General features: G+C 68.8%; 56 protein-coding genes and 1 pseudogene (1 of these 57 only partly in view). 24 read left to right on the forward strand and 33 right to left on the reverse strand.

Annotated elements, in window-relative coordinates:
* Positions 1–132 (forward strand): annotated as a pseudogene (locus tag Q8N10_RS12395) (ISAs1 family transposase); the annotation flags it as partial.
* Positions 133–285: 153 nt separating this feature from the next.
* A complete protein-coding gene (locus Q8N10_RS12400) occupies positions 286–1,347 on the forward strand; it encodes a DMT family transporter (RefSeq protein WP_304774709.1) in 1,062 nt (353 codons plus the stop codon).
* Positions 1,348–1,409: 62 nt separating this feature from the next.
* Here the strand turns inward: Q8N10_RS12400 and Q8N10_RS12405 are convergent, their stop codons facing one another.
* Positions 1,410–2,114: a hypothetical protein gene (locus Q8N10_RS12405; RefSeq protein WP_304774711.1), complete on the reverse strand. Its 705-nt coding sequence runs from the start codon at positions 2,112–2,114 to the stop codon at positions 1,410–1,412.
* A 153-nt stretch (positions 2,115–2,267) separates the two neighbouring features.
* Positions 2,268–3,056, reverse strand: coding sequence for a methyltransferase domain-containing protein (locus Q8N10_RS12410; RefSeq protein WP_304774713.1), 789 nt, complete (start codon positions 3,054–3,056; stop codon positions 2,268–2,270).
* 453 nt (positions 3,057–3,509) lie between these two features.
* On the opposite strand from Q8N10_RS12410, the gene Q8N10_RS12415 reads away from it, so the two are divergent.
* Positions 3,510–3,821 carry a hypothetical protein gene (locus Q8N10_RS12415; protein WP_304774715.1) on the forward strand — a complete coding sequence of 104 codons (312 nt, stop codon included), beginning with the start codon at positions 3,510–3,512 and terminating at the stop codon, positions 3,819–3,821.
* An 86-nt stretch (positions 3,822–3,907) separates the two neighbouring features.
* Here the strand turns inward: Q8N10_RS12415 and gmk are convergent, their stop codons facing one another.
* The 7 genes from gmk to fabD form a co-directional block, all read right to left on the reverse strand.
* Positions 3,908–4,561, reverse strand: a complete 654-nt coding sequence (gene gmk / locus Q8N10_RS12420; RefSeq protein ID WP_304774717.1) for a guanylate kinase — start codon at positions 4,559–4,561, stop codon at positions 3,908–3,910.
* Positions 4,562–4,567: 6 nt separating this feature from the next.
* Positions 4,568–5,452, reverse strand: a complete 885-nt coding sequence (locus Q8N10_RS12425; RefSeq protein ID WP_304774719.1) for a YicC/YloC family endoribonuclease — start codon at positions 5,450–5,452, stop codon at positions 4,568–4,570.
* Positions 5,453–5,756: 304 nt separating this feature from the next.
* Positions 5,757–6,821 (reverse strand): endolytic transglycosylase MltG, encoded by a 1,065-nt coding sequence (gene mltG, locus Q8N10_RS12435; protein ID WP_370690163.1) that lies wholly within the window; start codon positions 6,819–6,821, stop codon positions 5,757–5,759.
* 44 nt (positions 6,822–6,865) lie between these two features.
* Positions 6,866–8,149: a beta-ketoacyl-ACP synthase II gene (gene fabF / locus Q8N10_RS12440; protein ID WP_304774722.1), complete on the reverse strand. Its 1,284-nt coding sequence runs from the start codon at positions 8,147–8,149 to the stop codon at positions 6,866–6,868.
* A gap of 76 nt (positions 8,150–8,225) precedes the next feature.
* Positions 8,226–8,465 carry an acyl carrier protein gene (locus Q8N10_RS12445; RefSeq protein WP_056019455.1) on the reverse strand — a complete coding sequence of 80 codons (240 nt, stop codon included), beginning with the start codon at positions 8,463–8,465 and terminating at the stop codon, positions 8,226–8,228.
* Positions 8,466–8,605: 140 nt separating this feature from the next.
* Entirely contained in the window at positions 8,606–9,346 is a 741-nt protein-coding gene (gene fabG / locus Q8N10_RS12450) for a 3-oxoacyl-[acyl-carrier-protein] reductase (protein ID WP_304774724.1), read from the reverse strand.
* The gene (gene fabD, locus Q8N10_RS12455) at positions 9,346–10,290 is read right to left on the reverse strand and encodes an ACP S-malonyltransferase (protein WP_304774725.1); all 945 of its coding nucleotides are present in this window, start codon (positions 10,288–10,290) and stop codon (positions 9,346–9,348) included. The genes fabG and fabD overlap by 1 nt, the downstream gene beginning before the upstream one ends.
* A 159-nt stretch (positions 10,291–10,449) precedes the next feature.
* Between fabD and Q8N10_RS12460 the strand changes: the two genes are divergently transcribed.
* From Q8N10_RS12460 to Q8N10_RS12470, 3 genes are read left to right on the forward strand one after another with little or no spacing between them, the layout of a single operon-like run.
* Entirely contained in the window at positions 10,450–11,544 is a 1,095-nt protein-coding gene (locus Q8N10_RS12460) for a zinc-binding dehydrogenase (RefSeq protein WP_304774727.1), read from the forward strand.
* Positions 11,541–12,311, forward strand: coding sequence for a dienelactone hydrolase family protein (locus Q8N10_RS12465; RefSeq protein WP_304774729.1), 771 nt, complete (start codon positions 11,541–11,543; stop codon positions 12,309–12,311). The genes Q8N10_RS12460 and Q8N10_RS12465 overlap by 4 nt, the downstream gene beginning before the upstream one ends.
* 53 nt (positions 12,312–12,364) lie before the next feature.
* On the forward strand, positions 12,365–13,219 hold the full coding sequence (locus Q8N10_RS12470; RefSeq protein ID WP_304774731.1) for a Ku protein: 855 nt from the start codon (positions 12,365–12,367) through the stop codon (positions 13,217–13,219).
* Positions 13,220–13,230: 11 nt separating this feature from the next.
* Here Q8N10_RS12470 and ligD read toward each other — a convergent pair whose 3' ends face one another.
* The gene (ligD, locus tag Q8N10_RS12475) at positions 13,231–15,867 is read right to left on the reverse strand and encodes a DNA ligase D (protein ID WP_304774733.1); all 2,637 of its coding nucleotides are present in this window, start codon (positions 15,865–15,867) and stop codon (positions 13,231–13,233) included.
* A 258-nt stretch (positions 15,868–16,125) separates the two neighbouring features.
* Between ligD and Q8N10_RS12480 the strand changes: the two genes are divergently transcribed.
* Positions 16,126–17,745, forward strand: a complete 1,620-nt coding sequence (locus tag Q8N10_RS12480) for a M10 family metallopeptidase C-terminal domain-containing protein (RefSeq protein WP_304774735.1) — start codon at positions 16,126–16,128, stop codon at positions 17,743–17,745.
* Positions 17,746–17,752: 7 nt separating this feature from the next.
* Here Q8N10_RS12480 and Q8N10_RS12485 read toward each other — a convergent pair whose 3' ends face one another.
* From Q8N10_RS12485 to Q8N10_RS12500, 4 genes are all read right to left on the reverse strand, one after another.
* Positions 17,753–19,348, reverse strand: coding sequence for a methyl-accepting chemotaxis protein (locus Q8N10_RS12485; protein ID WP_304774737.1), 1,596 nt, complete (start codon positions 19,346–19,348; stop codon positions 17,753–17,755).
* Positions 19,349–19,356: 8 nt separating this feature from the next.
* Positions 19,357–19,512 carry a hypothetical protein gene (locus Q8N10_RS12490; RefSeq protein ID WP_304774739.1) on the reverse strand — a complete coding sequence of 52 codons (156 nt, stop codon included), beginning with the start codon at positions 19,510–19,512 and terminating at the stop codon, positions 19,357–19,359.
* Positions 19,513–19,798: 286 nt separating this feature from the next.
* Complete coding sequence (locus tag Q8N10_RS12495; protein ID WP_304774741.1) at positions 19,799–20,041, reverse strand: hypothetical protein; 243 nt, start codon at positions 20,039–20,041, stop codon at positions 19,799–19,801.
* Positions 20,042–20,123: 82 nt separating this feature from the next.
* The gene (locus Q8N10_RS12500; protein ID WP_215340899.1) at positions 20,124–20,333 is read right to left on the reverse strand and encodes a cold-shock protein; all 210 of its coding nucleotides are present in this window, start codon (positions 20,331–20,333) and stop codon (positions 20,124–20,126) included.
* 222 nt (positions 20,334–20,555) lie between these two features.
* On the opposite strand from Q8N10_RS12500, the gene Q8N10_RS12505 reads away from it, so the two are divergent.
* The 4 genes from Q8N10_RS12505 to Q8N10_RS12520 all read left to right on the forward strand — a co-directional run bounded on the left by Q8N10_RS12505 (position 20,556) and on the right by Q8N10_RS12520 (position 22,893).
* Positions 20,556–20,699 (forward strand): hypothetical protein, encoded by a 144-nt coding sequence (locus Q8N10_RS12505; protein WP_304774744.1) that lies wholly within the window; start codon positions 20,556–20,558, stop codon positions 20,697–20,699.
* Positions 20,700–20,789: 90 nt separating this feature from the next.
* Positions 20,790–21,359: a carboxymuconolactone decarboxylase family protein gene (locus Q8N10_RS12510; RefSeq protein WP_304774746.1), complete on the forward strand. Its 570-nt coding sequence runs from the start codon at positions 20,790–20,792 to the stop codon at positions 21,357–21,359.
* Between the two features lie 2 nt (positions 21,360–21,361).
* Positions 21,362–22,162, forward strand: coding sequence for an SDR family NAD(P)-dependent oxidoreductase (locus Q8N10_RS12515; protein ID WP_304774748.1), 801 nt, complete (start codon positions 21,362–21,364; stop codon positions 22,160–22,162).
* Entirely contained in the window at positions 22,159–22,893 is a 735-nt protein-coding gene (locus tag Q8N10_RS12520) for a peptidylprolyl isomerase (protein ID WP_370690160.1), read from the forward strand. The genes Q8N10_RS12515 and Q8N10_RS12520 overlap by 4 nt, the downstream gene beginning before the upstream one ends.
* On the opposite strand, the gene Q8N10_RS12525 is transcribed toward Q8N10_RS12520, so the two are convergent.
* Together Q8N10_RS12525 and Q8N10_RS12530 are read right to left on the reverse strand one after the other, a co-directional pair.
* Complete coding sequence (locus tag Q8N10_RS12525) at positions 22,856–23,662, reverse strand: thioesterase family protein (RefSeq protein ID WP_304774750.1); 807 nt, start codon at positions 23,660–23,662, stop codon at positions 22,856–22,858. The two genes, Q8N10_RS12520 and Q8N10_RS12525, sit on opposite strands and share 38 nt — an antisense overlap.
* Positions 23,663–23,720: 58 nt before the next feature.
* The gene (locus Q8N10_RS12530; RefSeq protein WP_304774752.1) at positions 23,721–24,695 is read right to left on the reverse strand and encodes a phosphoribosylaminoimidazolesuccinocarboxamide synthase; all 975 of its coding nucleotides are present in this window, start codon (positions 24,693–24,695) and stop codon (positions 23,721–23,723) included.
* 70 nt (positions 24,696–24,765) lie between these two features.
* Between Q8N10_RS12530 and Q8N10_RS12535 the strand changes: the two genes are divergently transcribed.
* From Q8N10_RS12535 to Q8N10_RS12565, 7 genes are all read left to right on the forward strand, one after another.
* Positions 24,766–25,332 (forward strand): peroxiredoxin, encoded by a 567-nt coding sequence (locus tag Q8N10_RS12535; RefSeq protein WP_304774754.1) that lies wholly within the window; start codon positions 24,766–24,768, stop codon positions 25,330–25,332.
* Between the two features lie 193 nt (positions 25,333–25,525).
* Positions 25,526–25,897 carry a 30S ribosomal protein S6 gene (gene rpsF / locus Q8N10_RS12540; protein ID WP_304774756.1) on the forward strand — a complete coding sequence of 124 codons (372 nt, stop codon included), beginning with the start codon at positions 25,526–25,528 and terminating at the stop codon, positions 25,895–25,897.
* Between the two features lie 18 nt (positions 25,898–25,915).
* Positions 25,916–26,194: a 30S ribosomal protein S18 gene (gene rpsR, locus Q8N10_RS12545; RefSeq protein ID WP_215340908.1), complete on the forward strand. Its 279-nt coding sequence runs from the start codon at positions 25,916–25,918 to the stop codon at positions 26,192–26,194.
* 12 nt (positions 26,195–26,206) lie between these two features.
* Entirely contained in the window at positions 26,207–26,791 is a 585-nt protein-coding gene (gene rplI, locus Q8N10_RS12550; protein ID WP_304774758.1) for a 50S ribosomal protein L9, read from the forward strand.
* 239 nt (positions 26,792–27,030) lie between these two features.
* Positions 27,031–28,533: a replicative DNA helicase gene (locus Q8N10_RS12555; RefSeq protein WP_304774760.1), complete on the forward strand. Its 1,503-nt coding sequence runs from the start codon at positions 27,031–27,033 to the stop codon at positions 28,531–28,533.
* A gap of 163 nt (positions 28,534–28,696) precedes the next feature.
* Positions 28,697–29,791, forward strand: a complete 1,095-nt coding sequence (alr, locus tag Q8N10_RS12560; protein WP_304774762.1) for an alanine racemase — start codon at positions 28,697–28,699, stop codon at positions 29,789–29,791.
* 136 nt (positions 29,792–29,927) lie between these two features.
* Positions 29,928–30,659 (forward strand): DUF4386 domain-containing protein, encoded by a 732-nt coding sequence (locus Q8N10_RS12565; RefSeq protein ID WP_304774763.1) that lies wholly within the window; start codon positions 29,928–29,930, stop codon positions 30,657–30,659.
* On the opposite strand, the gene Q8N10_RS12570 is transcribed toward Q8N10_RS12565, so the two are convergent.
* Positions 30,634–31,827, reverse strand: coding sequence for a Yip1 family protein (locus tag Q8N10_RS12570; protein ID WP_304774765.1), 1,194 nt, complete (start codon positions 31,825–31,827; stop codon positions 30,634–30,636). The genes Q8N10_RS12565 and Q8N10_RS12570 overlap by 26 nt on opposite strands.
* 136 nt (positions 31,828–31,963) lie before the next feature.
* On the opposite strand from Q8N10_RS12570, the gene radA reads away from it, so the two are divergent.
* Genes radA through Q8N10_RS12595 form a run of 5 tightly spaced genes read left to right on the forward strand, consistent with a single transcriptional unit; the run spans position 31,964 to position 37,205 of the window.
* Complete coding sequence (gene radA / locus Q8N10_RS12575) at positions 31,964–33,331, forward strand: DNA repair protein RadA (protein ID WP_304774766.1); 1,368 nt, start codon at positions 31,964–31,966, stop codon at positions 33,329–33,331.
* A 5-nt stretch (positions 33,332–33,336) separates the two neighbouring features.
* On the forward strand, positions 33,337–33,957 hold the full coding sequence (locus Q8N10_RS12580) for a CvpA family protein (protein WP_304774768.1): 621 nt from the start codon (positions 33,337–33,339) through the stop codon (positions 33,955–33,957).
* On the forward strand, positions 33,954–35,444 hold the full coding sequence (gene purF / locus Q8N10_RS12585; RefSeq protein ID WP_304774770.1) for an amidophosphoribosyltransferase: 1,491 nt from the start codon (positions 33,954–33,956) through the stop codon (positions 35,442–35,444). Before Q8N10_RS12580 ends, purF begins: the two co-directional genes overlap by 4 nt.
* The gene (locus tag Q8N10_RS12590) at positions 35,441–36,439 is read left to right on the forward strand and encodes a bile acid:sodium symporter family protein (RefSeq protein ID WP_304774772.1); all 999 of its coding nucleotides are present in this window, start codon (positions 35,441–35,443) and stop codon (positions 36,437–36,439) included. Before purF ends, Q8N10_RS12590 begins: the two co-directional genes overlap by 4 nt.
* A gap of 10 nt (positions 36,440–36,449) precedes the next feature.
* Positions 36,450–37,205 carry an SDR family NAD(P)-dependent oxidoreductase gene (locus Q8N10_RS12595; RefSeq protein WP_304774774.1) on the forward strand — a complete coding sequence of 252 codons (756 nt, stop codon included), beginning with the start codon at positions 36,450–36,452 and terminating at the stop codon, positions 37,203–37,205.
* On the opposite strand, the gene der is transcribed toward Q8N10_RS12595, so the two are convergent.
* The 8 genes from der to crcB all read right to left on the reverse strand — a co-directional run bounded on the left by der (position 37,150) and on the right by crcB (position 45,887).
* The gene (der, locus tag Q8N10_RS12600; protein ID WP_304774776.1) at positions 37,150–38,751 is read right to left on the reverse strand and encodes a ribosome biogenesis GTPase Der; all 1,602 of its coding nucleotides are present in this window, start codon (positions 38,749–38,751) and stop codon (positions 37,150–37,152) included. The genes Q8N10_RS12595 and der overlap by 56 nt on opposite strands.
* Positions 38,752–38,775: 24 nt before the next feature.
* A complete protein-coding gene (locus Q8N10_RS12605; protein WP_304774778.1) occupies positions 38,776–40,167 on the reverse strand; it encodes a PQQ-like beta-propeller repeat protein in 1,392 nt (463 codons plus the stop codon).
* Entirely contained in the window at positions 40,164–40,934 is a 771-nt protein-coding gene (locus tag Q8N10_RS12610; RefSeq protein WP_304774780.1) for a tetratricopeptide repeat protein, read from the reverse strand. Before Q8N10_RS12610 ends, Q8N10_RS12605 begins: the two co-directional genes overlap by 4 nt.
* A 95-nt stretch (positions 40,935–41,029) precedes the next feature.
* Positions 41,030–41,887, reverse strand: a complete 858-nt coding sequence (locus tag Q8N10_RS12615; protein ID WP_304774782.1) for an SDR family NAD(P)-dependent oxidoreductase — start codon at positions 41,885–41,887, stop codon at positions 41,030–41,032.
* An 84-nt stretch (positions 41,888–41,971) separates the two neighbouring features.
* Entirely contained in the window at positions 41,972–43,375 is a 1,404-nt protein-coding gene (gene otsA, locus Q8N10_RS12620) for an alpha,alpha-trehalose-phosphate synthase (UDP-forming) (RefSeq protein ID WP_304774784.1), read from the reverse strand.
* The gene (gene otsB, locus Q8N10_RS12625) at positions 43,363–44,151 is read right to left on the reverse strand and encodes a trehalose-phosphatase (RefSeq protein ID WP_304774787.1); all 789 of its coding nucleotides are present in this window, start codon (positions 44,149–44,151) and stop codon (positions 43,363–43,365) included. Before otsB ends, otsA begins: the two co-directional genes overlap by 13 nt.
* Positions 44,152–44,520: 369 nt before the next feature.
* The gene (locus Q8N10_RS12630) at positions 44,521–45,507 is read right to left on the reverse strand and encodes an RluA family pseudouridine synthase (protein WP_304774789.1); all 987 of its coding nucleotides are present in this window, start codon (positions 45,505–45,507) and stop codon (positions 44,521–44,523) included.
* Positions 45,504–45,887 (reverse strand): fluoride efflux transporter CrcB, encoded by a 384-nt coding sequence (gene crcB / locus Q8N10_RS12635; RefSeq protein ID WP_304774791.1) that lies wholly within the window; start codon positions 45,885–45,887, stop codon positions 45,504–45,506. The genes Q8N10_RS12630 and crcB overlap by 4 nt, the downstream gene beginning before the upstream one ends.
* Positions 45,888–45,982: 95 nt before the next feature.
* Between crcB and Q8N10_RS12640 the strand changes: the two genes are divergently transcribed.
* Complete coding sequence (locus tag Q8N10_RS12640; RefSeq protein WP_304774793.1) at positions 45,983–47,242, forward strand: hypothetical protein; 1,260 nt, start codon at positions 45,983–45,985, stop codon at positions 47,240–47,242.
* On the opposite strand, the gene Q8N10_RS12645 is transcribed toward Q8N10_RS12640, so the two are convergent.
* From Q8N10_RS12645 to Q8N10_RS12675, 8 genes are all read right to left on the reverse strand, one after another.
* Entirely contained in the window at positions 47,239–47,727 is a 489-nt protein-coding gene (locus Q8N10_RS12645) for a hypothetical protein (protein WP_304774794.1), read from the reverse strand. The genes Q8N10_RS12640 and Q8N10_RS12645 overlap by 4 nt on opposite strands.
* 81 nt (positions 47,728–47,808) lie before the next feature.
* Complete coding sequence (locus Q8N10_RS12650; protein WP_304774796.1) at positions 47,809–48,567, reverse strand: RluA family pseudouridine synthase; 759 nt, start codon at positions 48,565–48,567, stop codon at positions 47,809–47,811.
* On the reverse strand, positions 48,564–49,871 hold the full coding sequence (locus Q8N10_RS12655; protein WP_304774798.1) for a replication-associated recombination protein A: 1,308 nt from the start codon (positions 49,869–49,871) through the stop codon (positions 48,564–48,566). Before Q8N10_RS12655 ends, Q8N10_RS12650 begins: the two co-directional genes overlap by 4 nt.
* Before the next feature lie 49 nt (positions 49,872–49,920).
* Positions 49,921–51,336, reverse strand: a complete 1,416-nt coding sequence (locus Q8N10_RS12660) for a Do family serine endopeptidase (protein ID WP_304774801.1) — start codon at positions 51,334–51,336, stop codon at positions 49,921–49,923.
* 155 nt (positions 51,337–51,491) lie between these two features.
* Entirely contained in the window at positions 51,492–52,718 is a 1,227-nt protein-coding gene (locus Q8N10_RS12665) for an MFS transporter (protein ID WP_304774803.1), read from the reverse strand.
* Between the two features lie 136 nt (positions 52,719–52,854).
* Positions 52,855–54,159, reverse strand: a complete 1,305-nt coding sequence (locus Q8N10_RS12670) for an MFS transporter (RefSeq protein ID WP_304774805.1) — start codon at positions 54,157–54,159, stop codon at positions 52,855–52,857.
* Positions 54,160–54,311: 152 nt separating this feature from the next.
* Positions 54,312–54,467, reverse strand: coding sequence for a hypothetical protein (locus tag Q8N10_RS21045; RefSeq protein ID WP_370690161.1), 156 nt, complete (start codon positions 54,465–54,467; stop codon positions 54,312–54,314).
* Positions 54,430–55,539 carry the 3' portion of an MFS transporter gene (locus Q8N10_RS12675; RefSeq protein ID WP_370690162.1) on the reverse strand. The gene runs 24 nt beyond the window's last position, so the window shows 1,110 of its 1,134 coding nt (coding positions 25–1,134); its start codon lies off the right edge, out of view; the stop codon is at positions 54,430–54,432. Before Q8N10_RS12675 ends, Q8N10_RS21045 begins: the two co-directional genes overlap by 38 nt.

Consider the following 55,539-nt stretch of genomic DNA (forward strand, 5'->3'; position numbering starts at 1 on the left):
CTCGCCCTCATCCGAAAGCTCGCCCTCAACATCATCCGACAGCACCCCGCCAAGGGATCCATCAAGACCAAAATCAAGCGGGCCGGATGGGATGACGCCTTCCTCTTCTCAATGCTCGGTCATATGCGATAGCCCTGCCTATTGAGGGGAGAGGGTAGGGTGAGGGGACCGCCCCGAGACTCACCACCCGGACGAGCCGCCCCCCTCACCCTACCCTCTCCCCCCGAAGAACCGGGGGGAGAGGAGGATGGCCAAGCCACCGCCCCACCCCCTAAACTCACCCCCATGTTCACCCACCGACCCGGCGTCCTGCTCGCCATCGCCTCGGCCGCCCTGTTCGGCGCCAGCACCCCCTTCGCCAAGCTGCTGCTGGGGGGCGGGGTCAGTCCCTGGCTGCTGGCCGGCCTGCTCTATCTGGGCTCGGGCCTGGGGCTCACCCTGGTCCACCTGGCCCGCGGCGCCCTGGGGGTCCCGGCCGCCGAGGCGCCCCTGCGCCGCGCCGACCTGCCGTGGCTGGGCCTGGTGGTGCTCAGCGGCGGGATCATCGGACCCCTGCTGCTGATGCTGGGCCTGGCGACGACGGCGGCCTCCACCTCGGCCCTGCTGCTGAACCTCGAGGGCCTGGCCACCATGGCCATCGCCTGGATCGTCTTTCGGGAGAACGTCGACCGCCGCCTGCTGCTGGGCGCCGCCGCCATCCTGGCCGGCGCCGTGGTGCTCTCCTGGCAGGGCGGCCCCACCGGCCTTGGCCTCGGCGCCCTGGCCATCGCCGGCGCCTGCCTGGCCTGGGGGATCGACAACAACCTGACCCGCAAGCTCAGCGCCGCCGATCCCGTCCAGATCGCCCTGATCAAGGGCCTCGTGGCCGGCGCGGTGAACCTCATCCTGGCCCTGGCGCTCGGCGCCCAGATGCCGCCGCTGACGGCCACGCTCGCCGCCGGCCTCGTGGGCCTGCTGGGCTACGGCGTCAGCCTGGTGATGTTTGTGCTCGCCCTGCGCCACCTGGGCGCGGCCCGCACCGGCGCCTACTTCTCCACCGCCCCCTTCATCGGGGCGGGCCTGGCCATCGCCATGTTCGGCGAGCCCATCACGATGCAGCTCCTGGCCGCCTCAGCCCTGATGATCGTCGGCGTCGTCCTGCACCTGATGGAGGCCCACGAGCACCCCCACACCCACGAGGCCCTCGACCACGAACACCGCCACGTCCACGACGCCCACCACCAGCACGACCACGCCCCGGGTGACCCGCCCGGCGAGCCCCACAGCCACCCCCACCGCCACACCCCACTGACCCACACCCACCCCCACTACCCCGACCTGCACCACCGGCACGGGCACGGGGTGTAGGGTTATCTGCGCGATTGCAGTCGGCCCGCCTCCTCTCCCCCCGAAAGACGGGGGCGAGGAGGTCAGACGTACGGCTCTTCCACGCTCGGCGGCGGAAGCTCCAGCCCAGCCGCCGCCAACCGCGCGCGCAGGTCGTCCACCTCCTTCTGCAGGCGGTGGGCATCGCCGAACTTGACGATCTCGACATTGATCACCGGCGCCTCCGGCTCCAGATCCCGCTCGACCCGCGCCCCATAGACCCGGGGCGCCAGCTTGGCCGCCTGCCATTTCAGGGTGTCGATCCGCAACTTGGCCACCGCCACCGACTTGGCCGTCGCCGCCTTGGCGATGGCGCGCGCCTCGTCGAACATCCGGTGCGCCTGGATCCGCCGCGCCTCCCCGTACTGCGTCGCGAAGTCGGGATAGTCCGCCAGCCAGCGATAGACCGTCGCCGAGGACGGCAGGTCGCGGTCGGCGCACACCGCCTCCAGCCCCTGCGACCCCGCCGCCAGCCGTTCGCACACCGCGTCGGCCAGGGCCGCGTCGAACACCACCGGCCGCACCCGGATCACCAGAGGCCGCGCCGCCTGCACCGCCAGGCCCGCGGCCCTTGCCGCGTCCACGCGCGCCTTCAGGTCCGGATACCGCCTCAGCCAGGCCCGCAGCGTGCTCTCGTGCGGCATCTCCGCCTCCCGGCACACCACGGCCAGCGGCTCGCCCGCCTCCAGCCGCAGGCACACCTCCTCCACCACCGGGGCGACCTCGCCCCAGACCCGCTTCCGGCTCATGGGAATATCCTGAATTCTAAGGGATCACCGGCCGAAGGGACGCGCCGCGCGCGGTCCTGACCAATGGCGGAATTCTATCAAACCTGCGCGAAACCACAAGAACATTTAGAGAACATTTACTGAGGGCGGCACTGCCCCCAGTCAGCCGCGACCTCAGCGCGTCGCCAGAAACGCGTACCGGTTGACGCTGAAGAAGAAGGCGTCGGCCGCGATCAGGGCTTCCTGCTCGGCCCACCAGGCCTGCAGCTCGGCGTCGTCCAGGCCGAACCGCGCCCCGTTGGCCCGCACGAAGTTGCGGATGGTGCGGACCATGCCGCCCGCATAGCTGACCGGCTGCCAGCGCGGCGAGAACATCGGCACGATCTCCGTCCGGCGCACGGAAAAGCCGGCCTCGCGCAGCAGCGGACCCAGCTTCGCGGGCAGGTGCGGGTCGGCCAGGTGCGCGTCCCAACAGGCCAGCACCCGGTCCATGCGGGCCGGATCGGAGGAATGCCAGACCAGGCTCCGCCAGTCGGTGTCGAGGATCAGCGCGCGTCCCCCGGGCCGCAGCACCCGGTGCAGCTCGGCCAGGGCGCGGGGCATGTCGGCGACATATTCATAGACCTGGGTCGACACCGCCCCGTCGAAGGCGCCATCGGGCAGGTCCAGGTTCGCCGCGTCACCGACCCTGACCTCGGCCTGGGACAGCCCCGCCAGCCTGGCCGTGGCCGCCGCCACCATGGCCGGCGCCAGGTCCAGCCCCACCATCCGCCCCGACTCCCCCACCAGCCGCGCCAGATCCAGGGCCAGCAGCCCCGGCCCGACCCCCACATCCAGCAGGTGTTCGCCAGCCGCCGGGGCCAGCAGATCAATCACCCGCCCCCGCTGCGCCACCACGTCGGGCGTCATGTAGATCGCCTCCAGGGCCCTGGCCGAGTCGGCGTCGAAGGTCAGCTGGCTCAAGAGAGGTCTCCGTGTGTCGGGGTTGGCGGCCAAGACGCGGCCGGAGCATACGAGGTTATCTCCTCCTCTCCCCTTTAAAGGGGAGAGGGTAGGGTGAGGGGACCCATCGGCTACTCACCACCATGCCGAAAAGCCCCCCTCACCCTACCCTCTCCCCCCGAAAGACGTGGGGAGAGGAGAAGCGCGTACGGCCGCCCAGCGCTTCACCCCACCGGCTCCAAGTCGTTGGAATTACGCGATGTCACCGTAATCCGTCACCGTAATCCCGAATTCCCTGTCACCGTAATCCCCACCGTAATCCCGCACGTTGTCGGGACGGCTTTGACCACGATCAAGGCGACCATCGCAAAACCACCCAAGGTGGTTGGCGTCAACCAGGGTTCGGCTCTCCCGCCGGGCTGACGGCGGGCGCCTGACCTTCTTCTCGAAACGGCCTCGGCCACGGAGCTTTCCATGAAAACGATCCTCGTCGCCATCACGGCCCTCGCCCTGGCCGCCGCCCCGGCCCTGGCGCAGCAGGACCACGGCGCGCATCACCCGGACGCCCCCGCCTCGAGCGACAAGATGGACATGTCCAAGATGACGCCCGAGGAGATGCACAAGCACTGCACGGCGATGATGGGCGGGAAGATGCAGGGCACACCCAAGCACGACCACTCGGCCGAGAAGCTGGGCCATGGCCCCACGTTCAACCCCCCGAGCGAGGCGGAAATGAAGGCCATGCATGAGAAGTGCGCGGCGGACATGGCCAAGCCGAAACCCTAGCCGGCCGGGAGCTCTGAGCTCCGACAACCATACGGCGCCCTGCAGACCATCGCAGTGGCGCCGCCGGGCTGGCCGTGGCCCCGCCCCTACCCCTCCGCCAACAACCCCTCGACAAACCCCGGCAGCCAGATGTTCCGCCCCGGCTTCAGCCGCTCGGCCCGGTAGATGTGGATCAGGTCCGCATAGGCCCGGTCGAAGTTCTTGTTCACGATCACGTAGTCATAGGCGCCCCAGTGGGCGATCTCGTCCTTGCCCAGTTCCAGGCGCTGGTGGATCACCGTCTCTGAGTCCTGCTGCCGCGCGTGCAGGCGGCGCGACAGGTCCTCCCAGGAGGGCGGCAGGATGAACACCCGCACGCTGTCGTCCGGCGCGGCCTCGGCGATCTGCTTGGCGCCCTGCCAGTCGATGTCGAACAGCACGTCCTTGCCCTCGTCCAGGGCGGCCATCACCGCCCCCTTGGGGGTGCCGTAGAGGTTGCCGTTCACCTCGGCCCACTCCAGGAAGTGGCCCTCGGAGATCAGGGTCTCGAACCGCGCGCGGTCGATGAAGAAGTACTCCCGCCCCTCCTCCTCGCCCGGCCGCGCATCGCGGGTGGTGGCCGAGATCGACAGGGTCATGTCGCCGTGGTCGGCCACCAGGCGGCGTGACAGCGAGGTCTTGCCCGCCCCGGCCGGGCTCGACACCAGCAGCAGCAGGCCGCGGCGGGTGGTTTCCCAGGGTTTGGCGTGGTCGTCGGTCATCGCGGGCTATTCCACATTCTGCACCTGTTCGCGGAACTGCTCGATGGTCGCCTTCAGCTCCAGGCCCACGGTGGTCAGACCCGGCAGGGCCGACTTGGAGCACAGGGTGTTGGCCTCGCGCATGAATTCCTGGGTCAGGAAGTCCAGCCGCCGTCCGGCCGGGCCCTCGCCGGCCATCAGCGACCGCGCGGCGTCCACATGCCCCGCCAGCCGGTCCAGCTCCTCACGCACATCGGCCTTCACCGCCAGGGCGGCGGCCTCCACCACGATCCGCTCGGCGATGCCCGGCGTGTCGGGCGCCAGCTCGTTCATCCGCCGCTCGAAGCGCTCCTTGATGGCGGCCGACTGCCCGGCGGCCTCGGTCTCCGCCTGGGTCACCAGGACCGCGACCCGGTCGATCTGGCCGGCAAGCACGATGGCCAGGGCCGCGCCCTCCTCCCGCCGGTTGGCCAGCAGGGCGTCGAGCGCGCCGTTGAGGCTGGCCGCCATGGCCGCCTCCACCGCCGCCAGGGTCTCGGGATCGTCGGCGGTCTCCCCGGCCTCGATCACGCCGCGCAGGGCCAGCAGGCCGTCCAGGCTCGGCGTCGTCGCCCGCCCATCGGCCACCAGCTGCGCGCCCACCGCCAGGTAGCGTTCCACCTGGTCCAGATTGATGGTGACCTTGCCGCCGGGGTCGGTCCGCTTGCCGGTGATCCCGATGGTGACATTGCCCCGCTGGAAACGCGCCTGCGCCGCCTCACGGGCCGTCCGGTCCAGGGCGTCGAACCCCGGAATGCCGCGATAGCGGATCTCCAGGTTGCGCCCGTTCACCGAACGCGCCTCCACCGACCAGCTCCAGTCGCCGCATGCCGCCTCCGCGCGGCCAAATCCCGTCATGCCGGACAGGGGCATCAGGAAACTCCGACCCAGTATCCTTCTCCCCTTGCGGGAGAAGGTGGCCGGTCGGAGACCGGTCGGATGAGGGGTCGCGCTGATCTGTCAGACCAAACACCCCCGTCATCCCGGCCAAGGCCCGTCAGGGCCGCAGAGCCGGGACCCAGGGGCAACCACACTGCGCCAGCCCCGGGGTCCCGGCTCGCCGCTTCGCTGCGGCCGGGATGACGACACCTGGACAGGTCCGCACGACCCCTCATCCGACCCTGCTCCGCAGGGCCACCTTCTCCCGCAAGGGGAGAAGGAACCCGAGTCGTCTGGCTCAAGGTTCCACCGTCACCGCCGGCGCGTCGACGGGCGCGCCGCCGGCCAGGCCGGGCTCGGGCGCCGCCACCGCCGGCGCCGACCCGCGGGTGCGCTCGATGGCGCGCCACTTGGCGACATTGGCGTTGTGCTCGGCCAGCGTCGAGGCGAAGACGTGCCCCCCCGTGCCGTCGGCCACGAAATAGAGCTCCGTGGTCTTGGGCGGGTCCAGCACCGCGGCGATGGCCGCCCGGCCCGGATTGGCGATCGGCGTCGGCGGCAGGCCGTTGATGGCGTAGGTGTTGTAGGGCGTCTCCGCCGCCAGCTCCGAGGCGCGGATGCCGCGCCCCAGCGGCCGGCCCTGGGTGATGCCGTAGATGATGGTCGGGTCGCTCTGCAGGCGCATGCCCTGGCGCAGGCGGTTGATGAACACCGCCGCCACCCGGGGCCGCTCACTGGCCTGGCCCGTCTCTTTCTCCACGATGGAGGCCAGCGTGATGGCCTCCTCCGGGGTGCTGAAGGGCAGGCCCGGCTGGCGCTTGGACCACAGGCTGGCCACGAGCTGGTCGCGGGCGTCCATCATCCGGCGCAGCACGGCCGAACGGTCCTCGCCGCGCTCGTACTGATAGGTCTCGGGCAGGATCGAGCCCTCGGGCGGGGCGGCGGCCACCCCGGTCAGATCGCTCTTGGCGGCCAGGGCCTCCACCACCATCTCGCTGGTGCGGCCCTCGGGAATGGTGATCTGGTGGCGGACGATCTTGCCGTCGCGGATGTCGGCCAGGATGCTGGCCATCGAGGCGCGACTGGCGATCTCGTACTCGCCGGCCTTCAGCCTGCGCGCCGCGCCCGTCACCTGGGCGGCGGCCACGAAGATCGGGGCCGAGCGGATCACCCCCTCATGCGACAGGGTCGAGGCGATCTCGGGCAGGCTCGAGCCGTGCCGCAGCATGACCGTGGTCATGTCGCCGCTCTTGGCTGTGGGGCCGGGGCCCTGGAACGACCAGGCCACCCACACCGCCACCAGCATGCCGGCCACCGCCAGCGTCGCCGCCGCGCTCAGCAGCATGATCATCAGCCTGCGCATGGGGGAGAGGCCGCCGGCCTTCTTGGGCGCTCGGGGCCTCTTGCTCACGTGACCTTCTTGAACACAACCGACGCGTTGGTCCCGCCGAAGCCGAAGCTGTTGGACAGGGCGTACTCGATCGCCATCGGTTTCGCCTTGTGCGGGATCAGGTCGATGACCGTCTCAACCGAGGGATTGTCCAGGTTCAGGGTCGGCGGCGCGATCTGGTCGCGGATGGCCAGGCAGGCGAAGGCCGCCTCGATGGCGCCCGCCGCGCCCAGCAGGTGGCCGGTGGCCGACTTGGTGGAGGACATGGAGATGTCCTTGGCGTGGTCGCCCATCAGCCGGGTGACGGCGCCCAGTTCGATCTCGTCGCCCATGGGGGTCGAGGTGCCGTGGGCGTTGACGTAGTCGATCTCGGTCGGCGGAATGCCGGCGTCCTTCAGGGCCATCTGCATGGCGCGGAAGCCGCCGTCGCCGTCCTCGGCCGGCGAGGTGATGTGATAGGCGTCGCCGGCCAGGCCGTAGCCCACGACCTCGGCGTAGATCTTCGCACCGCGCGCCTTGGCGTGCTCGTACTCCTCGAGGACGACAATGCCGGCGCCCTCCCCCATCACGAAGCCGTCGCGGTCCTTGTCATAGGGACGGCTGGCCTTGGTGGGGGCGTCGTTGAAGTTGGTCGACATGGCGCGGGCGGCGATGAAGCCGGCCATGCCCACCGGGCAGATGGCCGCCTCGGCCCCGCCGGCGATCATGATGTCGGCGTCGCCGTACTTGATCAGCCGGGCGCCGTCGCCGATGGCGTGGGCGCCGGTGGCGCAGGCCGTCACCACCGAGTGGTTGGGGCCCTTGAAGCCGTAGCGGATGGAGACCTGGCCCGAGGCCAGGTTGATCAGGGCCGAGGGGATGAAGAACGGGCCGATGCGGCGCGGGCCCTTCTCGTGCAGCTCGATGGCGTTCTTCTCGATGGTGGCCAGGCCGCCGATGCCCGAGCCGATGATGACCCCGGTGCGCTGCTTGTCTTCCTCGGTCTCCGGAACCCAGCCGGAATCCTTCACCGCCTCGTCGGCCGCGGCCATGGCGTAGAGGATGAAGTCGTCCACCCGGCGCTGGTCGCGGGCGCTCATGGTCTGGTCGGGGTCGAAGGAGCCCGGCACGTCGGGGCCGCCGCCGCCACGTCCGTCAACGCGCGGGACCTCGAAGGCCACCTGACAGCCATAGTCGGCCGGATCAAAGGTGGTGATCCGGCCTGCGCCGGACTTGCCCTCGAGGAGCGCCTTCCAGGTGTGCTCGGTCCCCTGCCCCAAGGGGGTCAGCAGACCGATGCCGGTGACCACGACTCGACGCATAGCGGGGCTCCAAAACGCAGACCGCCGCGGCTCATGTGAGCGTCGCGGCGGTCAAATCTTGAACGAACTCTGGGCCTTAGGCGCCCAGACGCTCTCCGATGAACTTCACCGCGTCGCCGACGGTCTGGATGTGCTCCGCCGCGTCGTCGGGGATCTCGATATCGAATTCTTCTTCGAAGGCCATCACCAGTTCGACGTTGTCGAGGCTGTCGGCGCCCAGATCGTCGATGAAGCTCGCCTTCTCGGTGACCTTCTCCGGATCGGCGTCGAGGTGTTCGATGACGATCTTACGCACGCGCTCGAGGATGTCGGACATCAGGTTTAGTTCCTCAATTAGTCACTTGATCCATCCGTGACCGCCGACATGTTGTCAACCGGTACGGAGCTTCGATTTCGGCCTTGGCCCAACCGCTTCGGGCGTGGCCGTAGCATGTTCGGTTGGCGGAGGCCAACAGGTTAGATCATCGCCATGCCGCCGTTCACATGCAGGGTCTGCCCCGTCATGTAGGCGGCCTCATCGCTGGCCAGATAAACGCACGCCGCGGCCACATCGCTCCCCAAACCCAGGCGGCCAGCGGGAATAGTCGCCAGGATCTGAGCCTTCTGGGCCTCGTTCAGGGCGTCGGTCATGGGGCTCTCGATGAAGCCCGGCGCCACGCAATTGACCGTGATCCCACGGGTGGCGACCTCCTGGGCCAGGGCCTTGGAAAACCCGATCATGCCCGCCTTGGAGGCCGCGTAATTGGCCTGGCCGGGATTGCCCATCACCCCCACCACCGAGGTGATGCCGATGATCCGGCCCGCCCGGCGCTTCATCATCCCGCGCATGGCCGCCCGACTGAGTCGGAAGTAGCTCTCCAGGTTCACCTTCAGGACGGACTCCCAGTCCTCGTCCTTCATGCGCATCAGCAGCCCGTCCTTGGTGATGCCGGCGTTGGCCACCAGGATGTCGAGCGGAGCGCCGGCGGCCTCCTCGGCCTTGGCGATCAGGCCGTCCACTGATTCGGCGTCGGCCAGGTTGGCCGGGGCGATGGAGGTACGCTCGCCCAGCGCCTTGGCCAGCTCGGCCAGGACCGGCTCGCGGGTCCCCGACAGCACCACGTGCGCGCCCTGGGCGTGCAGGGCCCGGGCGATATGGGCGCCGATGCCGCCGGTCGCACCGGTGACGAGGGCGGTCTTTCCAGTCAGGTCGAACATCAGAGGCTGCTCGCGAAGGCTTCAAGGTCGGCAGGCGTATTCAGCGGCGTGGCCTCGGCGTCCGGCGCGATGCGCTTGGCCATGCCCGACAGGACCTTGCCCGAGCCGGCCTCGGCGAAGCGGGTCACCCCGCCCTCCTCCACCAGCCAGATCATGCTCTCGCGCCACCGGACGCGGCCGGTGACCTGTTCCACCAGCAGGCGGCGGATCTCTTCCGGGTCCAGCGTCGGACGGGCGGTGATGTTGGCCACCAGCGGCGCGCGGGGCGCCAGGATCGTGGCGGCGCCCAGGGCCTTGGCCATCTCGTCGGCCGCGGGCTGCATCAGCGGGCAGTGGAAGGGCGCCGAGACGTTCAGCGGGATGGCCCGCGCGCCCAGCTCCTTGGCCTTCTCAATGGCGGCGTCGACGGCGGCCTTGGCCCCGGAGATCACCACATTGCCGTTGTTGTTGTCGTTGGCGACGACGCAGACGCCAAAGGCCGAGCCCGCCTTGGCGGCCTCCTCGGCCAGGGCCACGTCACTCTTGGGCCCGATCAGGGAGGCCATGGCCCCCTCGCCCACCGGTACGGCCCGCTGCATGGCCTGGCCGCGCAGCTTCAAGAGACGCGCGGTGTCGGCCAGGCTGATGGCGCCGGCGGCGGCCAGCGCCGAGTACTCACCCAGCGAGTGGCCGGCCACGAAGGCGGCCTTGTCGACCCCGATCTTGAATTCCTTCTCCAGGGTCCGGCTGACCGCCAGGCTGACGGCCATCAGGGCCGGCTGGGCGTTCTCGGTAAGGGTGAGCTGATCCTCCGGCCCCTCCTTCATCAGCTTGAACAGCTTCTGGCCAAGGGCGTCGTCGACTTCCTGGAACACTTCGCGCGCGCTGGCGAAGGCTTCGGCGAGGTCGGCGCCCATGCCCACGGCCTGGCTGCCCTGGCCGGGAAAGAGAAAGGCGAGGCTCATCTGGGGCTCCCTTCGGCGCGCGTTGGCGCCACTTCGATTCAAGGGCGGAGGGTTAGGGGATTGCGCCCCGCCGGGCAAGGCGGCCCGCATTCCGCGACGACAGGCTGGAAATCGCCACGCTCCCCCCGCAAGCTGGTCAAAACCCTGGGAGGGAAAGCCATGCGCGCCGTCATCCGCCGCAACAAGCAGCTGGTCTGCGACGAGATCGAGGACCTGACACCCGGCGCCGGCCAGGTCCTGGTCAAGACCCTCGCCTGCGGGATCTGCGGCTCGGACCTGCACGCCCTGCACCACATGGAACACATGATCGAGACCACCCGCCGCGCCAGCGGCGGGGATGGCGGCGCCATGGGCGGCGGCTTCGACCCCACGGCGGACACGGTGTTCGGCCACGAGTTCTGCGCCGAGATTCTGGAACACGGGCCTGGGACCACGGGCCTGTTGAAGCCCGGAACCCGCGTCGTCAGCGTGCCGGCCACCATCACCGGGACCGGCGTCGAACTTCTGGGCTATTCAAACAACCTGCCCGGCGGCTTCGCCGAGCGGATGATCCTGTCGGAGATGATGCTGCTGGAGGTCAGGAACGGCCTGCCCACCGACCAGGCGGCGCTCACCGAGCCCTTCGCGGTCGGCGCCCATGCCGTGGCCAAGGCGCGGCTCGACAAGGACAGTGTCAGCCTGGTGATCGGCTGCGGGCCGGTGGGCCTGGCGGTGATCGCGGGCTTGAAGGCCAAGGGCCACGGCCCGGTCATCGCCGCCGACTACTCCCCGCGCCGTCGCGCCGCCGCCGAGATGCTGGGCGCCGACGTGGTGATCGATCCGGCCAGTGAGAGCCCGCACGCCCGCTGGGAGGCCTTTGGCGTGCCGACGGCCCGCGCCGCCCAGAACATGGCCAGGATGATGGGCAAGACCTTCGGCCAGCCGGTGGTCTTCGAATGCGTCGGCTCGCCCGGCATCCTGCAGCATCTCATCGAGGCCAGCCCCGCCGGCAGCCAGATCGTGGTGGCCGGCGTCTGCATGGAGACCGACAAGATCGAACCCGCCATCGCCATCACCAAGGAGATGGAGCTCACCTTCGTGTTCGGTTATTCGCCCGAGGAGTTCGCCCACACCCTGCACCAGATCTCCGAGGGCGTGATCGATGTCAGCCGCGTGGTCACCGGCAAGGTCGGCCTGTCCGAAGTGGCGCAGGCCTTTGTCACCCTCGGCGACCCCGAGGCCCATGTGAAAATCCTGGTGGAGCCCGGTCGTTGAGAACCTCCTTTATAAGCTTTCCCACCTCCGCCGGCCTCAACGTCGCTGGCCTGTTGCGCACGCCGCGTGAGGCCGGCGACCCGGTCGGCGCGGTCCTGATCTGCCACGGCTCCGACGGGGTCGATGGGCGCGGCGAGTACTATGCGGGCGCGCTCAACGCCGCAGGCTTCGCGACCCTGGAGATCGACATGTGGGCGGCGCGCAGCACGTCCCGCGGCGCCGCGGGCCGCCCGCGCTCGCCCATGGAGACCTTGCCCGACGCTTTCGGGGCGCTGAAGTTCCTGGGCGAGCAGCCGGAGATAGATCCTGCCCGCGTGGGCATCCTCGGCTTCTCCTGGGGCGGGGTGGTCAGCCTGCTCAGCGCCACCAAGGGCCGGGCCGATCCCCTGCGCGGAGACCTGGCGGGCTTCGCGGCCCACGTCGCCCACTACCCGGTCTGCTACGCCTATGCCGCCGATCCGCGCATGGCCCTGACCGACCTGACGGGCGCGCCGATCCTGATCCAGACCGGCGACATCGACACCTACGATCATCCTGACGCCGGGGAGAAGCTGGCGGCGGCGCTGGCCGCCCAGGGCACGGCGCCGGTCCGCAACATCACCTATGCTGGGGCTGGCCACGGCTTTGACCGCGATCTGCCGGCCCAGACCATCAACGACCCCTTCGCCCACAACGGCGCGGGAGGACCGGTGCTGATGGAATTCAACAAGCCAGCCGCCGAGGCGGCGCGCGCCGAGGTGGTCGCGTTCTTCACCGCGGCGTTCTAGGCAACACAGCGCCGCCTGACGCGTTCACGGACTCGAACTTCGTGGAGGGTATCATGGCGGCGCGTCCAACCTGGCAGGGGCACCTTCGGCTCTCGCTCGTTTCCTGTCCGGTGGCCCTCTACACGGCCACCAGCCGGACCGGCGACGTGTCCTTCAACATGCTCCACAAGACCACCCACAACCGCATCCGGATGATCCCCACCGATCCGGAGACCGGGCCGGTCGAGCGCTCCGACATCGTCAAGGGCTACGAGATCGAGAAGGACCACTACGTCGTGGTCACGCCCGAGGAAATCGACAGTGTCCGCCTGGAGAGCACCAAGACCATCGACATCGACAAGTTCGTCGACGCCGAGGAGATCGACCGCCTCTATTGGAACGACCCCTACTTCCTGGTCCCGGACGGCAAGGTGGCCGTCGAGGCCTTCACCGTCATCCGCGAGGCCATGCAGAAGGCCGGCAAGATCGCCCTGGGCCGCCTGGTCATGCACCAGCGCGAACGCATGCTGGCCATGGAGCCGCGCGGCAAGGGCCTGGTGGCCTACACCCTGCGCACCTTCGACGAGGTCAAGAAGCCCGAGAGCTTCTTCGACGACATCCCGGAGGTGAAGGCCGACAAGAACATGATCGAGATCGCCGCCAAGATCATCGAGCAGCAGGAGGGCGACTTCGACGCTTCGGAGTTCAAGGACCGCTACGAGGAAGCCCTGCGCGCCTTGATCCAGGAAAAGGAAAAGGGCGCGGGCCGCAAGGTCACCGTCGACGAGCCCAAGGGCGCGGAAGTCATCGACCTCATGGAGGCCCTGCGCCGCAGTCTGGCTGGAGACAAGAAGGGCGCCGCGAAGGCTGGAAAAGCCCCCGCCAAGAAGGCCGCCGCCAAGTCCGCGCCGGCGAAGAAGCGGGCCTGACCACCCTTCCCCTAAACTTTCCCCAGCCGCTTGATCGCAGGCGCCAGGGGCCGCTCGCTGTCGCAATATTCCTCCCACGCCGTCAGCTTCTTCAGCAGGCCCGGCACGGTGCGGATCGTGTACTTCGCCGGATCGAGGCCCTTCTTCACCTGGCTCCAGGTCACCGGCAGGGACACCGGCGCGCCCGGACGGCCGCGGGGTGAGAATGGGGCCACCGCCGTCGACATGCGGTCATTGCGCAGATAGTCGAGGAAGATGCGGCCACCCCGGTCCTTCTTGGCCATGGTGATCAGGAACTTGTCCGGCGCGTCCAGGGCCATGGCCTTGCATACATCCCGGGCGAAGGCCTTGGCCGTCGGCCAATCCACCTTGCCGGCCTTCAACGGCGTCACCACGTGCAGACCCTTGCCGCCGGTGGTCTTGCAGAAGCTGACCAGCCCCAGGGCCTCCAGCCGGTCGCGCACCTCGCGCGCGGCCTCGATCACCGAGTCGAAGTCCACGTCGGGCGCGGGATCGAGGTCGAACACCAACCGCCCGGGAACCTCCGGCTTGAAGGGCTCGCAGTTCCAGGGGTGCAATTCCACCGCCCCGATCTGGGCGGCGGCAACCAGGGCCTCGGGACGATCGATCTGCAGATAGGGCTTGTGATCCCCCGACACCTCGACCTCGGTGAACAGGGCTGATGACCCCCGCGAGGCGTGCCGCTGGAAGAAGGTCTCACCGCCGGCGATGCCGTCCGGCATGCGGATGATGGAACAGGGCCGGCCCTTGATATGCGGCAGGATCACGTCGGCGACCGTCTCATAGTACCGGGCCAGGTCCAGCTTGGTGACCGGCTTGCCGTCGTGAGCGTCCGGCCAAAGCGGCTTCTCGGCGCTGGAGATCGTCACGCCCATCACAACCGAGGAGCCCCTCGGCGACACGGTCTTCGACACGACGGCCTTAGGCGTCGGCTCCGCCAGGTCGGCGCTTTCGGCCGGCGCCGGGATCTCGGCCTCCACCTCCTGGGCCGGCTTGTCGGCGCGCAGGCCCTTGAAGGCGGCCTGCCGGATCGAGCCGTCGCCCGTGAAGCCGGCATATTCAATCTCGGCCACCAGTTCGGGCTTCACCCAGTGTACGCCGGCGGCTTTCTTGGGCGCGCCCTTGCCGCTGAAGGGGCTCTTGTCCGTCTCCAGGGCCTTGAGCTTGGGCATCAGGCTGTCGACCTTGTCCCGGCCAAAGCCGGTGCCGATCCGGCCGACATGGGCCAGGTGGCCCTCGCGGTAGACCCCGGCGATCAGCGAGCGGAAGGCGTCGCCCGTCGTCGTCCAGCCGCCGATAACCACCTCATGGCCCTGGCGGCATTTCGACTTGGCCCAGGTGTCGCTGCGGCCCGAGCGATAGGGCGCGTCGATCCGCTTGGAGATGATGCCTTCCAGGTCCATGCGGCAGGCCGACTGCAGCACCGCGTCGCCCGCGCTGAGGAAGTGGTCGACATAGCGCACATTGGCCGGCGGCATGGCCAGCAAGGCCTTCAGCCGTGCCTTGCGCTCCGAAAGCGGCAGGGCCCGCAGGTCTTCGCCGTCCACGAACAGCAGGTCGAAGACGAAGAAGATCAGGTCATCGGTCTTCTCCGCCGAGATCGCCGCCTGCAGCGCCGCGAAGTCCGGCGCCCCAGTATGGTCTAACGCCACCACCTCGCCGTCGATGATGCTGTCTGGCAGGCCGGCGCCGGCCTTCACGATCGCCTTGAACTTGGCCGACCAGTCCAAGCCCTTGCGGGTCTTCAGGGCCGCCTCGCCGCCCTGGGTGCGCAGCTGCATCCGGTAGCCGTCGAACTTGATCTCGTGGGCCCAGCCCGGCCCCTGCGGCGGCTTTTCCAGCGACTTGCAGAGCTGCGGCTCCACGAAGTCCGGCAGGGTCGCAACGATCCTGGCCTTGGTGGCCTTGGCCGGCCTGGCGGTGGTCTTGGTCATCTTCGGCGAGGCTGCGGCTGTCGAGTTGGCGTTCTGATGACTCTGCCACACTGCGTCGGCGGCGGTCTTGGAGGCGGTCATGAAGGGCGGCGCGGGCTTGCCCTCCCCCGCCGCGATCTGGGCCATGGTGCGGTCCGAGGCGATGGAGCGGTCCTCGGCGGCCAAGGCCCCGCCCTCACCCTCCACGGCGCCCTCGTCGCGATGCTTGATCAGCAGCCAGTTGTGACGCTTGGACTTGGCGTCGTCCCGCAGGCGCACCAGCACCCACGAGCCGTGCAGGCGGCCGCCCTCCATGACGAACTTCAGCTCGCCCTTCTTCAGGGCCTTGTCGACATCCTCCATGCCGGGTTCCGGCGCCCAATAGCCCCGGTCCCACAGCTGCACCGTGCCACCGCCATACTGGCCCTTGGGAATCGTCCCCTCGAAGTCGCCATAGTCGAGCGGGTGGTCCTCCACCTCCACCGCCAGGCGCTTGTCGGCGGGGTCGAGCGACGGGCCACGGGTCACGGCCCAGGACCTGAACACCCCCTCGTGTTCCAGCCGCAGGTCGAAGTGGAGGCGGGTCGCCGCGTGCTTCTGGATGACGAACCGCAGGCGCTCGGACGTCACCACCTTGGCGTCACGCCCGGAGGGCTCCGCCGTCTGTCCAAAGTCCCGCATCTCCTGGTAGCGCGCGAGTTTCGACGTGGCCATGGCCGCCTCCGTTTCCGGTTAGAACTGGCGAAACGATTGACGCGGATACTCGATCCAGGGCCGCACGAAGTTCAAGGGTGGATAACAAGGTCTTACAGCTAAGCCTTTGAACCTGCGGGAAAACGTCGCAATCCACAGTTGCCTGTTGCGGCGATTCCGCGCGCGCCTTACCAAAGTTGGACGCTGAGGGGCGTGTAGTGTGGTGACCTTTTAATGGCTTTGACCATCTCCGGTGATCCGTCCGCCCTCGGAATCGGGATGGACGCCGAACCCTCACCCCAGGCCTTCCAGTCCGCCGACGCCCGTGGCGGCGTGTCCGGCGGCAAGGAGAGCTTCACGGTCGCCGAGGCCGCCAACCGCCTGGTGGGCGGCGAACCGGGTTGGTCCCATGCGCTGGGTGTGGGCTTCACGATCACCTACGGCTTCCGCGCCGATGCGCCCAACGCCATGCCCGACGACGCCACGGGCTTCAGCCGGTTCAACGCCACCCAGATCACCACCGCCGAACAGATCCTGAAGGGCTGGTCCGACGTCGCCAACATCACCTTCGTTCGGGTGGGCGCGGGCGCCAGCGGCGAGGCCGCCTACAGCAATTCCGCCAGCATCCTGTTCGCCAATTATTCCGGCGGCGTCGAAGGCGCCTCAGGCTTCAGCTATTATCCGGGGCGGATCGACTTCTCCTCATCGTCCGGGGACGTCTGGATCTACAGCGGGTCCAACTACAATGTGAATCCCACCATCGGGAACTACGGCGGTTCGGTCCTGGTCCACGAACTGGGGCACGCCATCGGCCTGGCTCATCCCAGCGACTACGACGCCAGCGACGAGGCCTCACCCACCTACAGTTCCAGCGCCGACTATGCCGAGGACAGCCGGCAGTACACGGTGATGAGCTACTTCAGCGAGACCAACACCGGCGGCGCCTTCGCAGGGACCTATTCCGCGGCGCCGATGCTGGACGACATCGCCGCCGCCCAGCTGGAATACGGCGCCAACACCGCCACCCGCACCGGCGACACCACCTACGGCTTCAACTCCAACGCCGCGCGGCCCTGGTTTGAGGCCACGTCGAGCGGTAGCCGGCTGGTCTTCGCCGTCTGGGACGCCGGCGGCAAGGACAGCTTCGACTTTTCCGGCTTCGGCCAGAACCAGATCATCGACCTGCGCGCAGGCTACTTCTCGAACGTCGGCGGCCTGACCGGCAATGTGGCCGTGGCCGTGGGCGCGGTGATCGAGAACGCCATCGGCGGCTCCGGCTCCGACCAGATCAACGGCAACAGTTCCGCCAACAACATCGCCGCGGGCCTGGGCAATGACACCGTCGACGGCGGCGCGGAGGACGACTATCTGCGCGGCGATTCTGGCGACGACAGCCTGATCGGCGGCGCGGGCTTCGACGACATCAACGGCAACCAGGGCGACGACACCGTCCGCGGCGGCGACGGTCCTGACTGGGTCGTCGGCGGCCAGGCCCACGACCGCCTGTTCGGCGACGCCGGGGACGACGTGGTCTATGGCAACCTCGGAAATGACACCCAGGACGGCGGCGATGGCCGCGACTGGGTCCGCGGCGGCCAGGGCTCAGACAGCATCGCCGGGGGCGCCGGCGACGATTGGATGTCCGGCGATCTCGGCGACGACACTGTCAGCGGCGGAACCGGCGCGGACATCTTCCACACCTGGGGCGCGGCCGGCCTTGACCGCGTGACGGACTTCAGCCGCGCCGAGGGCGACCGCGTCCAGGTCGATGTGGGCACGGTCTACACAGTGGCCCAGCTGGGCGCCGACACGGTGATCTCCATGACCGGCGGCGCGCAGATGGTGCTGCAGAACGTCCAGGCCGCCAGCCTCACCGGCGGCTGGATCTTCGCCGGCTAGCGGACCGCTAGGCGGCCCGGCGCGCCGGCCTGCCGGTGGGCGCGTCGCTGACACGGAACTTGGCGGCCGAGGCGGCCAAGCTCTGGGCCTCCGAAGACATCCCGTGGCTCGCCGCCGTGGACTGCTCGACCATGGCCGCGTTCTGCTGAGTCATCTGATCCATCTGGTTGACTGCGGTATTGACCTCGGCGAGGCCCACGGCCTGCTCCTGGGCGCTGGCGGCGATCTCGGTCACCAAGCCGTCGATTTCGGCCACACGGCCGACAATACGTTGCAGGGCCTCACCGGTCTGAGCGACAAGTTGGACACCGGAACTCACCTGCGCGGTGGAGGTGCTGATCAGGGCCTTGATCTCCTTGGCCGCCTCGGCCGAGCGTTGGGCAAGCGCCCTCACCTCGGAAGCGACCACGGCGAAGCCGCGGCCAGCTTCGCCGGCTCGGGCCGCCTCGACCCCGGCGTTGAGGGCCAGCAGGTTGGTTTGGAACGCGATCTCGTCGATCACCCCGATGATCTGGCTAATCTGCTGCGCAGAGTTCTCGATCTGGCCCATGGCCAGGACGGCCTGCTGCACCACGTCACCGCTGTTCTGAGCGTCTCCCCGCGCCGCCAGGACCACATCGGCGGCCGACTTGGCGCCGCTGGCGGTCTTGCGCACGGTTACGGTGATCTCGTCCAAGGCCGCGGCGGTTTCCTCCAGCCCCGCCGCCTGCTGTTCAGTGCGGCGGGAAAGGTCGTCGGCCGCGGAGGAGATTTCGGCCGAGCCGTTGCGGATGATCTGCGCCGAGGCGACCATGCCGGCCAGGGCCTGCTCCAGCCGCTCGGAGGCGGCGTTGAAGTCCACGCGCAGGGTTTCGTACTTCGCGGGGAACGCTTGGGGAATGCGAACCGTCAGGTCCCCCTCGGACAGTTGTTTCAAGCCCTGAGCCAGGCCGTCCACCACCACCACGGCATCCTCCTCGACGGTCTTCTGGAAGACTTCACGGTCCCGCGCCGCGGCTCCCTCGGCCAGGCGGGCGGCCTCGACCTGCTTGACCGACTCCTCCGCCACCTGCCGAGCCTCGGCGGCCGCGGCCAGGGCGGCGTTCGAGCGGACGAACATTCCCGAAATATTGAAGGCGGCCGACATCAGCACGGCGGCCTCAATCACCAGGATCACGGCGTGGACGATGACGCGGCCCAGGTCCCCGCCGCCAGGAAACACCAGGGCCGGCGCCACGAAGCTCAGCAAGAGGTGGTGGACAGCCACGACCGAAGCCCCGACGGCGATCGCCCGCCAGTCGCAGGAGACGATCAGCACTGCGAGGGCGGCGAAATAAGCCATGTGCATATCGACCTGCCACGGCTTGCCGGCGAAGGCAGCCACCAGCAGGGACACCGAGCCCATCAGGGCGGCCGCGGAGGCCAACCGCACGGCCGGCCCCTTCCGGCTCAAGCGCCAGAAAAGGGTGACCGCGCCGGCAAGGCCCGCGGAGGCGAGGACAAGGCCAACCCAGGGCGCCTTTCCGAGGAAACTGATCACCGCGGTGAGCGGGACCATCACCCAGAGCATGATCACCACAAGGCGGTCCGCGAACCGGCGCTGATCTTCAATCGACTCGAACATGGCGACTCCTAGACGGCGCAGGGAGCGACCGGGCCGGGGTGAATGGAAAACAGCGCGCCAGCGGCCCGTAGGCGCGTGGCCGCGTCGGCGCCGGGGGTGCGGACAATGATGATGAAGGGCAGGGTTCCGACCGCCAGCACAGCGCCGGCGTCGGAGGCAGCCATCAAACTAGCCTCGCCGCCCCACCAAGGCGGGAAAACGCCCGCCGCTTCATGGGGATCGAGAGGACGCGCGCCGAGCAGGGTGGCGGCAGCCACGCTGGCGAGGGAGATTAGCCCGATGAAGATCAGGCTTGAGGGGGATAAACGCTCAGATTCCGGGCTGCGAACCATGTTATCTGATTGCAGGCGACGTGCTTTCCGAAAGCTTAACCTCCCGGGGGTGCGACAAATTGCGCCCGGAAGCTAAGGGGCGCCGCGCTTCGGAAAACGGCGCGATCCAGGGAGGCGCTCAGGGCTCGTTGTCGTCCTCATAGTCGCCCGCGACTTGAACCGCGACCTTCTTGGCGCGCGGCTTCGGCGGGGCCTTCGGCGGAACGCGGGACAGGCGATCGGCCAGCTCGGCGTCGATCAGGGGCAGCAAAGCGGCGGCCTGCTCGGCCTGGCGCGCGACGTCGGAATTTTCGAGGCGCTGCGCGTTGGCGCGCAGATTGGCGAGGCCTTCGTCGTCGAGCGTGGGGATCAGATCGGCCATGGACATGGGCAGCTCCCGTCAGCGCGAACGCCGCGCAAAAAGACCGGGGCCGGCGCGAGGATCGCGCCGGCCCCTTATCGTCTTAGGCCGACTTCAGATTGACGGCGCTTTCCTTGCCGGAGCGCTGGTCGCGCTCCATGTCGTAGGAAACCGTGTCGCCTTCGTTGAGACCATTGAGGTCCGAACGCTCGACGGCGGAGATGTGGACGAAGACGTCCTTGCCGCCGTCAGCCGGCTGGATGAAGCCGAAGCCCTTGGTGGAATTGAACCATTTGACAGTACCGGTCGCCATGACAGCCTCCGAGAGATGCGTAGGCTCGCCGGAAGAGCCCGGCGGGCCATCGAGGTCTGAGAGGGTCGGCTTCGAAAGTTCCGCGCGCTGAGCGAGAGGGCTTAAGAGCGTTGCGCGGCAGAGATCGACGCAGGCATCATGCGCCTTTCCCGGGCCATAGACCAGACAATCCGCCGCCTGCTGCGTTGCGGGCGATGACATGGGCGTGATAGGCCGCGCCTCATGACCGACCAACCCGAGCCCACGCCTGAGGAACTCAAGGCCGCCCATCGCCGCAAGTGGTTCGGCCGCGCCCTGCTGATCGGCTTCGGAATCCTGCTCATCCTGCAGATGATCCCCTTCCTGATGCGCTCGGGCCTCGGCTAACCTTCGCCGAACATTCGTTTGACAGGCCGCGCCGGCCCTCCGGTAAGATGTCCGCAATGACGCCGCGTAAGGCGTCGCGGAGGAACCTGCATGCGCCTGACCCAACCCCGGATTCAACCCGTCGATCTCGGCAAGCTCGACGAAGCCCAGACCGAGGTCCTGGCCCCCATGGTGGCCACGGGTCGGGTGCTCAACATCTTCCGGACCATGGTCAACGCCCCCAAGGCGGCCAAGGGCTTCCTGGCCTGGGGCAACTACATCCTGTCGCGCCGCAATGACCTGCCCGGCCGCGAGCGGGAGATCGTCATCCTGCGCATCGGCTATCTCTGCAAGTCCGGCTACGAGTGGACCCAGCACGTGCCCATCGGCAAGCGCGAGGGCCTGACCGCCGAGGAGTGCGAGCGCATCAAGGGCGGCGCCGAGGCCCCCGGCTGGAGCGCCGCCGACCAGGCGCTGCTCAAGGCCTCCGATGAACTGCACCACGACCAGTTCATCACCAACGCCACCTGGGCCCAGTTGAAGGCCCACTTCAGCGACAAGCAGTGCATGGACGTGGTCTTCACCGCCGGCCAGTACACCCAGGTCTCGATGATCCTGAATTCCTTCGGGGTGCAGCTTGATGAGGGCCAGACCCTCGATCCCGACCTGAAGGGATTCTGAGCATGGGCGACCGCCTGAAGGGCAAGACCGCCATCATCGTCGGCGCCGGCCAGACGCCCGGGGAGACCATCGGCAATGGGCGGGCCATGTCGATCCTGTTCGCCCGCGAGGGCGCGCAGGTCCTCTGCGTCGACCGCGTCGCGGAGCGCGCCGAGGAGACTGCCGCCATGATCGTGGCCGAGGGCGGCCAGGCCACGGCCTTCACCGCCAACGTCACCAAGGCCGACGACGTCGCGGCCATGATCGAGGCCGGCAAGGAACGGCTCGGCCGCATCGACATCCTGGTCAACAATGTCGGCATCGGCGGCGGCGACGGTCCGGCCCACCGGGTCGAGGAGGCCGCCTTCGACCGCATCCTGTCGGTCAACCTCAAGGGCATGTGGCTGACCATCAAGGCCGCCATCCCCACCATGCGGGAACAGGGTGGCGGGGCCATCGTCAACATCTCGTCCCTGGCCGGAATCGCGGGAGGCAACCAAGTCGCCTACGAGGTCTCCAAGGCGGCGGTGAACCGCCTGACCACCAGCGTCGCCCAGTCCAACGCCGCCAAGGGCGTCCGCTGCAACGCCATCATGCCGGGCCTCATGGACACCCCCATGGCCGTGGCCGGCATCGCCCAGGCCAGCGGCCAGGAGCAGGAGGCCGTTCGCGCCGCCCGCAATGCGCGGGTTCCGCTGGGCGGGAAGATGGGCAACGCCTGGGACACCGCCTATGCGGCTCTGTTCCTGGCCTCCGACGAGGCCGGCTTCATCACCGGGGCGATCCTGCCCGTGGACGGCGGCATGGGGAGCCGGATCGGATGATCCTGCAACGCAGAACCTTCCTGGCCGGGGCCGGCGCGCTCGCCGCCTCCCCCGCCCTGGCCGCGACCGGTCTTGTCCATGTGAAGCTCACCACCCCGGTAGGCGCCATCACCCTCGCCCTGAACCAGGGCAAGGCCCCGATCACCGTGGCCAACTTCCTGCGCTACACCGACACCAAGCGCTATGACGGCGCGACCTTCTACCGGGCCTCCCGGCCCAAGGGCTACACGGCCGACGACTACGGCTCGATCCAGGGCGGGCTGCAGAACGACCCGGCCAAGGTGATGAAGCCCATCGGTCATGAGCCGACGACCAGGACCGGCCTGTCCCACACCGACGGCGCCATCTCCATGGGCCGCTTCGCCCCGGGCAGCGCCACCTCGGACTTCTTCATCTGCATCGGCGACAACACCTATCTGGACGCCAACCCCAAGGCCAAGGGCGACAACCTGGGCTTCGCCGCCTTCGGCTATGTGGTCGAGGGCATGGACGTGGTGCGCAAGATCCTCGTCAAGCCGCGCGACCCCAATGCCGGGGTCGGCGTCATGAAGGGCGAGATGCTCAAGCCTCCGGTCAAGATCCTCAGCGCGCGCCGGACGACGGCGCCCGTCCCGAAGGTCGAGGCCCCGCCGGTCGAGGCCGCACCGGCAGCGCCCGCGGAGCCGGCTGTGACGCCGGCGCCGGCTGCGCCCGCTACGCCTTCGCCGCCGGCGGCGGCGCCCCAGGGGTAAGCCGCCGCTGGGCCAGGGCCGCGCAGGACGCCTGCCCGATCGGCCCCTGCTCGTCATAGAGCCAGCATTCGCCGATCGCCACGCCGTCGGTGGCATGGTGGTCGGCGACCTCGAACCCGATCCACTCGGTGGCCGGCAGGCGGTGCAGATAGACCGTCACGTCGGAGTTGATATAGCCCAGCCCCTCGGTGCTGGAATTGGCGAAGGGGCTGGAGAAGTCCGCCGCCAGGGACACCCGCTGGAACGGCGTCAGCGGCGCGCCCTCCACCATCTCGCGGACCTCGCTCATCCAGGTCTTGCGCGGGCCGGGCTGGCCGAAGCCGCCGGTGATCGGCCGCATGGCCCACATGCCGCCCATGCCCTGGCGCCCATCGGTGGGAGGCTCAATGTCGGCGGGCTTGGGGACGTCCCAGTCAGGACGATGCCAGGACTCGCCCGGCGAATTCTCGGTGCGCTTCAGGAACTGCACCGAGGCCCGCGCCATGCTGACCCCGCCGGAGATGAACTCGGCGTCGACGACCCGGATGCGATTGCCGTCGCGGACCACGGTGGTCTTGACCTCGATGGGGTCGAAGCCCGGCAGCCGGTACATGTCCACCGTCAGGCGGGCCGGCATGAAATCAGGACTGCCGTGCCTGGCCTCGATCTCGAAACCGAGCAGGCCGACGATGACGCGGCCGTGCAGGGACTGAGGATTCCAGGGACCACGGCAGGACGGTTGCGGGACGTAAAATTGACCGTCCCTTTTGAAAAAAGGTTCGTTTTGCATGGGGCGGGACCATGACGGATTCCCGCTGGCGGCGCGACCCCGCGCTCACCCAGTTTTTCTAGGCGGGAGTATAGACCGCAAGGTTCCTGCGGATCCGCGCCAGGATTGGTTCATCTCCCGCGTCGACCTCGAAGGTCTGGCCGGTGATGGTCTCGAAGGCCTGGATATAGACCCGCGCCGTCTCGTCGATCATCTCGGCCGGGATCTCCGGGATGGGGTCCTTATACGGATCGCAGCGGGCGGCCACCCAGGACCGCACGAAGTCCTTGTCGAAGCTGTCGGGCCGCTCGCCCTTGGCGAACTTCTCCGCATAGGTCTGGGCGAACCAGTAGCGGCTGGAGTCCGGAGTGTGGATCTCGTCGGCCAGGATGATCTGGCCGTTTCGGTCGACGCCGAACTCGTACTTGGTGTCCACCAGGATCAGGCCGCGGGCCGCCGCCATCTCCTGACCGCGGGCGAACAGCGCCAGGGCGTACTTCGACAGGGTCTCCCACTGCAGGGCGCTCAATAGACCCTGCTCGACGATCTCGGCGGGGGTCAGCGGGGCGTCGTGGTCGCCGTCATTGGCCTTGGAGGTCGGCGTGATGATTGGGGTCGGGAGTTTCTGGTTGTCCGCCATCCCGTCAGGCAGCCGGTGGCCGTACATCTCCCGCTCGCCCCTCCTATACAGCGTCAGGATCGAGGTGCCCGTGGTCCCGGCCAGATAGCCGCGCACCACGATCTCCACCGGCAGGATATCCAGGCGCGTGCCCACCACCACATTGGGGTCGGGATAGGCCAGGACGTGGTTGGGGCAGATGTCGGCCGTGGCGTCGAACCAGAACCGCGCCGTCTGGGTCAGGACCTGCCCCTTGTAGGGGATCACCGCCAGGATGGAGTCGAAGGCCGAGAGCCGGTCGCTGGAGATGATCACGATCCTGCCGTCGCCCAGGTCGTAGGTGTCGCGCACCTTGCCCCGGTAGTGATTTGGCAGCTCTGGAAACTTGGCGTCCGCCAGGATCTGGTCAGGACGCGCCGGAAGGGTCGGTTTCATTGTCTCGCTATGCTGCGAAGACAAAGCGACGTCCAGTTCGTATGATCACCGAACCCCGGAGAAACGCCCTATGAAACGCCTGTTCGCCCTCGCCACCCTGGCCGCTGTGACCGCTGGCACGCCCGCCCTCGCCGACCTCGCCGTGGGCTCCAAGGCGCCTGACTTCAAGGCCCAGGCCTTCCTGGCGGGCAAGCCCTTCACCTTCGACATGGCCGCCGCCCGCAGGAACGGCCCCGTGGTGATGTACTTCTTCCCCTCGGCCTATACCGGCGGCTGCAACCTCGAGGCTCACCTGTTCTCCGAGGCCGCCGACGAGTTCAAGGCCCAGGGCGCGACCCTGATCGGCGTCACCGCAGGCAAGGTCGAACGGCTGGCCGAGTTTTCCGCCGACACCAAGACCTGCGGCGGCAAGTTCCCCGTCGCCGCCGATCCCGGCGCCAAGATCGCCAAGAGCTATGACGCCCCGCTGAAGATGGCCGGGATCAAGGCGCCTGTGGATATGTCGGCCCGCACCTCCTACGTCATCGCGCCGGACGGCACGGTGCTGCTGGCCTACGACAACATGGCCGCCGACGACCACGTCACCCAGACCATGGGCGCCCTCAAGGCCTGGAAGGCCAAGCAGAAGAAGAAGTAGAGCTCAGCGGGGCGAGACTGGAAAAGCTTGCGAAACAACCGCTTTTCCCGTATCTGCCCGCCTCTTCACGGACGGCGGTCTCAAGTCGGAACGTAAAAGGCGCGGGAACCTCCCGCGCGCCGCATTGAGATCCATCGTTTTCGCCGGGCTTCCGCCGACGAACGCGCCGCCTCCACAACGGAAGAAGGAACACATGGCGCTCTACGAGCACGTCGTTATCTCGCGGCAGGATATCTCGCCGCAACAAGCCGAAGCCCTCAATGACCAGATCAAGGCCCTCATCGAAGAGGGTGGCGGCGTGGTCGCGAAGATCGAGTACTGGGGCCTTCGCAACCTGACCTATCGCATCAAGAAGAACCGCAAGGGCCACTATTCCCTGATCTCCATCGACGCCCCGGCGCCGGCGGTGAAGGAAATGGAGCGCCAGCTGTCTCTCAATGAAGACGTGCTGCGCCACCTGACGGTCCGCGTCGAGGAGCTCGACCTTGAGCTCTCGCCGGTCCTGGCCCGTCGCGACCGCGATCGTGAGCGCGAACCGCGCCGCGAAGACAGCTTCCAAGCCTAAGAAAGGGAGGATCATCACATGACCGACGAAACCTCCGAAGCCACCACCGCCGGCGCCCCCGCCGCGGGTGGCCAACGCCGCCCCTTCTTCCGTCGCCGCAAGGTCTGCCCGTTCTCGGGCGCTGGCGCGCCGAAGATCGACTATAAGGACGTCAAGCTGCTGCAGCGTTACGTCTCGGAACGCGGCAAGATCGTGCCCTCGCGCATCACTGCGGTGTCGGCCAAGAAGCAACGCGAACTGGCCAAGGCCATCAAGCGCGCCCGCTTCCTCGCCCTCCTCCCCTACGTCGTGAAGTAGGGAGACAGGCACATGAAAGTCATTCTGCTCGAACGCGTCGAAGGCAAGGGCGTCCTGGGCGATGTGGTCACCGTCAAGGACGGCTACGCGCGCAACTTCCTCCTGCCCCGTCACAAGGCGCTCCGCGCCAACGCCGCCAATCTGAAGGTCTTCGAAGGCCAGCGCGCCGACATCGAGGCCCGCAACCAGAAGGCCAAGGAACAAGCCGGCAAGACCGGTGAGAACCTGGACGGCACGTCCTACATCCTGATCCGTCAGGCGGGCGAAAGCGGCCAGCTCTACGGTTCGGTCTCCGGCCGTGACGTCGCCGACATCGTCAATGCGGCCGGCGGCAAGCTGGAACGCTCGATGGTGGCCCTCGACAAGCCGATCAAGACCCTGGGTCTCCACCCGGTGAAGGTCGTCCTGCACGCCGAAGTCATCGTCACCGTGACCCTGAACATCGCCCGCAGCCAGGACGAGGCCGAGCGCCAAGCCCGCGGTGAGGACGTGATCAACTCGCAATTCGAGGAAGATCGCGTCGCGGCCGAGGAAGCTGCCCAGGACATGCTGGCCGGCGGCGCCGGTTCGCACGAAGGCGACTACGTCGAGAGCTAAGCCTCCCGACCTCTACCGATCTGGCGACGGCGCGGAACCCAAGGTTCCGCGCCGTTTCCTTTTGTCTGCGACAGACGCGGTCGTAGCGCCCCAGAACGGCGCTGAATGTCGCCGATCAATGGGCTAGGTTCCGTTCGCCGGACCTACCCAGACTGAGGTCATCCACAGGCGCCGGATTTCCTGTGCGTAGGCCATCTCGTCACACTGCCCGAGACCTGTCGTTAAGCTATCGGTAACCCATGGCCCTCGTCCCAGCACTCGACCTTCGCCCCGCCCACAACGACACGGCGATCCCCCACGCCCCGGCCAATATCGAGGCCGAGCAGGCCCTGCTTGGGGCTGTTCTCTATGACAACGCCACCTTCGAGCGCATCGGCGACTATCTGCAGGCCCGCCACTTCTACGAGCCCTTCCACGCCCGCCTCTACGCCGCCATCGAGGTCCATGTCCGCAAGGGCCAGCTGGCCGAGCCGATCCTGCTGGCCGAGCAGTTCGGCCGCGACCCGGCCTTCGAGGAGCTGGGGGGCATCCGCTACCTGGCCGACCTGGTGGACCGCGCCCCGCCGGCCGCCAACGCCCCGGACTATTCGCGGGCCATCTATGACCTGGCCCTGCGCCGCGACCTGATCCGCATCGGCGGTGACATCGCCACCACCGCCACCGCGCCCGACGAGGAAACCTCGGCCCGCGACCAGATCGAGGCGGCCGAACAGCAGCTCTATCAACTGGCCGAGAGCGGCGGGACCAGCCAGGGTTTCATCCCCCTGTCCCAGGCCCTGCACGGCGCCGTCACCATGGCCGCCGAGGCCCACAGTCGCGACGGCGGCCTGGCCGGCCTCTCCACAGGCCTCATCGACCTGGACGCCAAGCTCGGCGGCCTGCACCCCTCCGACCTGTTGATCCTGGCCGCCCGTCCCTCGATGGGAAAGAGCGCGCTCGCCGTGAACATCGCCTTCCACGTGGCCCGCAACTACGCCTGGGAGCCCCAGCCCGACGGCAGCAAGAAGACCGTCTCGGGCGGCGTCGTGGCCTTCTTCCAGCTCGAAATGTCCGCCGACCAGCTGGCCATGCGTATGCTGGCCGAGGTCTCCGGCGTGTCCGGCGACCGGCTGCGCAAGGGCGAGATCGACGCGGTGGAGTTCGGCCGCGTGCGCGACGCCGCCCTGGAGATCCAGGACGCGCCGCTCTACATCGACGACACCGGCGGCATCACCATGGCCAAGCTGGCCGCCCGCGCGCGCCGCCTCAAGCGCATGGTCGGCCTCGACCTGATCGTGGTGGACTATCTCCAGCTCGTGACTATCGGCCCCGGCGGCAAGGTGGACAACCGGGTGCAGGAGGTCAGCGCCATCACCCAGGGCCTGAAGACCCTGGCCAAGGAGCTTTCGGTGCCGGTTATCGCCCTGGCCCAGCTGTCGCGCCAGGTGGAGAACCGCGAGGACAAGAAGCCCCAGCTCTCCGACCTCCGCGAATCCGGCTCCATCGAGCAGGACGCCGACTGCGTGATGTTCATCTACCGCGAGGAGTACTACCTCTCCCGTACCGAGCCCCGCGAAGGCACTCCCGAACACCTGACCTGGCAGGACCAGATGGACCAGGTGGCCGGCCAGGCCGAGGTGATCATCGGCAAGCAGCGTCACGGCCCCATCGGCACCGTCAAACTGGCCTTCAACTCCGACCTCACCAAGTTCGGCAACCTGGCGCGCGATCCCAGCCGCTACGACCAGCACAGCCGCGACTGACCCCGGCGATTGAACCGGCTTTCCCTTGCCGCCGGCAGCCTCGCCGAGCGTGACAGCCTGAAGTGGCTACCGGTTCAGGCGCCCGTCACGCTCAAACCCGTAGAATTAGAGCGTTCGTTTCAGATGTTTCCATCTGAAACGAAAAGGCTCTAAGGGAGCGCCAATGGCTCTCCCCTCCTCCGCGCGCCTGACGATCGATCTCGACGCGCTGGCCCACAATTACGGCTTCCTGCGCGACCAGGCGCCGGGCGCGGAGGCCGCGCCGGTGGTCAAGGGCGACGGCTATGGCCTGGGCGCCGGCCCGGTCTGCCGTCGCCTGTGGGCGGAGGGGGCCCGCAGCTTCTTCGTCGCCCGCCTGACTGAGGGCGAGGCCCTGCGCGCGGCGCTTGGCCCCGACCGCCCCGCCGTCATCTATGTGCTGGACGGCATGACCGGGGGCACGGGCCCGCGCCTCGTCGCCGCCGACCTGACCCCGGCGCTCACCAGCGTGCCGCAGGTCGAGGCCGCGGGCAGCTTCGCCTCCACCCTCGGCCGCACCCTGCCTGTCGCCCTGCACATCGACACCGGCATGAACCGCCAGGGGGTCACCCCGGACCAGGCCGTGGCCCTGGCCCAGTCCGGCGACCGCCTGGCCCACCTCGACATCGGACTGGTGATGAGCCACCTGGGGTCAGCGCCCGAGCTCCGCGATCCGCGCAATGGCCGGCAGCTCGAGCGCTTCGCCGCGGCGCGCAAGCTGTTCCCCGACGCCCGGGCCAGCTTCGCGGCCTCGGCCGGCATCTTCCTGGGCGACGACTACCGCTTCGACATGGTCCGCCCGGGCGTCAGCCTCTATGGCGGCGGCCCCGAGGAACGGCCCGATCCGCGCCTGAAGGCGGTGGCGACCCTGGAAGCCCCCATCCTCGACATCCGCAACATCCAGGCCGGCGAGACCGTCGGCTACGGCTCCAGCCGCATCGTCGCCCGCCCCACCCGCGTCGCCGTGGTGGCGGCGGGCTATGCCGATGGCCTGGTGCGCGCCGCCAAGCAGACCGGCCATGCCTGGTTCGCAGGCGCGCTGCGCCCCTTCCTGATTGTCACCATGGATCTCATCCTGATCGACATCGGCGACACCCCGGCCAGCCCTGCCGAAATGGTCGAGCTCATGGGCCCCAACGCCCACATCGACGACCTCGCCGCCGCCGCCGGCACCGTGGCCCACGAATGCCTGGTCCGCCTCAGCCCGCGGGCGGAGCGGGTCTATCTGGGCGAGGTCTGAGCTACACCCAAGCCACGCCCCTCAGGCCTCTTGCGGCGCAGCGTTGACTCGCGAACACGTGTCAGTTATTTCTGACACCTGAAACAGCTTCCTGGGCGACACGCCCGGGAGCCCATGCCCGTCGAGGATTCGCCCCATGACCCGCCGCACGTTTGAGAGTCACCCCAACGCCTATCTTCGGATAGCTGGCGTCATCTACCTGCTGGTGATCGTGTTCGGCGGCTTCTCCGAGGGGTTCGTGATGAGCGCCCTGATCGTGTCTGGAGACCCCGCGGCGACGGCGCGGAATATCACCGGCTCACCGGTGCTCTGGAACCTCAGCCTGGCCGGCAACCTCGTGATCCCGCTGATCGCGGTTCCTCAGATGCTGATCGAGTACCTGCTGCTACGGCCGGTGAACCGGAACCTGGCTCTGCTGTTCCTGCTGCTGAATGCGATCTCGCTGGCGGTCGAGTGCGCCAGCAAGCTGTTCCTGCTGATGGTCGTTCCGATCCTTGGCAGCTCGGACGGGGCCTTCGATCCGCAGCAGATCCAGGCCCTGGCGAGCGTGGCCCTGATCGGCCACAACCTCGCCTTCCACATCACCCTGATCTTCTTCGGCGCCGCCTGCCTGGTGAGCGGTTACCTGATCTTCCGGTCGGGCTATCTGCCCCGACTGTTGGGACTGCTGGTCCAGGCGGCCGGAGCCAGCTACCTGATCGCGACCTTCTCGCGACTGTTTGCGCCGGCCTTCGCCGATCAGCTGACCTCGGCCATCCTGCTCCCGGCGCTGGTCGGCGAGTCCGCGTTCTGCCTGTGGCTCCTGTTGAAAGGTGTGAACCTGACGGCCTGGCGCGGGCGGATTACTTCCCAGGCGCAGCCGGCTTAGCCGGCCGGGCCAGGGCCTGCAGACGTCCCATGTCGATCCCCGCCACCGCGGCCTTCAGGTCGGCCATCGCCACCGCGTCCCCCTCGGCCTGGACCATGAACCGCTCGGCCACCAGGACACCGTAGCTGCCGTGCTTCGATGCATTGTCGAAGGATTCCGTGCTCATCCTCCCCTCCGGCGTCTGGTCGATCCGGTCATAGCGGCGACCGTTCTCGGTGGAGGACTGGACGTTGAAGGCCGTGGCGACCCCGGCCAGGGCGCCGGCCGCTCCCAGGTCGGTGATGGTCAGGGTGTAGGTTCCGTCGCCCTTTGCGTAGCTGGCCTCGGCCGAGGCGCCGGAGGCGCCGCTCGCCCCTACGCTGCCGGCCCGAACCGCGGTGCGCGGATAGCCCGCCGCCTTCGCCGGCAGCATCGCCTTCAGCACCTCGGGGTCGGTCGGCACGATCTCGCGCGCGCGCTCGGCGGCCGCCGCGATCTGGTCCCCGGCCGCCTCCAGCTTGGCGATGTCGACGGACCGGCCTCCCGACGCCGGGACCGTGGTGACCGCCGATCCGGCGCCGGCGCCCTCGCCCATCCGCCGGATGGGCTGCAGGACCGCGGTGACCACCAGGCTGATGAGGATCGCTGCGACCACCGCCAGCACCACATAGGCCGCCGCCTTGCCCTGCGCGGGCTTCATCAGCTTGGGCAGGCCCAGGTACAGCAGGTAGAGGCTGTAGATCCCCGCGAGAAAGGCCAGGAGCCCGAAGGGCGGGAAGACGAAGACGATCCCGGCCAGCCAGCCCGCCGTTCCCGAATAGGCCGCCACCTTCAGGGCCTGGACCTGGTTGCGCTTGGCGCCAAAAGACGGCGCGAAGGCGTTGATCACCACCGCCAGCATCATCACGCCCAGCAGGGTGGTGAGATAGGCGGCGACGCCCGCGCCCAGGGCGCTCAGCACCGGCGGACGGAACGACACCCCGTCCTTGGGATTGCCGAACACCATCGCGCCGATGAACCCGGCGACCGGCCCGATGGCGGCCAGCGGCATGACATAGGTGAGGTAGAGGCCCGCCAGGCTGGCCGGCTCCTGTTCGATCTCATCCCAGGTGGCCGCCGGCGCGGTTAGGATCGCCCGCACCCGCGCGATCAGGCGCTTTCCCGGCGATCGCGGCTCTGCGACGCTCATGCCCAGTTCCCGGCCTTCAACATCCTGCCCCCGCCCCCATATGAGCAGGCCAACGCCCCTAGCCAGCGCCCGTTCCGCCGCCTTGTGAAGTGCGTTTCGGGGTAGTCTCGGGCTCGACCCCGAATCAGGAGACCCCATGGCCCGCGACGGCGCAGTCTATGTTTGCCAGACCTGCGGCGCGACGCAGACCAAATGGGCGGGCCAATGTCCCGCCTGCCTGGCCTGGAACTCCCTCGTGGAGGAGGTGCAGAGCCGCCCGCCCGGCGCGCTTGCCCCCACCCGCAGCAGCGCGCGCGGCAAGGGCCTGCCCTTCCAGGGCCTTGAGGAACACACGCCCGCCCCGCCCCGCATCCAGACCGGTGTCGCCGAGTTCGACCGGGTCTGCGGCGGCGGCGTCGTGCCGGGCTCCGCCATCCTGCTGGGCGGCGATCCGGGCGTCGGCAAGTCCACCCTGCTGCTGCAGGTGGCGGCCTTCGCCGCGCGGCGCGGCGCCAAGTGCGCCTACATCTCCGGCGAGGAGGCCGTGGAGCAGGTCCGCAGTCGCGCCCAGCGCATGGGTCTGGCCGACGCCCCGGTGCGCCTGGCCGCAGAGACCTCCCTGCGCGAGATCGTCGAGGGGCTGAAGCGCGAGAAGTTCGACCTGGTGGTCATCGACTCCATCCAGACCATGTGGAGCGACGCCCATGAGGCGGGCCCCGGCTCGGTCACCCAGGTCCGCGCCGCCACCGGCGAGCTGGTGCGCCTGGCCAAGAAGCAGGGCGTCGCCATCATTCTGGTGGGCCACGTCACCAAGGAGGGGACCATCGCCGGTCCCCGGGTGATCGAGCACATGGTTGACGCCGTCCTGGCCTTCGAGGGCGAGCGTGGCTACCCGTTCCGCATCCTGCGCGGGGTCAAGAACCGTTTCGGCGCCACCGACGAGATCGGCGTCTTCGAGATGGGGGACGGCGGCCTGGCGGAGGTCAAGAACCCCTCGGCCCTGTTCCTCGACACCTCCGGCGAACGCGCCGCCGGCGCTGCGGTCTTCGCCGGCATCGAGGGGTCCCGCCCGGTCCTGGTGGAGTTCCAGGCCCTGGTGGCGCCCTCGGCCTATGGCACGCCGCGACGCGCCGTCGTCGGCTGGGACACCGGGCGGCTGGCCATGGTGCTGGCGGTGCTGGAGGCCCGCTGCGGCCTCGGCCTCGGCAATCGCGATGTCTATCTGAATGTGGCCGGCGGCCTGCGCATCAGCGAGCCGGCGGCCGACCTGGCGGCGGCGGCGGCCCTGGCGTCCTCGGCCCTCGATGTCGCGCTTCCCCAGGACTGCGTTGTGTTCGGCGAGGTCAGCCTCTCGGGGGACGTCCGCCACGTCAGCCGCATGGATTCACGTCTGAAAGAAGCCGCAAAGCTCGGTTTTAAAAGGGCTTTCGGGCCGGCCGACGTTGACGGGGGCCCCCTGAAGATGACCGGTGTCGCCCGCCTGGGTGACGCCATCCGCCGGATCGGCGACGGCGATTGGGATTAGACGGTTTGCCTTGGTTCGACATCGTCGTGCTCTCCATCCTCCTGGCCTCGGCCGGGGTGGGGTTCTATCAGGGCGCGGCCCGCGAGATGGTCGCCGTCCTCTCGTTCCTGATCGCCGCCATCGTGGCGGTCGTGGCCCTGCGGTTCACCGGCCCCATGGGTCGGGCGATCGTCGATCCGGACTGGGCCGGCACCGCCGGGGCGGTCCTGGCCACCTTCATCCTGGTCTACGGGGTCCTGCGACTTACGGGCGCAGGCCTTGCGCGGCGAATTCAGGAAACTCAGATCCTGGGTCTGTTGGACCGCACGGTCGGCCTGGGCTTTGGTCTGATCCGCGCCTTCGTGGTCCTCGGGGCCTTCAACCTGGCCTTCAACGCCGCGACCCCTGTGGAGTTGAGGCCCGCGTGGATGACCGGCGCGGTCTTCTATCCCATGACCACGGCGGCAGGTCAGATCCTCAAGGCCTTCGCGCCGCGGGGTCTGGACATGGCCAACAAGCTGAAACCGGCGGTTTCCAGCGCGGTCCGTGAAGGTTCTGCGAACGCTCCGCGTGACTCCAACGACGGTCGCGGCTATGACGCCCGCGATCGCGGCAGTATCGATGATCTAGTGGAGAAATCCCGATGACCCAGTCACTGGATCGATGGCGACAGGCTCCCCGCGATCCCGATGACGATACGCCCCGCCTGGAGTGCGGCGTGTTCGGAGTCTTCGACACCGACGGCGCCTCGGCCATCACCGCGCTCGGCCTCCACGCCCTCCAGCATCGCGGCCAGGAAGCCTGCGGCATCGCCAGCTTCGACGGCCAGGGTTTCCACACCGAACGCCATATGGGCCACGTGGGAGACGCCTTCGCCGGCGGCGACCTCATGGATCGCCTGCCCGGCCAGACCGCCATCGGCCACACCCGCTACTCCACCGCCGGCGGGTCTTTCATCCGCAACGTCCAGCCGATGTTCGCCGACCTCGAGGCTGGCGGCCTGGCTATCGCCCACAACGGCAACCTCACCAACTTCCTGACCCTGCGCCAGCAGCTGGTGGCCGAGGGCGCCATCTTCCAGTCCACCTCGGACTCCGAGGTCATCCTCCACCTCATCGCCCGCTCGCGCCGCGCGCGGCTGGTGGACAAGTTCATCGACGCCCTGTCGGTGATCGAGGGCGGCTACGCCCTGGTGGCGCTCTCCAACAAGAAGCTGATCGGGATCCGTGACCCCCTGGGCATCCGCCCCCTGGTGCTGGGCGACCTGGACGGCAAGGCCGTACTGGCGTCCGAGACCTGCGCTCTCGACATGATCGGCGCGGCCTTCGTCCGCGACATCGAGCACGGAGAGATGGTGATCATCGATCACGATGGCATCGAGTCCATCCGCCCCTTCCCGGCGGCCAAGGCCCGTCCCTGCATCTTCGAATATGTCTACTTCGCGCGCCCCGACTCGGTCGTGAACGGCCGCTCGGTCTATGAGGTGCGCAAGCGCATGGGCCGCAAGCTGGCCATGGAAAGCCATGTCCCCGTGGACGTCATCGTCCCCGTCCCCGACTCCGGCGTCCCCGCGGCCCTCGGCTACGCTCAGGAAACCGGTGTCCCCTTCGAGATGGGGATCATCCGCAACCACTATGTCGGTCGCACCTTCATCCAGCCGACCCAAGGCGCGCGGGAAATGGGCGTGCGCATGAAGCTCTCCCCCAACCGTTCGGTGCTGGCCGGCAAGCGGGTGATGCTGATCGACGACTCCATCGTGCGCGGCACCAACTCCGTCCGCGTCGCCCGCATGGTGCGCGAGGCCGGGGCCGCCGAGGTTCACCTGCGCTCGGCCTCGCCGCCGATCATGTGGCCCGACTACTACGGCATCGACATGCCCGACCGCGACAAGCTGCTGGCCGCCAACCATTCGGTGGAGGAGATCGCCAAGATCCTGGAGGTCGACTCCATGGGCTACCTCTCCGTGGACGGCCTCTATTGGGCGATGGAGTCGGCGCCCCGCGATCCCGACCAGCCGCAGTTCACCGACCACTATTTCACCGGTGACTACCCGACCCGTCTGCTGGATCGCGAGATCGCCGACGGCCGTAACGAGACCTCGGAGCGGCAACTGTCGTTCCTGGTCGACGCGTGAGCGGAGAAAAGGCTGGCGGCTGGCTCAGCCGCCTGAAGCCCGACTGGTACATCATCCTGATCATCAGCATGGTGGCGCTCGCCTCCCTGCTGCCGGCGCGCGGCGCGGCTGCTCCGGTGTTCGGCGTGGCCACCCAGGTCGCCATCGCACTGGTTTTCTTCCTGCACGGCGCCAAGCTGTCGCGCGAGGCGGTGATCAAGGGCGTCACCCACTGGCGGCTGCACCTGCTGGTCCTGGCCGCCACCTTCGTGATGTTCCCGGTGCTCTGCCTGGGCCTGGCCGCCCTGCCCGGCGCCATCACGCCTGCGGCGCTCGCGCCTGGCCTGATCTTCCTGGGCTGCCTGCCCTCCACCATCCAGTCCTCGATCGGCTTCACCGCCATCGCCCGGGGCAATGTGGCCGCCACCGTCGCCTCGGCCACGGCCTCCAACCTGCTGGGCATCGCCCTGACCCCGATCCTGGCGGCGGTGCTGATGCAGACCCAGGGCGGCTTCTCCCTGGAGTCCGCCCAGTCCATCGTCCTGCAGCTGCTGCTGCCCTTCATCGCCGGCCAGCTGCTGCGGCCGTGGGTCGGGCCCTGGATCGCCAAGCGTTCGAAGATGGTGGGCTATGTGGATCGCGGCTCCATCCTGCTGGTGGTCTATTCCGCCTTCTCGGAGGCCGTGGTGGAGGGGATCTGGAGCAAGGTCAGCACTCTCGACCTCGCGCGCCTGCTGATCCTCTGCTGCGTGCTGCTGGCCGCCGTCCTGCTGATCACCCTGTTCGCGGCCCGCGCCTGCCGGTTCAACAAGGAGGACGAGATCACCATCGTCTTCTGCGGCTCCAAGAAGAGCCTGGCCAGCGGCGTGCCCATGGCCGGCGTCCTCTTCCCGGGCGCGCAACTCGGCATGATCCTGCTGCCGGTGATGATCTTCCACCAGATCCAGCTGATGGCCTGCGCGGTCATCGCCAACGCCTACGCAAAGCGGGCGGACACAGAACCCCAGACCAGCTAGAAGCGCCGCCATGACTGATACGAACCTCCCCCTCGCCGGCAAGATCGCCCTGGTCACCGGCGCCTCGCGCGGCATCGGCCGCGCCTCCGCCCTCGCCCTGGCCAAGGCCGGCGCCCATGTCATCGCCGTGGCCCGCACCACCGGGGCCCTGGAAGAGCTGGACGACGAGATCCGCGCCGCCACCGGCCAGCCGGCCACCCTGGTCCCCATGGACATCTCTCAGGTCGAGGGCCTCGACCAGCTGGGCCTGGCCATCCATGAGCGCCACGGTCGCCTGGACATCGTGGTTCACGCCGCCGCCATCCTGGGGGTCATCACCCCGGTCAGCCACATTGAGCCGGCGCTGTTCGACAAGGTGGTCACCACCAACCTCACCGCCACCTTCCGGCTCATCCGCGCCACCGAGCGGCTGCTGCGGGCCTCGGAGGCCGGGCGCGCCATCTTCATCACCACCGGCCGCGTCCAGCGCCCGAAGGCCTTCTGGGGCGCTTACGGCGTCTCCAAGGCGGGCATGGAGCACCTGGTGCAGACCTGGGCCGACGAACTGGAGAACACCACCGTCCGCGCGGTGCTGGTGGACCCTGGCGTCATGCGCACCAAGATGCGCGCCGAGGCCATGCCGGGCGAGGATCCCATGGACCTGCCCCATCCGTCGGAGATCGGACCCATGATCGTCGACCTGGCCCAGGCTGACCTGGGCCAGCCGAAATCTAGCGTTTTGTTTTCGGACTGGAAGCTGACGTCCGGCTCGCCCGCTTCGGCTTGACGCCGGGCCGGGCCAGCTTTTGGGTGCGCCCCTTGGGGTTGCCCACCAGCTTGGGCTTGGCCACGTAGGACCGCTTGGGCTTGGCCTCTGCGCCCGCCTTGGCCTTGGCCGATGCCGCGGCCTTGGATTTCGCACGCATCCCCGTCGTCGGGCCGCCCACGGCCTTGGCGGCCGCCCTGGCCGCGAAGCCGCCGGTGGGGCCGCTCTTGGCCTCCCCCTCGGCGAAGGGGTTCTTGTTGGACTTCACCGTCAGCCGCATGGGCACGCCGGGCAGGTCGAAGCTCTCGCGCAGCGAGTTGATCAGGTAGCGGCGATAGTGGTCGGGCAGCTGGTCGGCCCGGCTGGCGAACAGCACGAAGGTCGGCGGCCGCGCCTTGGTCTGGGCCATGTACTTGGGCTTGATCCGCCGCCCGCCCACCGAGGGGGGCGGATGGCGCTGCGTCGCCATGGAGAGCCAGTCGTTCAGGTCCCGCGTCTTGACCTTGGTGGACCAGTCGCCGTGCACCTTGAAGACCGCGGGCATCAGCTTGTCGAGGCCACGGCCGGTCTCCGCTGACAGCGCCACCACCGGGGTTCCCCGCAGCTGCGGCAGCAGGCGGGCGGCTTCCTCGTTGAACATGGCCAGGGTCTCGCGCTGGTCCTCCACCAGGTCCCACTTGGCCAGGCAGAACACCAGCCCACGGCCTTCGCGCTCAACCAGATCGGCGATCTGCAGATCCTGCACCTCGAAGGGATGGGTGGCGTCCATCACCAGGATCACCACCTCGGCATAGGTGATGGCGCGGATGGAATCCTGGCCCGACAGCTTCTCCAGCTTCTCCTCGACCCTCGCCTTCCGGCGTAGCCCGGCGGTGTCCACCAGCCGGATGGCCCGGTCGTCCCAGGTCCAGTCGACGGGAATGGCGTCGCGGGTGATCCCGGCCTCGGGGCCGGTCAGCAGGCGGTCCTCGCCGATCAGCTTGTTCACCAGGGTCGACTTGCCCGCATTGGGGCGCCCCACGATGGCGATCTGCACCGGCTTCTCGACAGCGTCGCCGTCCTCGAACTCGTACTCCACCGCATAGGGGGCGATGGCCTGATAGAGGTCGGCCATCCCTTCGCCGTGCTCGGCGGAGATCGGAATGGGTTCGCCCAGGCCCAGGCTGAAGGCGTCGTTGATGCCGTCGTCGCCGCGCTTGCCCTCGGCCTTGTTGGCCAGCAGCAGCACGGGCTTGTCCCGGCGGCGCAGGATCTCGCCGAACACGCGGTCCATGGGCGTGATGCCGTCGCGGGAATCCACCACGAACAGCGCCACGTCGGCCTCGTCGATGGCCAGTTCGGTCTGGGCGCGCATGCGGGCCTCGAGGCTCTCGTCGGTGACGTCCTCGAAGCCGGCGGTGTCGATCAACTCCAGTTCGATGTCGCCGATCCGGCCCGCGCCGAAGCGCCGGTCGCGGGTGACGCCCGGCCGGTCATCGACAATGGCGAGCTTCTTGCCCGCCAGCCGATTGAACAGGGTGGATTTACCGACGTTCGGACGCCCTACGATCGCAAGCCTGAGCGGCATGGGGTCCTGGTCTTTTCTCTTCGTCTATCGCAGCGCGATGAGTTGGGCCTCATCGGTCGCGATATAGATCGTGTTGTTGATGGAGATCGGGCCGAGCAGAACGCCCGAGCCGAGGTTCATGGTCTTTTCCACCGCGCCGGTCTTGGCGTTCAGGGCCACCAGTTCGCCCTGGTTGGAGGCGGTGATCACCTTGCCGGAGGCCAGGATCGGGCTCGACCAGATCGGCTTGGAAACGTACTTCTTCTTGCCAAGGCTGATGCCCATCAGGCCGCCCTTGGCCTTGCCGCGGCCTTCGCCCAGGTCGCGGATCCAGTAGATCTGGCCGCTCTCGCGGGCCACGCAGATCACCTGGCCGCCCTTGTCCACCACATAGACCACGTCGCCCGAGGGCCAAGGCGTGGTGATGCCGGTGATCGGCAGGGTCCAGCGCGCCTGGCCGGTGCGCAGGTCGGTGGCGGCGAAGACGCCGGAATGGCTGACCGCGAAGACGTCGCCCTGGAAGATCACCGGGCGGCCGGGAATGTCGCGGATTTCGGACAGGGCGTTGTTGCGGCTGGCCCGCGACAGGGCCTCGTTCCACAGGTCGTTGCCGTTGGCGGCGCGCAGGGCCACCAGTTCGCCTGAGCCGAAGGCGGCCACGACGGTGTCGCCGGAGACGGCGGGGCTGGAGGCGCCCAGGATGCGCGAGGATTCCGACAGCGCCTGATAGGTCCAGCTCGCGGTCCCATCGGCGGTGTTGTAGCTCAGCAGGGTGTTGTCCACCGCCACCACGAACAGGCGTCCGCCCGCCACGGTGGGGGCCGCATGGATTGGCTGCTCGGTGGCCACCTTCCAGCCGACCGCGCCGGTGTCGGCGTTCAGCTGGGCGATGAACCGGTAGCCCGAGGCGACATAGAGCTTGCCGTCGGCGATGGCGATCCCGCCGCCAAAGGCTTCCTTGTCGCGCTTGGAGTCGGGACGCAGATTGACCTTCCACACCTCGGCCCCGGTCTGGGCGTCGAGGGCCGAGACCGTGGCCTCGCCGTCCATGACATAGATCTTGCCGTTGGCGGCCACCGGCGGCGCGGTGACATGGGCGCCGCGGCCCGAGCCCTGGCCGAAGCCGCGCTTCCAGGCCACCGACAGCCCGCCGCCCGCGGCCACGTGGGCGACGGAGTTCTCAAGCGTGCCGCCCGGCATGGACCACTCGCTGAGCGCCACCGGGTCGGGCAGGAAGAAGTCGACGCCCTTCAGGGCCTCGGCGGCCTCCACATTCTGGTCGAAGGCGATGATGGCGATGCGCTCGCCCTCGCTGGCGACCTCGCCAGGGGCCTCGTCCTTCGGGAAGGGGTTGAGGCGGCTGAGCGTCGAGCACCCGCTCACGCTCAGGGCGGCCGTCAGGAGCAGGGCAAGGCCGGTGCGGCTGCGAAGCGTCATTTGGCGTCCGGGGTTGGCTGTTGCGTCGGAGCGGAAAGGCCCGCGGAGGCCCCCGGCGGAAGGAGCACGCTCTGCGGCGGCAGGGCCGCGGCGGCGCGCGCGGCGGCGGCGACATTCTTGGCCGAGCCGGAGTCGATCAGGTCCATGGCGGCCTTGGCGCGGTTGCGGGCGCCTTCCGAAGCGTCGGCGATCAGCGAGATGACCACGAAGTCGCCCCGCGCTCCGGCCAGGTCGCCGTGCATGATCTTGGCGAAGGCCAGGGCCTCACGCGCCTCGGTGCGGTACGGGCGGCCTTCCTTGGTCATGGGCGTCAGGCGGGCCTCCAGGTCCTTGTAGGGAGCCGTGTCGAGCAGGGCGAAGGCGGATTTGAGGCGGGCGACGTCGCCGATGATGTCGTTCGGCGCGGCCTCTGCGGCCTGGTCGAAATAGGTCACGGCCTCGGCCGGCTTGCCGGCGGCGATCTTGATGCCGCCCTGGTGCTGCAGGGCCAGAGACTTGTAGGCCTTGGACCCGGACTTCGCGACCTCGCCGAACAGCCGGTCGGCCTCGTCGGCACGGCCCGCGCCGAAGGCCTCCAGGGCCTGGGCGTACTGCTCGGAGGCCTTCGAGGTCGTCTTGGTCTGGTAGGCGTCATAGCCCCAGACCGCGAGCGCGATCACCAGGGCGGCGGCCAGGACGGCGCCGACCCAGGGCAGGGCTTTGAGCGCAAGCGCCTTGTAGCGGTCGGTGCGAAGCTGCTCCTCGACCTCTTCAAAGACATCAACCACGTAGGAGAACTCCGCACGAAAGGCGCAAGGGGAATAGAGCGGCGGAACCTATAGCGGCAGCGTGGCCATCGCAACGGTCCGGCGTCGTCGGGGGCTTACCCTGCGCCGGGCTTCGACGCCATGAAAGTCTCGAAGGCGGCCTTGTGGTCGGGATGCCAGCGCGACAGGGCCGGCCGGTTGAGGATCAGGTCGTCCGCGGCCCAGGCGATGCGCTTTTCGTCCATCTCCCGGCTGACGTCGTTGTCGGGGCAGAGGATGTAGAAGTCTCCCTTCCCCATCGCCTCGACCATGAAATCCACCACCTGTTCCGCGCTCCAGGCGCCCGGCGGCTTCTCGGTCGAGCGCGCGGTCATCCCCGTGAAGGTGTAGCCGGGAATCAGCAGGTGGGCGCTGACCTGCCCACCCTCGACGTTGCGCAACTGGTGGGCCAGGCCCTCGGTCAGCGCCTTCACCGCCGCCTTGCTGGTGTTGTAGGCCACGTCTCCGGGCGGATTGGTGATGCCCTGCTTGGAGCCGGTGTTGATGATGGCGCAGGGCGTGCCCTGGTCCAGCATCCGGCTGGTGAAGGCCTGCACCCCGTTGATCACGCCCCAGAGGTTGATCTCCAGCAACCGGCGCCAGCGGTCCGGATGCTCCCAGGCGCCGGCCCCGCCGCCGACCCCGGCATTGTTCATCAGCACCGCCACCTCGCCGAACCGCTCATAGGCGGCGTGGCGCAGGCGGTTCACGGCGTCGGCGTCCGAGACGTCGGTGGCCACCGCGAACACGTCGGCGGGCGCACGCGCCGTCGCGGTGACGGCCTTCACGGCGGCCTCGAGCCCTTCGGCGTTCCGGTCCGCCAGGCAGACCTTCATACCCAGGCCCGCGAACCGCTTGGCGGCGGCCAGGCCGATGCCGCTGGCCCCGCCCATCACGACGGCGGCGCGGCCGGATGTCAGGGCGGGGTGGGTCATTGATCGTCTCCGAGCGGCCGCCCGAGGTCCGAGGCGGGAATCCACAATGTCGCCCAGAATGCGGCGCCGTCGAGGCCTGATCGGTTAAGCTGGCCTGTCGGCGTCCTGGCCTGGCTTTTCGCGCTGCAGGGCCGCGACGAAGGAATCGCGCCAAGCTGTGACGTCGTCGCGATTGACCCCTTCGCTCAAGATGGCCCAGCGCGCCTTGCGCTCCTCCAGCGGCATCTCCAGTCCGCGTCGGATCGCCTCGGCGACCTCCTCGCGGCTGAAGGGGTTCACGATCAGCGCCTCGCCCATCTGCTCGGCGGCCCCGGCCAGCTCCGACAGGATCAGCACGCCGGGATCCTCCGGATCCTGGGCGGCGACATATTCCTTGGCCACCAGGTTCATGCCATCCCTCAGGGGTGTCACCAGGCCGATATGGGCGGCGCGGTAGATGCCTGCCAGGACATCTCGCCGATAGCCGCGGTTCACATAGCGGATCGGCACCCAGTCGACGTCGGCGAAGGCGCCGTTAATCCGTCCTGACACCGACTCCAGGCGCGAGCGAATGTCCTGATAGGCCTCCACCTCGTCGCGGCTGGGCGTGGCGATCTGCAGAAGGAACACCTTTTCCTGCTGGTCCGGGTGGTCGACCAGGAACTGCTCGTAGGCGAGGAACCGCTCCTCCAGGCCCTTGGAATAGTCCAGACGGTCCACCCCCAGAATCATCTTGCGGCCCAGCAGGCTGGACCGCGCCCTCTGGAAGGATTCCATCGCTGCGTCTGAATGGGCCGCCGAGGCGAAGGACTCGGCGTCGATGCCGATCGGGAAGGCGCCGATCCGGGTCCGCTTGCCGAACGCCGTGGCCACCCCGTCCTCCGTCACCGACCCGCCGGCGGCCTGGACGATGTAGTCGGCGAAGGCGTCGCGGGAATCGTGGGTCTGGAAGCCGATCAGATCATAGTCGAAGAGCCCCTCGACCAGCTGCGCGTGACGCGGCAGCGTGGTCAGCAGGCGACGCGCCGGCCACGGGATGTGCAGGAAGAACCCGATGCGGTTGGCGATGTCCCTCTGGCGCAGCTGCCGGGCCAGGGGAAGCAGGTGGTAGTCCTGCACCCAGATGAAATCATCGGGCTGGACCAGGGGCGCCAGCGTCTCGGCGAACCGTGAATTGACCCGGGCGTAGCCTTCGCTGAACGACCGCTCATAGGCCACCAGATCGGTCCTGTAGTGGAACAGGGGCCAAAGCGTCCGATTGGCGTAGCCGTTGTAGTATTCCTGCCGGTCCTGCTCCTCGAGGTCCACCAGGGCGACGGTCACCCCGTCCGCCTGCTGGATCGAAAGCTGTCCGGTGAACGTCTCCCGGGTCTGTCCGCTCCACCCGAACCAGATGCCGGAATATTCGCGCAGCGCCGCGGAGATCGCCATGGCCAGCCCGCCCACCGTCCCGGCCGCCGCGTCACCCGGCGGGCTGACCCGGTTGGAGACGACAATCAACCTTCCCATCGCAGGCTCCCTGGGTCGAAGACGTTGTTCTCCAGGCTGCGCGAGATCCAATCGAGAACCCGCTGCGGGCCCGCCACCCGATAACGCGCGCCGGTCGGCCGGCGTTCGCCCACGATGACCCCAAAGCCGCCGAACTGCTCCACCTCGGAAAATCCCGACTCGTCGGTCAGGTCGTCGCCGATGAAGATCGGGGTCGACCCGCGGAAAGGCGCCTCCGCCATATAGGCCCGCAGAGCCGTCCCCTTGCTCGGCCCCGGCGACCTCAGTTCCACCACCATGCTGCCGGCCTGCACCGCCAGGCCCGTCGTCTGCGACAGCCGTGTCGCCAGATCGGCGATCGCCTCAGCCGCGGACGGCGCCAGCCGGTAGTGCAAGGCGACACTGGCCGACTTGCGCTCCACCAGCAGCCCCTGATGCGCCCGGGCCATGGCGTCAAAGGCGTCCACCGCCTCCGCCAGCCGGGGATGGGCGGCCATGCTCTCAACAACGCCCTGCGGGGTCCGCCGCTGAAGGCCATGTTCGCCCGCGACGCAGTTTGCGGCCCGGTCGATCAGAGCATCGATGGCGGCGATCTCCCGTCCGCTCACCAGGGCCAGACGGCCTTGCAGCTTCGTCTGGGCCTGACGCAGCAATTCGTTGAGGCTGGGATTGTTCTCGATCTCGTCGGGGGTGCAGGCGAGCGGAGCGAGCGTTCCGTCAAAATCGAGGAACAGCGCGGTGGACTCCGCGCGCACGCCGGAGCGCCGGTCCTCGGAGTTGGCGACGACAAGGGTCATGTCAGGGGCTTACCGGTCAAAACGCGTCGACTCCTCGATGGCGCGTAGCCAAGCGCCCCGCCAAGACTACAGCGAGGTCATCAGATACATTTTCAGCAACGAATGAGACCGCGCCCCACCTCCGGGGCCAGGGTAGCGAAGCGTCCACGACGGCGCGCGAACTTACAAATCCCCCACTCGCTCTGGGGAACATATAAAACAGCCTCGACCACGTCCAGGCGCGCCTAATCCGAGACCTTACACAAGGACGTTATCCCGGCTGGTCTCGAAGACCCACCGTGTCAAATTTATACACACCAGGACTTCACGAAGACTTCGGTCACAGCAAGACGCGGAGCGGCCGGCGCCCGGTCGTGAACCGTCAGCGCTCTATTTGCGGCCCTGCCGGAAAGGCTCCGGATCGGCCTCGTGCTCGTCGAATCCGAAACGGCCGAAGCCCTCCTTCATCTCCACGCTCAGGGGCGCCTCCAGCACCAGGGTCCCGCTCGACGGATGCGGCAGGCTCAGGCGGCGTGCGTGCAGCTGCAGCTTCAGCGGCCCCGACAGCTCCTTGGAGGCCGCGGTGTTGTACTTTGGGTCCCCCAGGATCGGATGGCCCATGGCCAGCATGTGGGCGCGCAGCTGGTGGGTCCGGCCGGTGTGGGGCCGCAGGGCCATCCAGGCGGCGCGAGGTCCCGCCCGGCTGATGGTGACGAACTCGGTCTCGGCGGGCTCCGCGCCCGGCTCCTTGGGCTGGGCGGGCACCACCATCTCCCGGTCGCCGATCCCCTTCTTCACCAGGGGCAGTTCAAGCACGCCCTCGCCCGGCTTGGGGAAGCCGATGACGATGGCCCAATAGGTCTTCTGCGCCTTGCGCCGCGCGAAGGCGCCGGCCAGCTTCGCCGCCGCGCCCGGCGTCTTGCCCAGCACCAGGACGCCCGAGGTGTCACGGTCGAGGCGGTGGACCAGGCGCGGCCGCTCCAGCCCCTCCCCCCAGGCGCTCAGCAGCCGGTCGATATGCTTGTGGGTCTTGGTCCCCCCCTGCACGGCGAGGCCGGCGGGCTTGTTCAGCACCAGGACCTCATCGTCCTCATAGAGCACCAGGCTCTTGGCGTAGGCCGCCTCGCGGGCGTCGATGCCCTGGTCGGCGCGGGCGCCGGGCTCCGGCGGGTCGGGCAGCGGCGGCACCCGCACCTGCGCCCCGCCCGCCAGCCGGGTGTCGGGCTTGGCCCGGCCGCCGTCGACGCGGATCTGGCCAGAGCGGGTCAGTTTCTGGATCTGGATGTGGTTGAGGTGCGGCCAGCGGCGCTTGAACCATCGGTCCAGGCGCACCCCGTCCTCCCCGGCGTCCACGAACAGGGTGCGGACCTCCTTCACGCGAACACCCGCCGCGCCAGGATCAGACCGACGAACAGCGCCGTCACTGAGAGCAGGACTGAGGCCAGCGCGTAACTCGCCGCCACGCCGTAGGCGCGCCGCTCGATCATCAGGGCCGTCTCCAGGGAGAAGGCCGAGAAGGTGGTGAAGCCCCCCAGGACGCCGACCCCCAGCAGCAGCCGCAGCTTCTCCTGCTCGGCCCCGCCCTTGAAGGCCAGGAACCCCGCCAGCAGACCCATCAGCAGGCCGCCCGCGATATTGGCGATGAAGGTCCCATGGGGCCATCCGGCGCCGAACCATCGCAGGGCCTGGATCCCCAGGCCATATCGCGCCACCGCGCCGGCCGCGCCGCCCACGGCCACTAGAAGCACCTTGTCCATCGGCCCCTTATGCGACGGCCCAAGGGCGGCGTCGAGACGAGGAACGCCGCGCCGCAACGGCTGGTTAAGCCCGCCTCCCCATAATGGGGCGGTAGTTGTATTTCACTGGTCGCTCCTGCGTGTTTTCTGGCGAGTCCAAGAGTATCGAGCGCATCACCGCCGGCGGGGCCGCCGCGGCGCTCGAACGGCTGGCTGGAACCGATCTGGTGGAGCGCGGCTGCGTCACCATCATCAGCGTCGACGCCATCCGCCAACGCTCCGGCGACCGCTGGCCACGCAAGCGCGACGCCGTCTGGGCCTATGTCGGCAAGAGGTTCGACGAGCACCTGGCCTATCAGGACATCCGTCATCGCATCGGCGAGACCGACTTCCTGGTGGCCGTGACCTCCGAGGAGGGCGTGGCCGCCCAGGCGCTTAGCCTGAAGATCCTCGAGGAGGCCCTGCTGTTCTTCCTGGGGGTCGCCGATCCCGCCGACATGAAGATCCGCGCCGTCAGCGCCATCAACGGCCAGGAACTCGCCTGCACCGACATCGACCCGGCCGGCGTCACCGGCCACCGTCCGGCTCCGCCGGAGGAGCTGGTGATCTTGGCCTATCGCCCCACGGTCGATCCGGTCGAGGAGCGCCGGCGCAACCCGATCTCCTTCGTCACCGCCTCGGGCCAGAACCTGCGCATAGACTACAGCATCGAGGAGGCCGTCAGCCTGCGCCACAAGGTGACCGCCGCCCTGCGGATCGAGCTCACCGTGACCCACATCGCCAGCGGGCGGTCGATCCCGGCCCGGGCCTTCGCCAAGCTGTCGGACGACGACATCGCCTTCATCGACCGCGCGTCCCTGGACTACGCCGCCCTGTTCGTAGGCCTGGAAGACCGGCCACAGCCGCTGATCCTGCCACTCTCCTTCCGCACCCTGTCGACCCGCAAGGGCCGGCAGGCCCTGATCAGCGCCGAGGGCCTGCCGCCGCAGCGGGTGAAGGTCGGTGTCATGGTCGAACTCATCGACGTCGATCGTGGCACGCCGGAGGCCCGGCTGCTGGAGGTCACTGGTCTGGTTAGCCAGCTGTGCAAGGGCGTGCTGGTCCGCCTGCAGCCCGGCCGCGACGCGGTTGGGCCGGTGAAGGGCGCCCGGCTGCAGGGCCTGACCGTGGCCGCTGGCGATCTCGGCGGTACGGACAGCCAGGTGGCCAGTCACATGCTGAACCTGGCCTCTCAGGCACGGGGCCGCACCCCGGTCCTGATGATCCACGGCCTGCCCTCCGAGGGTTACCTGGACGTCGCCCAGGTGGCGGGCTTCACCCACGCCTCGCTCAGGGTGGCGCAACTGAACCAGGCCTCGGAACAGCCGGCGGCCTAGGTCCGCGGCCCGAGCGCGCTGCGCAGGCCGCGCGCGTCGTAGACGTCTGCGCCGGGAGGCTTCTCGCCCTTGCCCATCACCACCTCGATGGTCTGGGCCAGGGCCGGTCCGCCGCCGAGATCAAAGCTGGTGCCGAGACCGATCCCGACCCCGCCGCCCCGGCCACAGCTGCCGCCGCCGGTGCCAAGCGACACGCGCGGACCGCTGTTGCTCCCGGCCTGCCGCATCATCCGATCCGACACCCGGAACCAGTCGTAGCCGTCGGCCAGGGCGATATCGGCGGCCCGCAGCAGGGCGTAGTCGGACACCTGTTCGGGCGATCCGCCGGGGCCGCCCCGGAAGGTGACGCGGTAGCGGCCGGGCTCGATCCGGTAAGACGAGAAGCCCACGGCCTCTGGACCGTTGGCGGCGGTATAGACGGTGGGGGCGCTGACGCAGGCGGACAGCCCGGCGCAGAGCGCGGCGGTAAGCAGCAGGCGTTTCATCGGCGGGCATCCAGTCTGGGCGAAAGTCTTGCGACTTCCAGGGCTTGGCGTGAGAACGGCCAGCCCCGGCCTCCGTTCCGGTCAGGCTTCGGTCAGGCCGATCGCCGCCAGCAGCGCGGCCATGTCCGGCGGGGTCGGCGCCTCAAGCTTCTTGGTCCCGCCTTCGGGATGCGGAAACGACAGGGCGCCGGCATGCAGCATCAGGCGCGGCACGGGTTGGCCGCCCACCGCCAGCGCTCCGCCATAGCGCGCGTCGCCCGAGATCGGCCGGCCGATGGAGGCCAGATGCACCCGGAGCTGGTGCATGCGACCGGTGTCAGGCGACAACTCCAGCAGGGCCGCCACCGAATTGGACGAAAGGGTCTTGTACCGGGTCTTGGCCGTCTCGGCGTCCGGGTGATCGGGCGGGCAGACCCGCATGAAGGCCTCCCGGCCCGCCTCGTCCCGGCGCAGGGGAACCTCGATGGTCCCGCCCGTGGGGTCGGGGGCGCCGGGCGTCACGACGGCCCGGTAGATCTTGGAGAACCTGCGCCCCATCATCGCCTTGCCGAGGAAGCCTGCCGCCGGCTTGGTCTTGGCCGTCAGGATGACGCCCGAGGTGTCGCGGTCCAGCCGGTGGATCAGGCGCGGCCGCGCCTTGCCGGGCTTGGCGAAGGCCCACAGCATCTCGTCCAGCGTATGGACCTGGCCTCGCCCGCCCTGACTGGACAGGCCGGCCGGCTTGTTGAGCGCCAGGATGTGCGGGTCCTCATAGATCACCAGGCTGCGGACCAGGGCGATCTCGTCCGGCGTCAGGACCACCGGCTTGGCCTCGGCCTTGGACTTCGGCGGCGGCCTCACCGGCCCTCGCGCTCGGCCCGGATCGCCGCCCAGCGCTCCAGCCGGTCCTTGATGCGCGCTTCCGAGCCCTGGTCCTTGGGGTGGTAGAAGCTCTGCCGCGCCATGCCCTCGGGGAAGTAGTTCTGGCCCGAGAAGCCTTCCTCCGTGTCGTGGTCGTAGGCGTAGCCCTTGCCGTAGCCGAGGTCCTTCATCAGCTTGGTGGGGGCGTTTCGGATATGGGCCGGTGGCATCAGGGAACCGGTTTCCTTGGCCGCTCGCATGGCGGCCTTGTAGGCCACATAGACCGCGTTGGACTTCGGCGCGGCGGCCAGGTGCACCACCAGCTGCGCCAGGGCCAGGTCCCCCTCCGGCGAGCCCAGGAAGTCGTAGGTGTCCTTGGCCGCATTCGCCAGCACCAGCGACATGGGATCGGCCTCGCCGATGTCCTCCATGGCCGCCCGGATCAGCCGACGCGCGATGAACAGCGGGTCCTCGCCTCCGGTCAGCATGCGGGCCAGCCAGTACAGCGCAGCGTCCGGATCGGACCCCCGGATCGACTTATGCAGCGCCGAGATGAGGTTGTAGTGCTCCTCCCGGTCCTTGTCGTAGGCCGGACTACGTTTCTGAAGAATCTCCCCCAAGGCCTTGATCGACAACGGCTTCGCCGTGCCGATGTTGAACAACGTCTCGGCCAGGGTCAGCAAATAGCGACCATCCCCGTCCGCCATGGCTGTCAGGGCGTCGCGGGCCTCGCGCTCCAGCGGCAGCGCCTTGCCCTCATGGGCCTCGGCCTTGTCCAACAATGTGCCCAGCGCCTCGTCGTCCAGCCGCCTCAGCACATAGACCTGCGACCGCGACAGCAGCGCCCCGTTCAGCTCGAAGGACGGGTTCTCCGTGGTCGCCCCCACCAGGGTGACGATCCCCTCCTCGACGAAGGGCAGGAATCCGTCCTGCTGGGCGCGGTTGAAGCGGTGAATTTCATCGACGAACAGCAGGGTCGATTGCCCGGCCGAGCGACGCATCTTGGCGGCTTCGAAGGCCTTCTTCAGGTCCGCGACGCCCGAGAACACCGCCGACAGCTGCTGGAACTCGTAGCCCGCCTCCTTGGCCAGCAGCCTAGCGATAGTGGTCTTGCCGGTGCCGGGCGGCCCCCAGAGGATCATCGACGACAGCCGCTTGGCCTCCGCCATCCGCCGGATCGGCCCCTCGGGCCCCAGCAGGTGATCCTGCCCCACCACCTCGTCCAGCTTCTGCGGACGCAGACGGTCCGCCAGCGGCGAGGGTGCGTGCGGCGTCAGACCCGCGGCTTCGAAGAGGTCGGCCATCCAGGGGATATAGCCCTCCCTCCCCGTCATGGGGAGGGAGAAGCCGGTCCTACGTCCGGAAGTTCGCCGTGATCTCCTGGCCGGCGCGCACGATGGTCACCTGCCACTGGCCGCCATTGCTGCTGACGATGCCGACGAGGTCACGCACCGAGTTGATGTCGCGGCCGTTGACCCGGCGCACGATGTCGCCCGGGCGCAGGCCCGCGTTCATGGCGAAGCCCCGGCCCATCTTGGTCACCAGCACGCCCTTGCCCGAGAAGGGATCCAGGCCCAGCTCATCGGCCACCGCCGGCGACAGATTCACCACCGTGGCCCCGTCGAAGGGGTTGCGCCCAGCGATCACGCGCTCATCCCTGGCCGGCGTCGCGGGCGGCGCCTCGGCCTTCAGGTTCAGGGTCAGGTTGGAGCCGTCGCGCAGCACCCCCAGCTTCAGGATCTCGCCGGGACGGCTGGACCCCAGGGCGTAGCTGACGCCGGCCGGATCGGCCATGGGCTTGCCATCCACCGTCAGGATCACGTCCTCAGGCTTCAGACCGGCGCGGGCCGCGGGGCCGCCGGGCCAGATGTCGGCCACCAGGGCGCCCGACGGGATGGCCATGCCCAGGCTGCGGGCGATCTCGCCGCTCACCGGCTGGGTCCGCGCGCCCAGCCAGGGGCGCACCACCACCTGGCCGCCGCCGGCCGCCGTCTCCACGATGCGCTTGACCATCGCGCCGGGGATCGCGAAGCCGACCCCCGAAGACGAGCCCGAGCGCGACAGGATGAAGCTGTTCACCCCGATCAGGTCGCCGTCCATGTCCACCAGGGCGCCGCCCGAATTGCCCGGATTGATCGCTGCGTCGGTCTGGATATAGGCATTGGCGGCGTCGCCATTGGGGTCGGCGGTGCGGTTCAGGGCCGAGATGATGCCGTTGGTCACCGTCTGGCCGACGCCGAAGGGGTCGCCGATGGCCAGCACCAGGTCGCCCACCTGGGCCTCGCCGGTGTCGTCGATCGGCAGGACCGGCAGGCGCTCGGACCCCACATCGATCTTCAGCACCGCCAGGTCGGTGCGCGGGTCGGCCAGCAGCAGCTTGGCGGGGAACTCGCGCCGGTCGGCCAGGGCCACGGTGATCTCCTGCCCGCCCTGCACCACGTGATTGTTGGTGATGATCACCCCGTCGCTGCGGACGATGACGCCTGAGCCCAGGGAGCCCTCGATCCGCTCGCGCGGCGCCCCCATGCCGAACATCTGCCAGAACGGGTCGGACTGCTGGCGGACCAGCCGCTTGGACGAGATGTTCACCACCGCCGGCGCGGCGCGCTTCACGACCGGGGCGAAGGACATCTTCATGGTCATGGAGTCGCCGGGCGCCGCGCGGGTCGGCTGGACCAGCTGTGGAATCTGGGCCTTGGACTTGGCCGAGGGGTCGGAACAGGCGGCCAGCAGGGCCACGAAGGGGATCAGGACGCGATAGGCTCGCATGGGCTCTCCGAGCGGGGAAACGTCGCCGGACTTTGACGAGGTTTCAGGCGCATTGATGGCCAGAGCGCGATAGCCGAAAGTGGCCACCGGTTTCGGCGGCCATCGCGCTCCGACTTAAGATAGGGGGTGACCGATAGCCGGTCACCCCCTGGCATCTAGGCTGACTTCTGTTCGGGCGAAACAGGCCTCGCGAAAGCCAGGACAAGTATCCAGGCCACCAGGCTCAAGACGCCGCCGATCAGGATGGTCAGGCCAGACCAGGCCGGCCCCCAGGTCAGGGTGGCGGCGAACACCTGGGTCACCGCGATGGGGGCGGCGATACTGGTCAAACTGGCGATGGACCCCATGGCGCCCTGCAGCCGCCCCTGCTCCTCGTCGCCGACCTTGGCGCTCATCAGGGACTGCAGGGCCGGCGTGGCCATGCTGCCCAGCACGATGGGCAGGTTGGCGATCCAGAACCAGACCCCGGTGGGGGCGAGCCCGACGGCGAAGAAGCCCGTGACCTCCAGGGCCAGGCCCAGCAGCACCGTCCGCTTGTCGCCCAAGGCCTTGGCGATCCGGCCCGTCAGACCGGTCTGCACCGCGATGCTGGCCACCGCCAGGGCGCTGCAGAAGATCCCGAAGTCCAGCGGGCTCCAGCCGTAGCGGTGGGCGGTGTAGAGGACCAGCAGGTTGTCCTTGGCCTGGAAGGCCAGCCAGATCAGCAGCAGGGCGATCCCCAGCACCAGCAGGCCCTTACGCTGGATCAGCAGATCCACCGCCCCCCAGGGGTTGGCCTTGGCCCAGCGGATGGGCGCACGCTTCTCCTTGGGCAGGGATTCCGGCAGGACGAAGATCCCGTAGATCCCGCCGAGGAAGGCCACGGCGGCGGCGGCCCAGAACGGCACCCGGATATCGTGCATGGCCAGCAGGCCGCCCATCGCAGGGCCCATGATGATCCCGCTCCACAGGGCCGCGGTCATCCAGCCATAGGCCATGGTGCGCTCTTCCGGCGGCGTCACGTCGGCCACATAGGCCATGGCCGCGGCCTGGGCCCCGCAGGTCAGGCCGCACAGAATCCGCGCCGCCATCAGCCAGCCGACGGTAGGCGCCAGCGCCCCCATCACCAGTTCGGCCCCGACCCCGAACACCGAGATCAGGATCACCGGGCGGCGGCCGAAGCGGTCGCTGAGCATCCCCAGGAACGGGGCGGCCAGGAACTGCGGGATGGCCCAGCCCACCTCCAGGAACCCGACCCAGCGGGCGGCGGTGGCCGGGTCGCCGCCCACCAGCTCCTGGGCCAGCCGCGGCAGGACGGGGAAGGAGATCGATTGGGCGGAATAGTCCAGGAAGATGGTGACCGCGACGAAGATCAGCGCCGCGCGGCGGGTGCGATGGGGCATGGATGTCTCGAGGTTCCGGCGCCTGCCGGCATGACGAAGGGCCCGGCCGTCGGCCGGTTGCGAGGACGGCGGCGCCGAGGCTGGTCAGCCTCCGCCCGCGTCCTAGGCCCTGGTCTTCTCGAATGCGATCATGGGCTCAGCCTACCGCTCCGGCCCCGCTTGGCAAGCCCTCGGCCTTGGCCTGGGCCGGCACGTCGCGGGCGAAGGCCAGGGCCAGGCTCCAGGCCACCAGGGTCAGGGCCGCGCCCGCCAGGATGGTCAGGCCCGACCAGCCGGGGCCCCGCCCCGCCGCGACGGCGAGCGCGAAGACCTGGGTGAAGGCGATGGGTCCGAACAGTCCGGTCAGACTGCCGACCCCCATCATCGCCCCCTGCAGCCGCCCCTGCTCGTCGGGATCGACCTTGGCGGTCATCATCGCCTGCAGGGCGGGACCGGCGATGTTGGAAAGCGCCATGGGCAGGTTGGCGATCCAGAACCAGAAGCCCGTGGGCGACAGCCCCACGGCGGTGAAGCCGATCACCTGTAGGGCAAGACCGCCGATCAGCACCTTGCGCTCCCCCAGCCAGGTCACCGCCCGGCCGGTGAGCTGGCTGGTGACCACGATGTTCACCGCCCCCAGCGCGCTGCAGAAGATCCCCAGGGCCATCGGGTCCCACTGATAGCGATAGGCCGTGTAAAGGACGAAGACGCTGTTCATGGCGTGCATGGCGAACCACAGCAGCAGCAGGATGAGCGCCAGAATCGGCAGGCCCGGCCGCGAGAACACCAGGCTCAGCGATCCCACCGGATTGGCGTTGGCCCAGCGCATCGGCGCCCGGCGTTCCTTGGGCAGAGATTCGGGCAGCACGATCAGGCCATAGACTCCGTTGGCCAGGGCCACGGCGGCGGCGGCCCAGAACGGCGCCCGTGGATCCCAGGCGCCCAGGAGACCGCCCAGGGCCGGGCCCAGAATCACCCCGGTCCAGGCCGCGGCGTTGAGCCAGCCATAGCTCTTGGCCCGCTCCTCCTGCGGGGTGATGTCGGCCACATAGGCCATGGCCGCCCCCTGCGCCCCGGCGGTCAGGCCGCACAGAATCCGCCCGATCAGCAGCCAGGCCAGGGTCGGGGCCAGGGCCATGATGGCCAGATCGATGGAGAGGCCGAAGATCGAGATCAGGATCACCGGCCGGCGGCCGAACCGGTCGCTCAGCATGCCGATCACCGGGGCGGCGAAGAACTGCGCCACCGACCAGGCGGCCACCAGCACCCCCACCCAGCGGGCGGCCGAGGACACCTCGCCCCCCACCATCTCCTCCACCAGGCGGGGCAGGACCGGGAACACCATGGTGTGGCTGACCACGTCCAGGCAGATGGTGATGGCGATGAACGGCAGGCCGGCCTTGCGGAGGTTGGCGGACGCGGGGGCCCCCGCGTGGGGGCTTGGGTCGACTGGCAGGGTCATGAAAAATCTCGAAGCGCCGGCCGCCGGAGCGGTCGGGGAAAGACGGTCGCGAGGCAAGGCTCCGGCCAGCGGCCGGGCGCCGCCTAGGCCCTCATCGTCTCTGTCTGCGTCGTCGCCATGATCACCCTACGGTAGAGGTGTGACAGGTTCCGTCAAGCCGCCGCGGCGGCTGTCGCCGGCGCATGGGCCACCCGCATCCCCAGCAGCAGCGCCATCAACAGCAGGAAGGCGGCCAGATAGATGGCCAGGCCCGGCGCATGCAGGGTGGCGTCATGCCGGATCGACCAGGCGAAGATCGTGCCGAACATGATCGGGCCCAGCACCGAGGCGACCCCTTGCAGGCTCTGGTTCGCGCCCTGCAACTGACCCTGGTGGCTCGGGTCCACGCGACGGGTCATCAGCCCCTGCAGCCCCGGCTGCATGAAGTTCAGCAGGGCGAAGACCGGCGCTGAGGCGATATAGAACCAGCCGGTGGGCGCGAAGCCATAGAGGGCGAAGCCGAGGCAACCGCCTGCCGCCCCCAGCAGCAGGGCCCCCCGCTCGCCGATCCTGGCCACCACAGGCCCCACCAGCAGGGTCTGCACCCCCCACCCCCAGCAGGCCCGTCGCCATCATGGTCAGGCCGATGATCCCCGGGCTCCAGCCATAGCGGTAGCCGGAATAGAGCACAAAGATCGACGGCAGCACGGTGTGGGCCAGCTGGAACAGGAAGCCGACCCCGGCCAGGCCCAGCAGGTCGCCATGGGCCCGCAGGAAGGCCAGCGAGCCCACAGGATTGGCCCGCTTCCAGTCGAAGCTGGTGGTGCGCTTCTCCACCGGCAGGGATTCCGGCAGCACGAAATAGCCGTAGAGCCAGTTGATCGCCGTCAGGGCCCCGGCCACCAGGAACGGCAGACGCAGGTCGAACTCCGCCAGGAACCCTCCCAGGGCCGGGCCCACCAGGAAGCCGAAGGAGAAGGCCGAGCCCATCCAGCCGAAGGCCTTGGCCCGGTCCTGCGGCGGCGTCACGTCGGCCACATAGGCGTTGGCGGTGGAGAAGCTGGCCGCCGTCACCCCGTTCAGCACCCGGCCGACGAACAGCCAGGCCAGGTTGGGGGCGAAGGCCATGAACATGAAGTCGACGGCCAGGCCAAACAGCGAGATCAGCAACACCGGCCGGCGCCCGATCCGGTCGCTCAGCATCCCCAGGATCGGCCCGCAGAACAGCTGCATGATCCCCCAGACGCAGCCGAACACCACATTCCACAGGGCCGCCTCGGCGGTGTCGCCGCCGGTGAAGCTCTTGATCAGGTTGGGCAGCACCGGGATCATGATCCCGAACGACACCGCGTTCATCAGGGCGCAGACAAAGACGAAGCTGAAGGCCGCCTTGCGGCCACC

The organism is Phenylobacterium sp., assembly GCF_030693625.1.
Classification (GTDB): Bacteria; Pseudomonadota; Alphaproteobacteria; order Caulobacterales; family Caulobacteraceae; genus Phenylobacterium; species Phenylobacterium ferrooxidans.

Coding starts and splice junctions, on each gene's coding strand:
- Q8N10_RS12400 (WP_304774709.1), top strand. CDS start 286: ATGTTCACCCACCGACCCGGCGTCCTGCTCGCCATCGCCTCGGCCGCC.
- Q8N10_RS12405 (WP_304774711.1), bottom strand. CDS start 2,114: ATGAGCCGGAAGCGGGTCTGGGGCGAGGTCGCCCCGGTGGTGGAGGAG.
- Q8N10_RS12415 (WP_304774715.1), top strand. CDS start 3,510: ATGAAAACGATCCTCGTCGCCATCACGGCCCTCGCCCTGGCCGCCGCC.
- gmk (WP_304774717.1), bottom strand. CDS start 4,561: ATGACCGACGACCACGCCAAACCCTGGGAAACCACCCGCCGCGGCCTG.
- Q8N10_RS12425 (WP_304774719.1), bottom strand. CDS start 5,452: ATGCCCCTGTCCGGCATGACGGGATTTGGCCGCGCGGAGGCGGCATGC.
- mltG (WP_370690163.1), bottom strand. CDS start 6,821: ATGCGCAGGCTGATGATCATGCTGCTGAGCGCGGCGGCGACGCTGGCG.
- fabF (WP_304774722.1), bottom strand. CDS start 8,149: ATGCGTCGAGTCGTGGTCACCGGCATCGGTCTGCTGACCCCCTTGGGG.
- Q8N10_RS12445 (WP_056019455.1), bottom strand. CDS start 8,465: ATGTCCGACATCCTCGAGCGCGTGCGTAAGATCGTCATCGAACACCTC.
- fabG (WP_304774724.1), bottom strand. CDS start 9,346: ATGTTCGACCTGACTGGAAAGACCGCCCTCGTCACCGGTGCGACCGGC.
- fabD (WP_304774725.1), bottom strand. CDS start 10,290: ATGAGCCTCGCCTTTCTCTTTCCCGGCCAGGGCAGCCAGGCCGTGGGC.
- Q8N10_RS12460 (WP_304774727.1), top strand. CDS start 10,450: ATGCGCGCCGTCATCCGCCGCAACAAGCAGCTGGTCTGCGACGAGATC.
- Q8N10_RS12470 (WP_304774731.1), top strand. CDS start 12,365: ATGGCGGCGCGTCCAACCTGGCAGGGGCACCTTCGGCTCTCGCTCGTT.
- ligD (WP_304774733.1), bottom strand. CDS start 15,867: ATGGCCACGTCGAAACTCGCGCGCTACCAGGAGATGCGGGACTTTGGA.
- Q8N10_RS12480 (WP_304774735.1), top strand. CDS start 16,126: ATGGACGCCGAACCCTCACCCCAGGCCTTCCAGTCCGCCGACGCCCGT.
- Q8N10_RS12485 (WP_304774737.1), bottom strand. CDS start 19,348: ATGTTCGAGTCGATTGAAGATCAGCGCCGGTTCGCGGACCGCCTTGTG.
- Q8N10_RS12490 (WP_304774739.1), bottom strand. CDS start 19,512: ATGGCTGCCTCCGACGCCGGCGCTGTGCTGGCGGTCGGAACCCTGCCC.
- Q8N10_RS12495 (WP_304774741.1), bottom strand. CDS start 20,041: ATGGCCGATCTGATCCCCACGCTCGACGACGAAGGCCTCGCCAATCTG.
- Q8N10_RS12500 (WP_215340899.1), bottom strand. CDS start 20,333: ATGGCGACCGGTACTGTCAAATGGTTCAATTCCACCAAGGGCTTCGGC.
- Q8N10_RS12505 (WP_304774744.1), top strand. CDS start 20,556: ATGACCGACCAACCCGAGCCCACGCCTGAGGAACTCAAGGCCGCCCAT.
- Q8N10_RS12510 (WP_304774746.1), top strand. CDS start 20,790: ATGCGCCTGACCCAACCCCGGATTCAACCCGTCGATCTCGGCAAGCTC.
- Q8N10_RS12515 (WP_304774748.1), top strand. CDS start 21,362: ATGGGCGACCGCCTGAAGGGCAAGACCGCCATCATCGTCGGCGCCGGC.
- Q8N10_RS12520 (WP_370690160.1), top strand. CDS start 22,159: ATGATCCTGCAACGCAGAACCTTCCTGGCCGGGGCCGGCGCGCTCGCC.
- Q8N10_RS12525 (WP_304774750.1), bottom strand. CDS start 23,662: ATGCAAAACGAACCTTTTTTCAAAAGGGACGGTCAATTTTACGTCCCG.
- Q8N10_RS12530 (WP_304774752.1), bottom strand. CDS start 24,695: ATGAAACCGACCCTTCCGGCGCGTCCTGACCAGATCCTGGCGGACGCC.
- Q8N10_RS12535 (WP_304774754.1), top strand. CDS start 24,766: ATGAAACGCCTGTTCGCCCTCGCCACCCTGGCCGCTGTGACCGCTGGC.
- rpsF (WP_304774756.1), top strand. CDS start 25,526: ATGGCGCTCTACGAGCACGTCGTTATCTCGCGGCAGGATATCTCGCCG.
- rpsR (WP_215340908.1), top strand. CDS start 25,916: ATGACCGACGAAACCTCCGAAGCCACCACCGCCGGCGCCCCCGCCGCG.
- rplI (WP_304774758.1), top strand. CDS start 26,207: ATGAAAGTCATTCTGCTCGAACGCGTCGAAGGCAAGGGCGTCCTGGGC.
- Q8N10_RS12555 (WP_304774760.1), top strand. CDS start 27,031: ATGGCCCTCGTCCCAGCACTCGACCTTCGCCCCGCCCACAACGACACG.
- alr (WP_304774762.1), top strand. CDS start 28,697: ATGGCTCTCCCCTCCTCCGCGCGCCTGACGATCGATCTCGACGCGCTG.
- Q8N10_RS12565 (WP_304774763.1), top strand. CDS start 29,928: ATGACCCGCCGCACGTTTGAGAGTCACCCCAACGCCTATCTTCGGATA.
- Q8N10_RS12570 (WP_304774765.1), bottom strand. CDS start 31,827: ATGAGCGTCGCAGAGCCGCGATCGCCGGGAAAGCGCCTGATCGCGCGG.
- radA (WP_304774766.1), top strand. CDS start 31,964: ATGGCCCGCGACGGCGCAGTCTATGTTTGCCAGACCTGCGGCGCGACG.
- purF (WP_304774770.1), top strand. CDS start 33,954: ATGACCCAGTCACTGGATCGATGGCGACAGGCTCCCCGCGATCCCGAT.
- Q8N10_RS12595 (WP_304774774.1), top strand. CDS start 36,450: ATGACTGATACGAACCTCCCCCTCGCCGGCAAGATCGCCCTGGTCACC.
- der (WP_304774776.1), bottom strand. CDS start 38,751: ATGCCGCTCAGGCTTGCGATCGTAGGGCGTCCGAACGTCGGTAAATCC.
- Q8N10_RS12605 (WP_304774778.1), bottom strand. CDS start 40,167: ATGACGCTTCGCAGCCGCACCGGCCTTGCCCTGCTCCTGACGGCCGCC.
- Q8N10_RS12615 (WP_304774782.1), bottom strand. CDS start 41,887: ATGACCCACCCCGCCCTGACATCCGGCCGCGCCGCCGTCGTGATGGGC.
- otsA (WP_304774784.1), bottom strand. CDS start 43,375: ATGGGAAGGTTGATTGTCGTCTCCAACCGGGTCAGCCCGCCGGGTGAC.
- otsB (WP_304774787.1), bottom strand. CDS start 44,151: ATGACCCTTGTCGTCGCCAACTCCGAGGACCGGCGCTCCGGCGTGCGC.
- crcB (WP_304774791.1), bottom strand. CDS start 45,887: ATGGACAAGGTGCTTCTAGTGGCCGTGGGCGGCGCGGCCGGCGCGGTG.
- Q8N10_RS12645 (WP_304774794.1), bottom strand. CDS start 47,727: ATGAAACGCCTGCTGCTTACCGCCGCGCTCTGCGCCGGGCTGTCCGCC.
- Q8N10_RS12655 (WP_304774798.1), bottom strand. CDS start 49,871: ATGGCCGACCTCTTCGAAGCCGCGGGTCTGACGCCGCACGCACCCTCG.
- Q8N10_RS12660 (WP_304774801.1), bottom strand. CDS start 51,336: ATGCGAGCCTATCGCGTCCTGATCCCCTTCGTGGCCCTGCTGGCCGCC.
- Q8N10_RS12665 (WP_304774803.1), bottom strand. CDS start 52,718: ATGCCCCATCGCACCCGCCGCGCGGCGCTGATCTTCGTCGCGGTCACC.
- Q8N10_RS12670 (WP_304774805.1), bottom strand. CDS start 54,159: ATGACCCTGCCAGTCGACCCAAGCCCCCACGCGGGGGCCCCCGCGTCC.
- Q8N10_RS21045 (WP_370690161.1), bottom strand. CDS start 54,467: ATGTTCGGCACGATCTTCGCCTGGTCGATCCGGCATGACGCCACCCTG.